The organism is Croceicoccus sp., from assembly GCF_983967925.1.
On record NZ_CFETID010000026.1, the window covers coordinates 1 to 41,371 of the forward strand.

At 64.8% G+C, this 41,371-nt stretch carries 37 protein-coding genes; 10 read left to right on the plus strand and 27 right to left on the minus strand.

Features of this window, described 5'->3' with window-relative positions:
* From AC4FIJ_RS13310 to AC4FIJ_RS13330, 5 genes are all read left to right on the plus strand, one after another.
* On the plus strand, positions 1 to 193 hold a 193-nt coding region (locus AC4FIJ_RS13310; RefSeq protein ID WP_490337195.1), incomplete at its 5' end, for a hypothetical protein.
* A gap of 146 nt (positions 194 to 339) precedes the next feature.
* Entirely contained in the window at positions 340 to 855 is a 516-nt protein-coding gene (locus AC4FIJ_RS13315) for a DUF2141 domain-containing protein (RefSeq protein WP_490337196.1), read from the plus strand.
* Between the two features lie 49 nt (positions 856 to 904).
* The gene (locus tag AC4FIJ_RS13320) at positions 905 to 2,152 is read left to right on the plus strand and encodes a M20 metallopeptidase family protein (RefSeq protein WP_490337197.1); all 1,248 of its coding nucleotides are present in this window, start codon (positions 905 to 907) and stop codon (positions 2,150 to 2,152) included.
* A complete protein-coding gene (locus tag AC4FIJ_RS13325; RefSeq protein WP_490337198.1) occupies positions 2,149 to 3,456 on the plus strand; it encodes a Zn-dependent hydrolase in 1,308 nt (435 codons plus the stop codon). The genes AC4FIJ_RS13320 and AC4FIJ_RS13325 overlap by 4 nt, the downstream gene beginning before the upstream one ends.
* 195 nt (positions 3,457 to 3,651) lie before the next feature.
* Positions 3,652 to 4,104 (plus strand): hypothetical protein, encoded by a 453-nt coding sequence (locus AC4FIJ_RS13330; RefSeq protein WP_490337199.1) that lies wholly within the window; start codon positions 3,652 to 3,654, stop codon positions 4,102 to 4,104.
* A gap of 80 nt (positions 4,105 to 4,184) precedes the next feature.
* On the opposite strand, the gene AC4FIJ_RS13335 is transcribed toward AC4FIJ_RS13330, so the two are convergent.
* Both AC4FIJ_RS13335 and AC4FIJ_RS13340 read right to left on the minus strand, forming a co-directional pair.
* Positions 4,185 to 4,955: a hypothetical protein gene (locus AC4FIJ_RS13335; RefSeq protein ID WP_490337200.1), complete on the minus strand. Its 771-nt coding sequence runs from the start codon at positions 4,953 to 4,955 to the stop codon at positions 4,185 to 4,187.
* Between the two features lie 103 nt (positions 4,956 to 5,058).
* Positions 5,059 to 5,289, minus strand: a complete 231-nt coding sequence (locus tag AC4FIJ_RS13340; RefSeq protein WP_490337201.1) for a DUF6471 domain-containing protein — start codon at positions 5,287 to 5,289, stop codon at positions 5,059 to 5,061.
* A 104-nt stretch (positions 5,290 to 5,393) separates the two neighbouring features.
* On the opposite strand from AC4FIJ_RS13340, the gene AC4FIJ_RS13345 reads away from it, so the two are divergent.
* Positions 5,394 to 6,347, plus strand: coding sequence for an IS1595 family transposase (locus AC4FIJ_RS13345; protein ID WP_490337202.1), 954 nt, complete (start codon positions 5,394 to 5,396; stop codon positions 6,345 to 6,347).
* 464 nt (positions 6,348 to 6,811) lie between these two features.
* On the opposite strand, the gene AC4FIJ_RS13350 is transcribed toward AC4FIJ_RS13345, so the two are convergent.
* The gene (locus AC4FIJ_RS13350) at positions 6,812 to 7,261 is read right to left on the minus strand and encodes a hypothetical protein (protein WP_490337203.1); all 450 of its coding nucleotides are present in this window, start codon (positions 7,259 to 7,261) and stop codon (positions 6,812 to 6,814) included.
* Positions 7,262 to 7,324: 63 nt separating this feature from the next.
* Between AC4FIJ_RS13350 and AC4FIJ_RS13355 the strand changes: the two genes are divergently transcribed.
* Complete coding sequence (locus AC4FIJ_RS13355) at positions 7,325 to 8,371, plus strand: hypothetical protein (RefSeq protein ID WP_490337204.1); 1,047 nt, start codon at positions 7,325 to 7,327, stop codon at positions 8,369 to 8,371.
* A 60-nt stretch (positions 8,372 to 8,431) separates the two neighbouring features.
* Here AC4FIJ_RS13355 and AC4FIJ_RS13360 read toward each other — a convergent pair whose 3' ends face one another.
* The 13 genes from AC4FIJ_RS13360 to AC4FIJ_RS13420 all read right to left on the minus strand — a co-directional run bounded on the left by AC4FIJ_RS13360 (position 8,432) and on the right by AC4FIJ_RS13420 (position 22,036).
* On the minus strand, positions 8,432 to 9,670 hold the full coding sequence (locus AC4FIJ_RS13360; protein ID WP_490337205.1) for an Nramp family divalent metal transporter: 1,239 nt from the start codon (positions 9,668 to 9,670) through the stop codon (positions 8,432 to 8,434).
* 7 nt (positions 9,671 to 9,677) lie between these two features.
* Positions 9,678 to 11,615: an asparagine synthase (glutamine-hydrolyzing) gene (asnB, locus tag AC4FIJ_RS13365; RefSeq protein ID WP_490337206.1), complete on the minus strand. Its 1,938-nt coding sequence runs from the start codon at positions 11,613 to 11,615 to the stop codon at positions 9,678 to 9,680.
* A gap of 12 nt (positions 11,616 to 11,627) precedes the next feature.
* Positions 11,628 to 12,725, minus strand: coding sequence for an aspartate carbamoyltransferase (locus AC4FIJ_RS13370; RefSeq protein ID WP_490337207.1), 1,098 nt, complete (start codon positions 12,723 to 12,725; stop codon positions 11,628 to 11,630).
* The gene (locus AC4FIJ_RS13375; RefSeq protein ID WP_490337208.1) at positions 12,722 to 12,844 is read right to left on the minus strand and encodes a hypothetical protein; all 123 of its coding nucleotides are present in this window, start codon (positions 12,842 to 12,844) and stop codon (positions 12,722 to 12,724) included. Before AC4FIJ_RS13375 ends, AC4FIJ_RS13370 begins: the two co-directional genes overlap by 4 nt.
* Entirely contained in the window at positions 12,841 to 14,265 is a 1,425-nt protein-coding gene (locus tag AC4FIJ_RS13380; protein ID WP_490337209.1) for a sodium:solute symporter family transporter, read from the minus strand. Before AC4FIJ_RS13380 ends, AC4FIJ_RS13375 begins: the two co-directional genes overlap by 4 nt.
* On the minus strand, positions 14,258 to 14,665 hold the full coding sequence (locus tag AC4FIJ_RS13385) for a hypothetical protein (protein ID WP_490337210.1): 408 nt from the start codon (positions 14,663 to 14,665) through the stop codon (positions 14,258 to 14,260). The genes AC4FIJ_RS13380 and AC4FIJ_RS13385 overlap by 8 nt, the downstream gene beginning before the upstream one ends.
* A 172-nt stretch (positions 14,666 to 14,837) precedes the next feature.
* Complete coding sequence (locus AC4FIJ_RS13390; protein ID WP_490337211.1) at positions 14,838 to 16,313, minus strand: NAD(P)(+) transhydrogenase (Re/Si-specific) subunit beta; 1,476 nt, start codon at positions 16,311 to 16,313, stop codon at positions 14,838 to 14,840.
* Positions 16,310 to 16,624 (minus strand): NAD(P) transhydrogenase subunit alpha part 2, encoded by a 315-nt coding sequence (locus AC4FIJ_RS13395; RefSeq protein ID WP_490337212.1) that lies wholly within the window; start codon positions 16,622 to 16,624, stop codon positions 16,310 to 16,312. Before AC4FIJ_RS13395 ends, AC4FIJ_RS13390 begins: the two co-directional genes overlap by 4 nt.
* A 15-nt stretch (positions 16,625 to 16,639) precedes the next feature.
* Complete coding sequence (locus AC4FIJ_RS13400; RefSeq protein ID WP_490337213.1) at positions 16,640 to 17,788, minus strand: NAD(P) transhydrogenase subunit alpha; 1,149 nt, start codon at positions 17,786 to 17,788, stop codon at positions 16,640 to 16,642.
* Positions 17,789 to 17,872: 84 nt separating this feature from the next.
* Complete coding sequence (locus tag AC4FIJ_RS13405) at positions 17,873 to 18,508, minus strand: CoA transferase subunit B (RefSeq protein WP_490337214.1); 636 nt, start codon at positions 18,506 to 18,508, stop codon at positions 17,873 to 17,875.
* Positions 18,508 to 19,215 (minus strand): CoA transferase subunit A, encoded by a 708-nt coding sequence (locus AC4FIJ_RS13410; RefSeq protein WP_490337215.1) that lies wholly within the window; start codon positions 19,213 to 19,215, stop codon positions 18,508 to 18,510. The genes AC4FIJ_RS13405 and AC4FIJ_RS13410 overlap by 1 nt, the downstream gene beginning before the upstream one ends.
* Positions 19,216 to 19,475: 260 nt before the next feature.
* Positions 19,476 to 20,006, minus strand: a complete 531-nt coding sequence (gene mobA, locus AC4FIJ_RS13415; protein WP_490337216.1) for a molybdenum cofactor guanylyltransferase — start codon at positions 20,004 to 20,006, stop codon at positions 19,476 to 19,478.
* The gene (locus AC4FIJ_RS13420; protein WP_490337217.1) at positions 20,003 to 22,036 is read right to left on the minus strand and encodes a transglycosylase domain-containing protein; all 2,034 of its coding nucleotides are present in this window, start codon (positions 22,034 to 22,036) and stop codon (positions 20,003 to 20,005) included. The genes mobA and AC4FIJ_RS13420 overlap by 4 nt, the downstream gene beginning before the upstream one ends.
* A 204-nt stretch (positions 22,037 to 22,240) precedes the next feature.
* Here AC4FIJ_RS13420 and AC4FIJ_RS13425 point away from each other — a divergent pair, with 204 nt between their 5' ends.
* Complete coding sequence (locus tag AC4FIJ_RS13425) at positions 22,241 to 24,664, plus strand: DUF305 domain-containing protein (protein ID WP_490337218.1); 2,424 nt, start codon at positions 22,241 to 22,243, stop codon at positions 24,662 to 24,664.
* Between the two features lie 56 nt (positions 24,665 to 24,720).
* Here AC4FIJ_RS13425 and AC4FIJ_RS13430 read toward each other — a convergent pair whose 3' ends face one another.
* Complete coding sequence (locus AC4FIJ_RS13430) at positions 24,721 to 25,920, minus strand: MFS transporter (protein WP_490337219.1); 1,200 nt, start codon at positions 25,918 to 25,920, stop codon at positions 24,721 to 24,723.
* A gap of 237 nt (positions 25,921 to 26,157) precedes the next feature.
* Between AC4FIJ_RS13430 and AC4FIJ_RS13435 the strand changes: the two genes are divergently transcribed.
* A complete protein-coding gene (locus tag AC4FIJ_RS13435; protein WP_490337220.1) occupies positions 26,158 to 26,721 on the plus strand; it encodes a DUF4136 domain-containing protein in 564 nt (187 codons plus the stop codon).
* Between the two features lie 62 nt (positions 26,722 to 26,783).
* Here the strand turns inward: AC4FIJ_RS13435 and AC4FIJ_RS13440 are convergent, their stop codons facing one another.
* The 10 genes from AC4FIJ_RS13440 to AC4FIJ_RS13485 all read right to left on the minus strand — a co-directional run bounded on the left by AC4FIJ_RS13440 (position 26,784) and on the right by AC4FIJ_RS13485 (position 40,441).
* Entirely contained in the window at positions 26,784 to 29,990 is a 3,207-nt protein-coding gene (locus AC4FIJ_RS13440; RefSeq protein ID WP_490337221.1) for an autotransporter domain-containing protein, read from the minus strand.
* Positions 29,991 to 30,084: 94 nt separating this feature from the next.
* Complete coding sequence (locus AC4FIJ_RS13445) at positions 30,085 to 32,526, minus strand: TonB-dependent receptor (RefSeq protein WP_490337222.1); 2,442 nt, start codon at positions 32,524 to 32,526, stop codon at positions 30,085 to 30,087.
* Positions 32,505 to 33,425 carry a FecR family protein gene (locus AC4FIJ_RS13450; RefSeq protein ID WP_490337223.1) on the minus strand — a complete coding sequence of 307 codons (921 nt, stop codon included), beginning with the start codon at positions 33,423 to 33,425 and terminating at the stop codon, positions 32,505 to 32,507. The genes AC4FIJ_RS13445 and AC4FIJ_RS13450 overlap by 22 nt, the downstream gene beginning before the upstream one ends.
* A gap of 38 nt (positions 33,426 to 33,463) precedes the next feature.
* The gene (locus tag AC4FIJ_RS13455) at positions 33,464 to 34,003 is read right to left on the minus strand and encodes an RNA polymerase sigma factor (RefSeq protein ID WP_490337224.1); all 540 of its coding nucleotides are present in this window, start codon (positions 34,001 to 34,003) and stop codon (positions 33,464 to 33,466) included.
* 71 nt (positions 34,004 to 34,074) lie between these two features.
* Positions 34,075 to 34,500 (minus strand): GFA family protein, encoded by a 426-nt coding sequence (locus tag AC4FIJ_RS13460; RefSeq protein ID WP_490337225.1) that lies wholly within the window; start codon positions 34,498 to 34,500, stop codon positions 34,075 to 34,077.
* 25 nt (positions 34,501 to 34,525) lie between these two features.
* On the minus strand, positions 34,526 to 36,763 hold the full coding sequence (locus tag AC4FIJ_RS13465) for a TonB-dependent receptor (protein WP_490337226.1): 2,238 nt from the start codon (positions 36,761 to 36,763) through the stop codon (positions 34,526 to 34,528).
* A 126-nt stretch (positions 36,764 to 36,889) separates the two neighbouring features.
* A complete protein-coding gene (locus AC4FIJ_RS13470; protein WP_490337227.1) occupies positions 36,890 to 37,717 on the minus strand; it encodes an SDR family NAD(P)-dependent oxidoreductase in 828 nt (275 codons plus the stop codon).
* Positions 37,718 to 37,744: 27 nt separating this feature from the next.
* Positions 37,745 to 38,239, minus strand: a complete 495-nt coding sequence (locus AC4FIJ_RS13475) for a VOC family protein (protein WP_490337228.1) — start codon at positions 38,237 to 38,239, stop codon at positions 37,745 to 37,747.
* Positions 38,236 to 39,609: an aromatic ring-hydroxylating oxygenase subunit alpha gene (locus AC4FIJ_RS13480; protein WP_490337229.1), complete on the minus strand. Its 1,374-nt coding sequence runs from the start codon at positions 39,607 to 39,609 to the stop codon at positions 38,236 to 38,238. The genes AC4FIJ_RS13475 and AC4FIJ_RS13480 overlap by 4 nt, the downstream gene beginning before the upstream one ends.
* Before the next feature lie 121 nt (positions 39,610 to 39,730).
* Positions 39,731 to 40,441 carry a TetR/AcrR family transcriptional regulator gene (locus AC4FIJ_RS13485; protein WP_490337230.1) on the minus strand — a complete coding sequence of 237 codons (711 nt, stop codon included), beginning with the start codon at positions 40,439 to 40,441 and terminating at the stop codon, positions 39,731 to 39,733.
* 106 nt (positions 40,442 to 40,547) lie between these two features.
* On the opposite strand from AC4FIJ_RS13485, the gene AC4FIJ_RS13490 reads away from it, so the two are divergent.
* Positions 40,548 to 41,321 (plus strand): SMP-30/gluconolactonase/LRE family protein, encoded by a 774-nt coding sequence (locus tag AC4FIJ_RS13490; RefSeq protein ID WP_490337231.1) that lies wholly within the window; start codon positions 40,548 to 40,550, stop codon positions 41,319 to 41,321.
* Positions 41,322 to 41,371 lie beyond the last annotated feature (50 nt).

Sequence of the window (41,371 nt, forward strand, 5' to 3'; positions counted from 1 at the left end):
TGACGAGGCGACGAGCGCGCTGGACGCCGAGAACGATGCGGCAATCGGGCGCGCCATCGCCGCGCTGAAGGGCCAGTGCACAATCCTGATCATCGGACATCGCGGTGCGCTGACCGGCATGGCGGACCGGATCGTCACCCTGCGAGGCGGGCGTATCGCCGAACAAACGGACCCGCACCCTTCCCGCAGCTAAACGCGCAATTCAGCGGCTATTCACGGCCTGAGCGGCATATAAGGCATCAATATGCGGCGAAATCACACCCCACGGCTTGACCATTCCTGAAGGCAGTCCATCTCGCCGCCTTCCCCCTTTTTCGATTTCAGTGGAGCATGTTTCGCATGACCCAAGCGTATCCGACCCCTCGTCCCCTGCGCCTGCGCGCCGCCAGCGTGATTGGCGCGCTTGGCGTCGGCGCGGCGGCCATGCTGCCCGCCCCCGCCATGGCGGCCCCGGCAGGCTGCGTGGGCGACACCAGCGGCGACAGCTGGGTCTTTCTGGAAGCGCAGGGCATGCGCAACGCCAAGGGCTGGCTGACGGTCAAGATCTACAACGACGCGGACGAGTTCCTTGCCAGCGGCGGTTCGATGGATGTCATCCGCGTGCCCGCCAAGCCCGGCAACCAGCGCATCTGCATGAAGCTGCCCGAGAACGGCACCTATGCCTTCTTCGTCTATCATGACGAGGACATGGACAAGAAACTCAACTTCAACTTCCTGAAGATGAGTCCGACCGAAGGCGGCGGCTTTTCGAACAATCCCAGCATGGAACGCATCCGCCGCCCCAGTTGGAAGGAAACCGCCGTGCGCGTCTCGCGCCCTGGCCTCGCCACGCGGGTGGCGGTGAAATACCCGTAAACCCCGCACATCTTTGCCTGACCAGCGGGGAAGTGTTAGCCCTGCCGGTATGAACCTTCACGCGACTCCGCCCGGCGACATCGGCTCCTCGATTGCAGAGGCGGCCGAGGCGCTGGGCGACGAGATCGCGGCGCTGCGCCGCGCGATCCATGCCGATCCCGAACTGGGGCTGGAAACGCCGCGTACGCTGGCCAAGGTGAAGGACGCGCTGGCGGATTTGCCGCTGGAATGGCGCGAAGGCCCGCAGACCACCGGCGCGGTCGCCGTGCTGAAAGGCCGTGGTCCCGCCACCGGCAAAAGGCGCCGCGTGGTGCTGCGCGGCGATATGGACGCGCTGCCTTTGGCCGAGGAAACCGGCCTTCCCTTTGCGTCGCAGATCACGGGCCGGATGCATGCCTGCGGCCATGACGGGCACACCGCCATGCTGGTCGGCGCGGCAAAGCTGCTCGCCGAACGCAGCGGCGATTTCGATGGCGAGGTCTGGCTGATGTTCCAGCCGGGCGAGGAAGGCTTTGGCGGCGGGCGCATGATGGTCGAGGACGGCCTGCTGACCGACGAACATGGCCCGCCCGACGCCTGTTTCGCCCTCCATGTCATGCCCAATGCCCGGCACGGCCAGATCGCCTGCATCCCCGGCCCGCTGATGGCGGCTTCGGACACTCTGCAGGTGGTGGTCAAGGGTTCGGGCGGCCATGCCTCCATGCCCCACGGCGCGGCCGATCCCATGCCCGTCGCGGCAGAGATCGTGACCGCGCTGCAGGCGATGGTCACGCGCCAGTTCGATGCGGGCGAGCCGGTGGTCGTCACCGTCACGAGGATCGAGGCAGGGCATGCCGACAATGTCATCGCCGATGCCTGCACCATGCGCGGCACGCTGCGAACCCTCTCGGACGAGACCCGCGCCCGCCTGCCGCAAGCGATCGAACGGCTGGCCACCAACATCGCTGCCGCCCATGGGCTGAGCGCGGAGGTCACGGTGAAACCGGGCTTTCCCGTCACCGTGAACGATCCGCGCGCCTTCGCCCTCGCCCGCGAGGTTGCGGTTCGCGAATTTGGCGCGGACAGCTTCGAGACGCTGAAACGCCCGCTGATGACGGCGGAGGATTTCAGCTATGTGTTGAACCATGCGCCCGGCGCGATGCTGTTCCTGGGCGTCGCGCGCGAAGGCGACGACTGGTCGCAGTGCTGCGGCCTGCATTCGCCGCGCATGCATATGGACGAGACTGCCCTGCCGCGAGGGGCCGCCCTGCTGGCGGCGCTGGGGCTGGCGGTCTTGCAGAAAGGTTTGCCCGCATGACCACGCGCGACGGCATGAACCAGCCCCGCATCGACATCGGCCGGGTGGAGGGCGACATCAACGCCATCGCGCGCTTCGGTTTCAACGAGGAGGACCGCGGTGTCTATCGCCAGGGCTTCTCGCCCGAGGACATGGCCGCGCGGCAGTGGCTGCGAGGCCGCATGGGCGAACTGGGGCTCGATCACCGCATGGACGGGGCGGGCAATGTGATCGGGCGTTACGACCCGGATGGCGCGGGCGCCGACAAGCCTGCCATCGTCATCGCCTCGCATCTCGATTCGGTCCCTGCGGGCGGCATATTCGACGGGGTGCTGGGCGTGGTCGCTGGTCTGGAAGTGATCCGCACCATGAAGGACGCGGGCGTCAAGCCGAACTACCCGATCGAGGTTATCGCCACCAGCGAGGAGGAAGGCCGTTTCGGCGGCATGCTCGGCGCGCAGGCGATGACCGGAAACCTGACCCGCGAATGGCTGGAAGGCGCGGCGGACGAGCATGGGCTGGCGCTGAAGGACGCGATGGCGGACGCGGGGCTGGATTATCTGCAGGCGCTCCACGCCTATCGCCGGCCCGAAACGCTGCACGCCTTTCTGGAACTTCATGTCGAGCAGGGTCCGGTGCTCGACACCGAAAACACCACCATCGGCGTGGTCGAGGGGATTTCGGGCGTGTTCAAATGGATGGTCAAGCTGAAGGGCAAGCCCGACCATGCGGGCACCGCGCCGATGCACCTGCGGTCCGACGCGCTGATGGGCATGGTCGATTTCGCGCATGAAATCCCGCGCATCATCGACGAGGAAGGCACCGACAAGAGCCGGATCACCATCGGCCATGTCGCGCTGAAACCCGGATTCCCGCATACCGTGCCCGGCGAGGCGGACTTTACCATCGTGGGCCGCGATCTCGACGAAGAGGTGATGAAGCGGCTGGCCGACAGCTGCCGCAAGGTGCTGGAATCGATCTCGCGCCGCCACGGTCTGAAGTTCGATTACGAACAGATGAGCTGGCTTGCCCCCGCCTATTGCGACGAAGGGATCGTCGCGACGATCGAACGCAACGCGAAAGCGCTGGACTACAGCTACAAGGTGATGCCGTCGGGCGCGGGGCATGACGTGCAGTTCTTCACCGCTCTGACCCGCACCGGCCTGATCTTCGTGCCCAGCGTGGGCGGCATCAGCCATGCCCCCGACGAATGGACTCACTGGACCGATGTCGAACGCGGCGTGCAGCTGTTGTGCAACTGCGTCATGGAACTAGCCTGCGCGCCGGAGCGCGTTAACCCTTTGGAACAATCGGTTTCCCGCTGATCGCGCACGATTTGTCGCAATGGTGGCAGCAAATTAGAGAAATCATATCTCGAAAGGGTTGATGGCCTTGCCACATCTGTCTCGCAGGGGGATGAAAGGTCTCCCGGGGGCAGGTATTTTCAAGGTTTTACTTATCGAACTCGGTTAATTTCGATTTATCCCCTCGCCCCCATGGCCAAGCGAAGGGAAATTCGTATGAGACAATTCGATCGTGCTCGCCGGACCGGCATGCTGACAGGCACCGCGTTTGCAGCATTCGTCGCGATGACCGCGCCGCAATCCGCCATGGCGGAGGAATGCGTGATGGAAGATTCGGGCTCCGCGACGCAAAGCACGCAGGGTGCGACAAGCAATGGCGCCACTGCCACCGCTTGCGGAACCGAAGCTTCTGCCAACAGTCCCAACAGCACCGCCGTAGGCTATCAGGCGAAGGCCAATCTGACGTCAGCCGTCGTGCCGACCGGTTTCACCGACGGTGCCGTGGCGTTCGGTGCCCGCGCTGTTGCCGTGGGCTTCGATACGATCGCCCTTGGCAATGATGCCCGCGTTGGAACCGTCGATGGCACCGCCGGCGGCAATACGACTTACGGTTTCGCCGATTTCAGCACTGCGGTTGGCGCGGATTCGCGCGTCAGCGGCATTATGTAGCAAACGCACCAATGCGTAGATGGTTATCCATCTGCGCGATGCTGCTTGTCATCGTTTGTGGTGCAAAGCCTGTATGGGCGCTAGGTGCTGATAGTGTATTCGCCCATCGGCATGAACTTAGCCCGTTCGGTCGTGAAGTTCTTGTAATCCGTATCGAGCAGCGAAAACCACCGTTCACCTACGGTCACGGCGTAGGCTCGCTTAGTAAAATGCCATTCATCGTCAGTGCTGGTGCGATATTTGGCAGTTGCCACCAAAAGTATCGAGACTTCCTTCTCGGCTTCGATGTGCTGGATAGCGTCCACCAGTCGGTAGTTCTCACCAGCACCACCCGTTATGGCTTCCCCTGGGATTATATTCGTGGGCCTTCGCTCTTTGGCTTCACAGCTGGCGAAAAGCGTCTCGGCTCTCGTATTCGAGGGATGGTAGATTTTAAGCGCGGCCGAAAGTTTAACATCAGCCGCTACTGTTTTCCCGATGTTACGAAAATCGCACTCCCACCTAATATTAAGCCCCTTTTTCTCATAGGCGGCATTAGCAATTTTAGGCTCAACAATGATCCAGGCGCGCTGCGCCGCCTCAGCGATTTCGTTCGCTCGGACCATCGCCTTAGTAGCATCGCCAGTGTCTTTGACGGCTTCGCGAGTCAGAGCGATCTGCCAAAGCAAAAGGCTAGAGCCGATTACGGCGACCCAGAAGCCCCACTTTGTCCAAAATGCACTATCTTCGGCAGCATTGGCCGACTTCCACTGAGCGCAAAGGTCGCTTTCGCTCTCGCTTTTTGGATCTTCGCAGGGGGTGCGATTTGGGAAGGTTTGGGGGCCTGAGTGGCAGAAAGGGCATCCGGCCACTGTGGCTTGCTATCGGCCTGGCTATAGGGCTGATACCGTTTTTGCTCGGTATCGTTTGACGCCATTGTCATGGCACCCAAACCGAAAGCTATTAGAAGTGCCGCTAGTCCTGCAAGTGCAGCGACGAACAGCCGATTGCTGTCAGACATTGAATGAGAAACACCGCCGTGAATTTACCCCGGCTGATCTTGTTCCTGATATTCGGCTCGGAGTCCATCACGCCAATGTCAGCCAACTTGCCGACCAGATCGGCATAGGTGACGTTCCGCCGCTTCAATTCGGCTTTCAGAAGGCCCTTCACGCGGTCCTCCCATTCCTTTTCCTGCACAGGCATTGCTATCTCCGATGATGCTTTATGTCATCATAGGCGATACGTTTATCCTTGACAACAGTGCATAGTGTCATCATATATAGTGCATAAGCACTGGAAACGATGACATGGCACAACACTTTCTCCTCTCCGCAAAAGCCCGCAGCCTCTCTTTGAAGGCGGTTTTTCGCATGGGCGAAGATGCGGCCTATCAGACCTTCTGCCATCTTCGGTGGCCTGAGACGGAAGGCGAAGCCGTTTGCCCACGTTGTGGCTGTGTCGAGACTTACAACATCGCCACCCGTCGCAAGTTCAAGTGCGTTGCCTGCCATCACCAGTTCAGCGTCACCAGCGGCACGATCTTCGCTTCGCGCAAGCTGTCGTTCACCGATCTGCTGGCTGCTATCGTGATCTTCGTGAACGGTGCCAAGGGCATCAGCGCTCTGCAGGCGAGCCGCGATCTGGACGTTCAGTATAAGACCGCCTTCGTGCTGTTTCACAAGCTGCGCGAAGCGATGGCCCGCGAGCTGGCCGACACCAAGCTTGAAGGCACGGTCGAAATGGACGGGGCTTATTTTGGCGGTCACGTTCGCCCTGCCAATCGCAAGGAAGATCGCAAGGATCGCCGCCTTGCCGTAAACCAGACTGGCAAGCGGCAGTGCGTTGTCATCATGCGCGAGCGTGGCGGTCGTGCGCTGCCCTTCGTGGTGCGCCAGGAAGGCGATGCAGTGCCCTATGTGCGCGACCACGTTGACAACCTTGCCGTGATTCACGCTGACGAGGCTTCAAGCTGGGATGCGCTTCACGCTGGCTGGCAGGCATGGCGCATCAATCACTCGCTGGCATATTCGGCTGAGGGTGCCTGCACCAATCAGGCTGAAAGCTACTTCTCGCGCCTTCGCCGGATGGAAGTCGGCACCCATCACCATATCGCTGGGCCGTATCTCTATGCCTATGCAGGTGAAGCTGCATGGCGTGAGAACAACCGCCGCCAGTGCAACGGTTCGCAGGCTATGATGGTGGCTGGTTCGGCTATGGAAGCGCGTCAGAGCCGCCAGTGGTCGGGATACTGGCAGCGCTGAAATTGCGATGATCGCAATTTTGCGTTTGCAATTTCCGAGTGAAAAGAGAACAAGGGTGACGGTCCGCCGCGAGTTTGGTCAACAAACCGCGTTAGCGGCTAGGGTATGACCGGCAGTGGGCACAGACGTGTTCCACTTTGCCAAACCGAATGCGGGTGTAGCTCGTTACTGACACCGCCTTCGGCCAACTGCATGCGATCCGCATAGTCAGTCTCCTGCAGGGGTCCGGGGTTAAAGCCCCGGGCTCCGGGGTCGCCCCATGCGCCCCGGGCGGCATCAGCGCGCCATGGGGTCAAGCAGAAGAAAGACGGCGGACCGTCGCAAACCTTATGAGGTTGACGGGCCGCGAAAGTCGAATCGAATCTCCGAATGAATCGTGAACACTAGTCGAACAAGTTGAAGCCGTGATCTTTATGCAACATATTTGCGTAAAGACATAAAGTGCTGGTTATATAAGGGAATCTTTATGTGACGGCTAAAGGATCTCCGACCATCACCCAAAACCGCCGGTGCCCCTTGTCATCGGTCTGCCGCACCTGCCCCGCCTTCTTGAGCCTGCCTAGAGCCGCATAGGTGCGATCCACCATGTTCTGACGCATACGCTTGTCGCGTGGATCAATCCCGCGAGCCTGCATCACGAACTCGGTTACCTCTATCGTCTTTAGCGGTTTGTCAGCCTGTCTCAGGCAGGTGAAGATGTGGCGGGCCATCTGCCCTTCCGGTGCCGCGTGTAGGGCTGGAACGCGCTTTACGCTGTCTCTGAGCGTAACGTCAGGATCGAACACCCTGATAGCGCCTTCGATGCTGGCAAGGTCTGCCTCAAGCATCGCTATGCTGTCTTTGGCTATGGTGATGTCGCGAAGGATTTCAGCGCGCTTGTTCGCCAAGCCGTTTAAAATGGGGTCTGTCGTCATACGCGATACATAGCGCATAACCGGTGATGGCATCTATCCGCACGTTGGTGCGTTTGCTACATAATGCCGCGCGTCAGCGCCGCATTCGGCACCGCCATCGGCAAGGTCGCAACCGTGTCGGCGCAAGGCGGCAGCGCCATCGGCGCTTACGCGCGCGCATCGGGCGTCAACGGCATCGCCTTTGGCAGCGACGGGAATCTGAACGACGGCTCCCGCCTGGGCGCCGACGCGTCCGGGACCAACTCCATCGCCATCGGCACCAATGCCGGGGCCACCGCCGAATCGGCGACGGCTATGGGGACCGAGGCGAATGCCGGCGGCGGGTTCAGTAATGCCATCGGCTTCCGCGCGCAGTCGGCGGGCTTGCGCTCCACCGCAGTCGGCAATTTCGCCAGCGCCGCGGGCCGCGATGCTGCCGCCTTTGGCCGGGCTGCCAACGCATCGGGCATCCTGTCGGGCGCGTTCGGTTATGAAGCGACCGCCAGCGGCGGCCGCGCTGTCGCCATGGGCACCCAGGCCGTCGCCAGCGGATCGGCTGCTGTCGCCGTGGGCACCTCCGCCGTGGCCGCGTTCAACAACTCGACCGCTGTCGGCTATCAGGCGACGACGACCGATGTGAACCAGGTCACGCTGGGCGGCACCGGGTCGTCGGTGCGGGTCGGCGATATCGATGCCTCGACGGCTGCGCAGGAAGGGCAGCTCTACTCCGTGACCGTCGACAACGAAGGCACGTTGGGCAAGGGCAGCGCGCTGGCGACCGGCCAGCAGGTGGCCTCGCTCGCCACCCAGATGCAGGCGGTGGCGGCGGTGTCCGATGCGCAGTTCGCGGCGCTGCAGGCCGATGTCGACACGCTGGGCTTCCAGCTTGACGACCTCGACGAAAGCACGCGCGGCGGCATTGCCTCGGCGATGGCGCTGGGCGGCCAGATGATCGTGCCTGACAGCACGATCTCGGTCTCGGGCAATGTCTCGACCTATCGCGGCGAGCAGGGCTTTGCCGGCTCGGTCGCCGCACGGGTCGCGCCGCGCATCTATGTCTCGGGGGGCATTGCGGGGTCGACCGCGAAGAACTCGACCGGCGGACGCGTGGGCGTCGCGCTGGGTTTCTGATACTTACCAAGTGCAAAGAAAGGGGCGGGCGCTTTCACGAGCGTTCGCCCCTTTCGCTTTTCAGGCCGCGAACAGGCTCCACAATTGCTGCCCCGCCAGCACGGCGAAAAGCAGCGCCGAACCTGCCAGCGTCAGGTTCGACAGCCAGCCATTGCGCGCCTCGGCCGGAAAGTCACGGCGGTTCAGCAGCCATAGCAGAGTGACCGCCAGAAACGGCATGAACAGCGCGCCGAACGCGCCATAGATCACCGCCAGCAGGAACGGCTGCTGCGCATAGAGCAGCAGCATCGGCGGAAAGGTCAGCCACGCGGCATAGGCGCGAAACGGCGCGCTGCGTTCGGGCGGGCCTTCGGGCAGGGGCCGGTCGAAGAACTGCACGTACCAGTCGGCAAAGAACAGGCTCATCCCGTGCCACACGCCCAGCACCGATGAAAAGGCGGTGGCCGCGAAGCCGACGAGGAAAGCGGCGGCAATGAAGCGTCCAAAGCGCGCCTCGAGCACGTTGGACAGGTCCAGCAGGCCGCGGTCCCCGCTCTGCAGCGCGATGCTGGCGGCAAACAGCAGCTCCGCGCCGACGATCATCATGGCGACGACGAAAATGCCGGTCAGCACATAGGCCAGCGCATTGTCGATCCGCATCAGCGGCAGCCAGCCGGTGCCGTTCCAGCCCTTGGCCTGCGCCCAATATCCATAGGCGGCGGTCGTCACCGTGCCGCCCACCCCGCCGATCAGCCCCAGCGTATAGAACAGCGAATTGTCGGGCAGTGAAAAGGCAAGGCCCGCCAGCACCTGCGGGAAATCGGGCGCGGCCAGTATCGCGAGCCCGACGATGATGACGAACATCAGCCCGACCAGCAGCTTCACCAGCACTTCAAGCCGCTCGTACCGGTTGAAGAAAACGAAGGCGAAACCGGCCAGACCCGTCAGGATCGCCCAGCCGGTCAGCGGAATCGCCGGGAATAGCGCCGCCAACGGCAGCGCGGTCGCGCTCATCGCGGTGGCGCCATAGATGAAGCCCCAGACCACGACGTAAATGCCGAAATACCAGCCGGTCCAACGGCCCAAGGATTGCCAGCCCGCCAGGATCGTCGATCCGGTCGCAAGGTGATAGCGCGCCGACCCTTCGGACAGCGCGATCTTGACGATGCAGCCCAATATCGCCGCCCACAACAGCGCATAGCCGAAGCGCGAACCCGCGATCAGCGTCGCAACCAGATCGCCCGCACCCACGCCGGTGGCGGCCACGACGATGCCGGGGCCGATGTGGCGCCAGAGGCTTCCCGACGGCTGCTCGCTCATGCGGCGATCAGATCAGTTCCTCGATCGCGTGGAGCGCAATCGCGTGGTTGAGGATGATGTCCTTGCGCGTGTTCGCGGTGTGATCGTCGGACTGCTTGTATTCGGCGATGCTGGCGCGCAGCTTTTCCTCGTCGAAGATGCCGTGCTCGGCGATCTTGTCCGACGACAGCCATTTGTCCAGCAGCAGGTCGATCTCGCGCCCCTTCTCGTCGCTGGTATGCGCGGGCGGGGCCATGAAGGCGAATTTCTCGCGCTTGTAGAGCACTTCGGGCAGCACATGCTTCATCGCCTCGCGCACCACCCATTTCTCGATCCCGTCGCGGATGCGGACCGATGGCGGGATGCGCATGGCCAGTTCGGCGACATGATGGTCGAGGAAGGCGGGGCGCGATTCCAGGCTGTTGGCCATGTCGACGCGGTCGCCGCCCCAGTTGAGGATCTGGCCCTCCAGCATGGTCTTGATCCAGCTGTATTGCACCTTATCCAGCACATGCCGCCCGTCGAGCATCGACTTGTCGAGCGAGTAGGCGATAGCCGCGACCGGGTCATAGCCGTCCAGCTTCGCCACGAATTCGTCCGACAGCAGCGGCTTCACCCGTTCGTAGACCAGCATCCATGGCTGGATCCAGCTGGGGGTGAAACCCATCACCTCCTCGAACGCGGGATGGCTGATCGTCTCCTCGGCCAGCACGCTGCCCGAGAAGATCTTGTTGCGCTCCTTCATCTCGGCCCCGGCGGCGCTTGTCGCATAGGCGGGGTCGTGGAGGAAATAATCGGCCTTGAACTGGGCATAGCCGCCAAACAGCTCGTCGCTGCCCTCGCCCGTGATCACCACCTTGTAGCCGTTTTCGGTCACGTGCTTTGACATCAGCATCTTGGCGACGCCCAGCGTGTTGTAGAAAGTGCGCTCGGAATAATAGACCGCATCCTCGAAATTCTGGCCGTAGAGATCGGCGGCGGACACCCGCAATATGTCTTGGTCCGCGCCGACCATCTCGGCCATTTCGGTGGCGATCGAGGTTTCGTCATAGCGCGCATCGTCGAAGCCAATGGTGAAGGCCTTGACGGGAGATTGCTGGATCGCCGCCGCCATGCCGAGGATCGAGCAGCTGTCGATGCCGCCGGACAGGTAGCAGGCGACCGGAACGTCCGCCTCCAGCCGCAGGGCGATGGATTCGACCAGCGCCTTGCGGACATTCTCGATATGCTCCTCGTCGGGAAGTTCGTCATGCTCACCGTCGAGCGGGAAGTCGGCGTCCCAATAGCGGCGCTCTTCCACCGCGAAGCCGTCGCCGTCGCGGCTGACGATCAGCATGTGGCCGGGCTTCACCGCCTCGATCCCCTTCCACAGCGTCATGCCGGGGACCATCACCTGCATCATCTGGTGCAATTGCGCGCGCGGATCGAGTTCGCGCGGAACATCGGGATGCGCCAGCATCGCCTTGATCTCGCTGCCCCAGAACACGCCCGCCTCACCCACATGGCAAAACAGCGGGCGAATGCCGAACCTGTCGCGCACAAGGATCAGCTGCTGCTTCGCCTCGTCAAAGATGGCGAAGGCGAATTCGCCGCGCAAATGGTGCACGAAATCAAGGCCATGCTTGTGGTAAAGCTTGATCGCCAGCTCGCTGTCCGACTTGGTGTTGAAGTCATAGCCATCGGTGCGCAGCAGGCCACGAATACGCTTGTAGTCGTAGAACTCGCCGTTCGCGGTCAGCACCATACCACCGGTGCCGTCGCTCTCGCGGCCGAAGATCGGCTGGTCGCCTGCGTTCAGCCCGATGATCGACAGCCGCGTATGGATCATCGCCAGCGCATTGCGCGCATCGATATGAAAGCCGCGCCCGTCGGGCCCGCGGTGATACAGCGCGTCGGCCATCTTCTCGGCACGGATAACGGTTTCGGGGTGATGGGAGCGGGCCCATAGCCCGGCAATTCCGCACATCGGGGCGTTCCTTTACTTGATGAGTTCGCGGGGCACGATGTTGCGCACCCGCCCGAAAATGGCGAGCAGCAGCGCCTGCCGCAGCCAGACCGCGCCATCCGCCTGGTTGAAATAGAGATTATGGTCGGTGTCATCGAGGCAGGTGCCCAGCTCTTCCCCGCGCGCCAGCGGGTGCAGGATGACCGTGTCGGTCTTCAGCTGGCTTTGCGAGGACAGCGAAAACTCGTCGCCGAAGAAGCGGTAGCCGTCGCCCAAAAACGCGATGGCGTTCATGTAGATGACGTCGAGATATTCGAGGCTCTGCTTCAGATTGCGGCTGAAATCGAAAGTGATCGGGCTGGCATTGGTCAGCGCGCGCAGTTCCGCACCCAGCGGGTCCGCCATTTCCGAGAAGATCGTGATATGGTTGATGTTCTTGTGGAACAGCAGCGCCAGCGTAAGGAAGCTCTTCACCGTGCGCATATTGCCCGGCGTGCCGATGATGCCGATGGTCAGGCGGAACTGTTCGGGCAAGGTGCCGAACGCCAGCTCGGGCCGCCATTTCATCAGCGCGTACCAGTCGGCCAGCGCCTGCGTCGGATGTTCGTCCGACCCGTTGCCGCCATTGATCAGCGGGATGCGCATATATTCGGTCAGCTGCTGCAAGGCCTGCTGCTGCGTATGCCGCACCACCACGACATCGGCGTAGCTGTTGAACATCTGCCCGATGTCGCGCATCGATTCGCCCTTGGCGACGCCGGTGGTCTTGGCGTCGGCCACGCTCAGCGTCTTGCCGCCGACGTGGAGCATCGCGCTTTCGAACGAGAGCCGCGTGCGGGTGGACGGTTCGAAGAAGGCCGCGGCCATGATCTTGTCGTCCAGCGCATGGCCCGCCGGAAACTTGCGCAGCTGAAGATAGGCGGCCAGCTTGGACAATTCCTGCATCAGCGGCAGATCGAACTGCGCCGCCGACAGGATCGAGCAATTGTGCAGCCGGTCGAGCACGTCGAGGTCGAGCTTTGGCGACATGGCGAGCAGGTCATGGGGATCGGGGCGATTGCCCAGCACCCCCGCCTTGCGCTGCGGATCGGCGCGGTGGTCCAGCTGGCTGGCGGATTGAATGTCGTTCACCAGATCGACCCCGATTTCGCATCGCGCAGCAGCATCGCGCCCAGCGCAAGCGCGGAGATCGCGCACCAGATCAGCGCGGTCCAGACCGCGAATTCGAGGAAACCTGCAGAAAAGCTCATGAGTCCTCCTTCAACCGCGCCCAGTCGAACCGGTTCCGGTTCAGCGCGCAGGCCGCCAGCATCCAGACCATGGACACCGCGGTCGCGATGGTCGTCGCGACGAACCAGCCGATGGTGAAATAGCATATCAGCCCCGCGCCCGCGCCCAGCAGCATCGCGCCCAGCGCGCCCGCCGTACTGGCGCTGCACCAATAGAGGCCGGTGATGATCGGAAAGATCATCGCCCCGACCAGCGGCCCGGCGAAAAACAGCACGCTGGCCAGCGTCCCGATGCGCGGCGCGCATAGCGCCCATGTCAGCAGCCCCAGCGCCAGCGTGATCCACTGCGCCGCCGATTTCAGCGCCGCGGGCGAGGCATCGGGGCGCAGCAGGCGGCGCCAGATATCCTCGGTCACCAGATCGCTGGTGGCGGCGAGCAGGCTGTCGATGCTGGAGGCGAGCGAGCAGAACACGATGATGAAAATGCCGATAGCCCCCGCCGTGCCCAGCACCTGCGCGATCACCAGCGGTCCGACCATGTCCGCGCTGGGCACCGCGACGCCCAGCGCGCCCGAGGCGAGCGCGATGAAGCCAGCCGCAACGGGGATCGGCAACCACACCAGCCCGCCGATGAAGAACGCCTTGCCGCCCACGCCTTCGCGGAACGCAAAGGCGCGGCTCCACCAGACGTTGTTGTGAAACACCTCGCCCAGGCCGAACAGCAGATTGTTGAAGATCGCCATGATCGCGGCGGGGAACAATACGTCGAGCAGCGCGGGCTTGTTCGCGGACAGTTCGGCGTGGATCTCGCCGACGGACACCTGGCTGAGCACCGCGAATCCGGTGATGACGATGCCAATGATGATGATCAGCGTCTGGATGAAATCGGTGCCGATCACCGCCCCCAGCCCGCCGCGCATCGTATAAAGCACGCAGACGCCGAGGATGACCGTCATCCCCCAGACATAATCGATCCCGGCCAGCGCCTCCAGCAAGATGCCGCCCGCCATCGCCATGCTGACCAGCCATGTCAGCGAATAGAACAGGGTGAAGATCAGGAACACCGCCCAGGTCGCGCGGCCATATCGCAGGCGGAAGAAATCGCCGCTGGTATAGCCATGCGGCATCAGCGTGCGGATCCGCACCGCCAGCGGCGCGAACAGCATCAATCCCAGCGAGGCGGTGGAATAGGCGATCATGCCCCACACCCCCAGCTCCAGCGCGAATTGCGGAGCCAGCATCGTTGTGTTCGACGTGATCCACGTCGCCGCCGCCGTCGCCGATCCCAGCGCCAGCCCGACATTGCGGCCTGCCAGCGCATGATCCTCGAAGCTCTTGTTGCGGCGGCCCCAATAGATGCCCAGCCCGACCCACAGCACGCTGAACCCCGCCAGCAGGATCCAGCCCAGCGTGGGGTCGAGGAAGATCGTGCGTTCAGCCACGGCGCGCACCGCGCAGGATGATCGCCAGCACCATCAGGAACACGACCCCGCCCAGCAGGGTCAGCAGCAAGGCGCGGGTCAGCGACTGGTGCCGCACCTCGACCATGATGGTGTCGCCCGTGCCGCTGTCCTCGCCCACCAGTTCGGCGCGGTAATCCCCGTCGGCAAGGCCGGAAACGAACAGCCTGTCACCCTTGCCGCGATAGATCGGGCGGGAACGGCCATTGTCGCCGGTGATCGTAAGGCGTGTCGGTTCGAACGCCTGCCACTCGAAAGTGACTTGCCCGGTATCGCTGGTCAGCGGGCCGGTTTCGCTGAAAGTGGGCGCATCGGGCCACGCTTCGCCGGGGGACTGCTGGGCCGCGGCCGGAAATGGCGCGATAAGGAGCGCGAATGCCATGAGGGCGATGGCGAGCAGCGCCAACCCTCTTCGGGCGGCGCTTGCCGTGTCAGATAGCCCGTTTACCGCGATCCCGCCTGCTCCATAACCTCGTTCAGGTCAGGCCTATCAAAGCATGGCGGCAAGGGCCACCGGCGGCGGGAATTTTATCCCGCCGCCGGTGTGCGCCGCATCAATCGGCCAGCGACTTGTTGATTTCCTCGACCATCTTCTTGGCGTCGGAAAGCAGCATCATCGTCTGGTCCATGTAGAACACGTCGTTGTCGACGCCGGCATAGCCGACGCCGCCCATCGAACGCTTGATGAAGAACACCTGCTTGGCCTTGCCCACGTCGAACACGGGCATGCCGAAGATGGGCGAGGACTTGTCGGTCTTCGCCGCCGGATTGACCACGTCGTTCGCGCCGATGACAAAGGCGACATCGGTCTGCGCGAACTCGCCGTTGATGTCCTCCAGCTCGAACACCTCGTCATAGGGCACGTTGGCTTCGGCCAGCAGGACGTTCATGTGGCCGGGCATGCGGCCCGCGACCGGGTGGATCGCATATTTGACCGTGACGCCCTTCTCTTTCAGCAGGTCGCTCATCTCGCGCAGCACGTGCTGCGCCTGTGCGACCGCCATGCCGTATCCGGGGATGATGATGACCTGTTCGGCCTGGCTCATCATGAAGGCCGCGTCCTCGGCGCTGCCGCGCTTCCACGGACGGTCGACCTTGACCGCGCCGTCTCCGCCGCCGCTGTCGTCCGCGCCGAAACCGCCCGCGATCACGCTGATGAAGCTGCGGTTCATCGCCTTGCACATGATGTAGGACAGGATCGCACCCGACGATCCGACCAGCGCGCCGGTGATTATCATCGCCGTGTTGTGCAGGGTAAAGCCCATCGCCGCCGCGGCCCAGCCCGAATAGCTGTTGAGCATGGAGACGACCACCGGCATGTCCGCCCCGCCGATCGGAATGATCAGCAGGAAGCCGATGACGAAGGCAAGCACGAGGATGACCGGGAATACCCATTCCGGCACCGGGTTGCTGTGCGCGAACATCGCGGTCAGCACCAGGATCGCGACGATGGTGCCCAGGTTGATGACATGCCGCGCGGGCAGCATGATCGGCGAACCGCTCATGTTTCCGTTCAGCTTGAGGAACGCGATGACCGATCCCGAGAAGGTAATCGCGCCAATCGCCGCGCCCAGCGCCATCTCGACCCGGCTGACCGGATCGATGACAAGCGTTTCCAGGCCCGTGGCATCGACGAAGCTGTCGAGAATGCCGAACGCGCCCGGATTGGCATAGGCCGCGCCCGCCACCAGCACCGCGGCAAGCCCGACCAGCGAGTGAAACGCAGCAACCAGCTGCGGCATCGCGGTCATCGCGATCTTGCGCGCGATCACGAAACCGATCGTGCCGCCGATGGCGATGGCGATGCCGATTTCAGGCAGGCTGGCGATGTCGTGCGTGATCAGCGTGGTCACGACGGCGATTGTCATGCCGATCATGCCATAGCGGTTGCCCGCACGGCTGGTGGCCGGGCTCGACAATCCGCGCAGCGCGAGGATGAAGCACACGCCCGCGACCAGATAGGCAAGCGCCACCCAGGGATTCACGCCGGTATCGCCTGCGCCGACGGCCAGAAGGTTAAGCATGCTCATGCCTCACCCCCTTCGGCCTTCTTGAGCGCGCGCGGTTCCTTTTTCTTGTACATCGCCAGCATGCGCTCGGTGACCGCAAAGCCGCCGAAGATGTTGACGCTGGCCAGCACGACGCCCAGCAGCCCCAGCCACTTGGCGGTTTCGCTGCCCGCTTCGGCGGCGGCGATCAGCGCGCCGACGATGATGACCGACGAGATCGCATTGGTCACCGCCATCAGCGGCGTGTGCAGCGCGGGCGTTACCGACCACACCACGTAATAGCCGACGAAACACGCCAGCACGAAGATCGACAGGATCGCAATAAAGTCCATGTCCGGTTCCCCCCCTTAGCCCAGCAGCCGTTCGTGGACGATCTTGCCGCCCTGCGTCAGCCGGATCGCATTGCCGATTTCCTCGTCCAGCACCGGTCCGCCCGCGTCCTTGTCCCAGAAGGCGGACACGAAGTTGAACAGGTTGCGTGCGAACAAGGCCGAAGCGTCCGCCGCCAGATGCGCCGGCGTATTGGAATAGCCGATGATATTGACGCCGTGCTTTTCGACCGTCTGGTCGGGCACCGATCCCTCGACATTGCCGCCCTGTGCGACGGCCAGGTCGAAGATCACGCTGCCCGGCTTCATCGTCGCGATCTGCGCGTCGGTGACAAGGCGCGGCGCGGCGCGGCCCGGGATCAGCGCGGTGGTGATGACGATATCCTGCTTGGCGATATGGCTCGACACCAGCTCCGCCTGCGCGGCCTGGTATTCCTCGCTCATCTCGGTGGCATAGCCGCCGCTGCCTTCGCCTTCGATCCCGGCGACCTTCTCGACGAAGATCGGCTTGGCGCCCAGCGACTTGATCTGTTCCTTGGTGGCGCTGCGCACGTCGGTCGCAGAGACCTGCGCGCCCAGACGCTTGGCTGTGGCGATGGCCTGAAGCCCCGCGACGCCCACGCCCATCACGAAGACGCGCGCGGCCTGCACCGTGCCTGCCGCCGTCATCATCATCGGAAAGGCGCGGCCATATGTATTGGCACTTGCGATCACGGCCTTGTAACCGGATAGGTTGGATTGGCTGGATAGCACGTCCATCGATTGCGCGCGGGTAATGCGCGGCATCAGTTCCATCGCCAGCGCTTCGTAACCCGCCGCCGCATAGGCATCGGTACGCGCGCGGTCGCGGAACGGGTCGAACACGGCGGCGACCTTGGCGCCCTGCTTCGCGCCGGTCATCAGCGTCACTTCGGGCGCCTGCACGCCGAACACCCAGTCGGCGTTCGCGACCGTGGCGGCCAGATCGCCGACCTCGGCCCCCGCCTCGCGATAGGCCTCGTCGGTGATCGCGGCCTTCAGCCCCGCCCCGCTCTCGACCCGCACCGTCGCGCCCAGCGCGGTCAGTTTCTTCGCCGTCTCGGGGCTCAATGCCACCCTCGTCTCGCCATCCGCGCGCTCTTTCAGCGTCGCGATGACGGGTCCAGCCACTGTCTCGGCCTCCGCCATGCTATCCCTTCCCTCCGTTGTCTTGGGTCGGCGGGCCGCTGTCTTGCAGCACCGGACACCGCCTTCCCGCTTATGATCCGGACATCAGTCCACGTAATGCGCCGTCGTCTTTTCCCTTACCTCTTCCGCCGTCACCCCGTCCGCCAGTTCGATCAGCCGGAACGGGCTGTCGTGATCGGGCCGCTGAAACACGGCGAGGTCGGTGATGATCATGTCGACCACGTTCGTCCCCGTCAGCGGCAGCGTGCATTCCGGGATGAACTTGGGCGATCCGTTCTTGCTGGTATGCTCCATCACCACGATGATCTTCTTGACGCCAGCGACCAGATCCATCGCGCCGCCCATGCCCTTGATCATCTTGCCGGGGATCATCCAGTTCGCGATGTCGCCGTTCTCGGCCACTTCCATCGCGCCCAGCACCGTCAGGTCGATATGCCCGCCGCGGATCATGCCGAAACTGGTGGCGCTGTCGAAATAGGCGCTGCGGTCCAGTTCGCTGATGGTCTGCTTGCCGGCATTGATCAGATCGGCGTCTTCCTCGCCCTCATAGGGAAAGGGCCCGATGCCCAGCATGCCGTTTTCCGATTGCAGCGTCACTTCGACGCCGTCGGGGATGTGGTTGGCGACCAGCGTGGGAATGCCGATGCCAAGGTTCACATAGAAACCGTCTTCCAGTTCCTGCGCCGCACGAGCGGCCATCTGGTCTCTCGTCCAGGCCATTACGCCGCCTCCCTCTTGCGGGTGGTCACGAATTCGATCTTCTTGTCATAGGGCGCGCCCACGATCATGCGCTGGACATAGACGCCCGGCAGATGGATGCAGTCGGGGTCGAGACTGCCGGTCGGCACCACTTCCTCGACTTCCACCACGCACATTTTGCCGCAGGTCGCGGCGGGCACGTTGAAATTGCGCGCGGTCTTGCGGAACACGATATTGCCGCTTTCGTCCGCCTTCCACGCCTTGACCAGCGACAGATCGGCGAAGATCCCGCGTTCGAGGATATAGTCTTCTCCGTCGAAGCTCTTCACCTCCTTGCCCTCGGCCACCTGCGTGCCGACGCCGGTCTTGGTGTAGAAACCGGGAATGCCCGCGCCGCCCGCGCGCATGCGTTCGGCCAGCGTGCCCTGCGGGCAGAACTCGACCTCAAGCTCTCCGGCCAGAAACTGGCGTTCGAATTCCTTGTTCTCGCCCACATAGGACGAGATCATCTTGCTCACCTGCTTGGTACGCAGCAGCTTGCCGATGCCTTCATTGTCGATGCCCGCGTTGTTCGATGCGAAGGTCAGGTTCTTGACCCCGCTGTCGCGCACCGCGTCAAGCAGCCTTTCCGGAATGCCGCAAAGGCCGAAACCGCCACTGGCGATCAGCAGCCCGTCTTTCAGCAAGCCGTCCAGCGCGGCGGCCGCGTCAGGATAGAGTTTCTTCATCGCGCGAAATGCCCCGTCTCCGATTATCGAACCCAACCGTACCGCTCGGGCGCTGCATTCCCATACAGGCCGCGTTCGGGCGGGTTCATTGTTACTTGTGCTAGGCACCGCCTTTGGATGCCCGTTGCGAACGGCCGGCAGGAAGGACCCTGCCTGCTGCTATCTTGCGCGGGATGGAGCCGCATCGCAAGCCCGGAACCGAAATGGTCGCGTGCCCGCTGCTTAAATTTCAGGCGCCCCTTAAATTTCAGCCGCCCCTATCAGCGAAGCCGCTCCAGGTCGCCGGGGCGGTTCACATTGGCGATCCCGATCGGATCGGGCACGCGCGCGGCGCCTAGCATGTCCAGCAATCGGGCGGGCTTGAGGCCCCCCTCGGCGACAAATCGCTCCACTTCGCCCGCCAGCCGCGCGGGCCAGAACGCGACAAGGAACTGCTGGTCGAAACAGGCGAGCCGGTCCGTGCCCAGCCGCTCGCACAGATCGTCGGGCAAAGGCAGAACGTCGACCGGCACCGACAGCACGCCGTGAAAGCCTTGTTCCACGGCGCGGTGAAGCGCGGCATTGATCGCGCCCATCGGGCCGATGCCGGGTTCGGGCCGGTCGTCGATCCGCTCCACCCCCGCATGATCGCGCCCGCACAGCACCAGCGCATCGACCTGCGGACGAAGCGCGTCGATCGCGTGATCGATCAGCGTCTTTCCATCGAACAGCGCCAGCGCCTTGTCGCTGCCGAACCTTTGCGCCTTGCCGCCCGCGATGATCGCGCCAAGGATGCCTGCCCCGCGCGTCACTGCGGCACGTCCTCGGGCAGGGGAACGTCCGGGACCGCGCCTGCATCGCCCGGACCGGGGGCATCGTCCGGCAGTTCGCCCGGCGCAAATTCCGGATCGACCGGATCGGCCAGCGCGCCATCGGGCGGCGGCAACAGATCAAGCTCGAGCGGCACCAGCCCTTCGAGGCCGGCCTGGATCACGATGCCTTCCCCGTCGATGGGATCGACCATTGGGACATCCTCTTCCTCAGGGCTGATCGGCGCGGCGGGCGGAGGCGCGCGGCGCAGGCTGGCGGGATCGATGGGCAGCGCGATCTCGCCCAGATCGACGCCGCGCATGAAATCGCGCCAGATCCGCGCGGGCAGCCCGCCACCGCTGTTGCCCGGAACGGGCGCATTGTCGTCGCGCCCGACCCACACGGCGGTCACCAGATCGCCCGCAAAGCCGATGAACAGCGCGTCGCGCCCTTCCTGCGATGTGCCGGTCTTGCCGAAGGTGGGCGTCCCCAGCGCGGCGGCGCGCCCCGTCCCGTTGTTTGCCGCATGCCACAGCAGGTCGAGCATCGGCGCCCATTCGCGCTGCGGGTCGAGCGCGCGGCCCGGACGGCGGCGGCGGCCCTCCACCCCGTGCACCTTCACCGGATAGCGCCCGCTGGCGAATGCGGCATAGGCGGCGGCCATTTCCTTCAATGTGATCGAAGCGCTGCCCAGCGCGATGCTGGCGTCCTCGGGCAATTCGGCGGTGACGCCAAGGTCCCTCGCCGCTTCACGCACATTGGCGAGGCCTGCGCGGTCGGCCACGCGGATCGCCGCAGTGTTGCTGGAAATGGCAAAGGCCTCGCGCAGCGTCATCTCGCCGCGATAGCCGCGATAGCCGTTACGCGGCTGCCAGTTGCCGATCCGTACGGGCGCGTCGGTGATCGTGTCGCCCGGATCCATCCCCTCGCGGATTGCGGCGAAATAGTCGAAAAGCTTGAAGGTCGATCCCGGCTGCCTTTCGGCCATGGTGGCGCGGTTGAAAGCCTCGGGCGTCCATTCCTTGCCGCCGACCATGGCGACGACGCGCCCGTCGGGCCGGATCGCCAGCAGCGCGACCTGCGACCCGCCCAGCCGCGCACGCCGCACCGCGCGTTCGGCGCGCGCCTGTATCTCGGGCACCAGCGTCGTCTGCACTTCGCCCGTGAAATCCTCGGGCAGGTCGGCGGCCAGCCAGTCGACGAACCAGCCTGCCTGTTCGGCCGATTTCTCCTCTTCCCCGATTTCGAGTTCGGGGTCGGCGACCGCATCGGCCTCTTGCTGCGTGATGAACTCCGCCTCCACCATCGCGTCCAGCACCACGCGCATCCGCTCGGTCGAGGCTTCGTAATCCACCGTCGGGGCCAGCCGCGACGGGGCCTTGACCATGCCCGCCAGCATCGCCGCCTCGCCCAGCGACAATTCCTGCGGCGTCTTGCTGAAATAATGGTTCGCGGCGGCGACCAGACCCGTCTGCCCCTCGCCGAAATAGCAGTTTTCCAGATAGCGCGAGAGGATCGTGTCCTTCGCCGCCCATGTCTCGACCCAATCGGCCAGCAGCATTTCCTGCGCTTTTCGGGTCAGGGTGCGGTCCTGCGTAAAGAAGGCGTTCTTCACATATTGCTGGGTGATGGTCGATCCGCCCGCGACCACGCCGCCCGCCCGCAGATTGTCGAAGGTCGCGCGCGCCAGCCCGCGGAAATCGACGCCGCCATGGTCATAAAAGCGCCGGTCCTCGATCGCGAGGAACGCCTGCCGCACATGGGCGGGCAAGGCCGCCGCGTCCACTTCGGCCACGGGCCTGTCGCCGCGATGCGCCAGCAATGTGCCGTCGGCGGCCAGGAAATCGACCCCCGCCGGCCCCGGCGGCGCACCCACGCGCCATGGCGGCGCCATCCATGCCTGCCAGCCGACCAGCAGCAGCAGCGCCGCGCACAGCGCCAGCAGCCAGCGCGGCTGCGCCTTCAGCCAGTCCCATGCCCTTGCACCCCTGCGCGGGGAAGGCGGGCTTGCGGGTATCGCGGTGCTGTTCATCCGGCGCGAAATGATCGGTGCAACGGGGCGGGGCGGTTCATGGCACGGGTTTTGAGCAGAATTCGCGGCGCTTGAACAGTTGCCATCAGCGCCTTCCGGGCATGGCGGCACGACCCTGCGCGAAACGACACTTGACGATCCGCGCCGTTTCGGCAGTTTCGCAAACAAGTATCTCGTGAAATCAATCCTGTTGCCGGAGCCTCCATGATCACACCATCCAGCCGGTCCGTCCGGGTTTCCCTGCTTGGCCTGCCGTCCCTGCTTGCAATCTCGGGTGCCCTTGCCCTCGCGCCCGCGCTGGCATTCGCGCAGGACGCGCCGCTGGTCCGCCCCGGCGCACCCGGACAGGCCTCCACCGCGCTGTCTCCCGAACAGGCGATCGAGGTTGCGCAGGCTGGCTATTCGCCCGCCGACGTGCGGTTTCTGCAGGACATGATCCATCACCATTACCAGGCGATCGAGATGGTGAACCTCGTCGCGGATCGCACTAATGACGAAGAGGTGCTCAGCCTCGCCTCGCGGATCGAGGCGAGCCAGGACGACGAAATCGCCTTCATGCAAGGCTGGCTGAAAGAGCGCGGCGAGATGGCGCCCGATCCCGCCGCGCATGCCGCGATGGGCCACGGCGCGCAGCACGGCATGTCCGCCAGCCACAAGACAATGGCCGGCATGGCGACGCCCGAACAGATGGCCGCCCTGGCCGCCGCCAGCGGCGTCGAATTCGACCGCCAGTTCCTGACGCTGATGGTGGCGCATCACAATGGCGCGATCACCATGGTGGAGGATCTGCTGGACCAGTCGGGCACCGCCTATGATCCGGTGCTGCTGAACTTCACCACCGACGTCACCACCGAGCAGCAGGCCGAAATCGACGCGATGGTCGGCGTGCTGGCCAGCCTGACCGAGGATCCGCGCACCGGCCTGTCGGCGGGCTTTGCCAATGCGGGCATGTCGGCAAGGAACATGGTGCTGGTGAAGGAACTGCGCAAACCGGCGGGTTTCTATGACCCCGGCAACCCGTCGAACCTGCCCCCCGCGATCCCGGCCGAGACCGAGGGCGAGGACCCCAGCTATGGCAAGCGCGGATCGCATCTCAGCTTTGCCAACACCGACATGGCGTTTCGCGGCGACCTGATGGTCGCGGGCAATTACCACGGGTTCAACATCTACCGCCTTGGCGCCGAAGGCATGCCCTCGCTGGTCAGCTCGGTCGTGTGTCCGGGCGGTCAGGGCGATGTGTCCATCGTGGGCGACACGCTGATCATGTCGGTCGAGCAGCACAGCGCCCGCGTCGACTGCGGGCTGCAGGGCATCGATGACGACGTCAGCAAGGATCGCATGCTGGGCCTGCGGATCTTCGACATCTCTGACCCCGCGCTGCCGCGCCAGACCGGCGTGGTGCAGAACTGCCGCGGATCGCATACCCATTCGGTGGTGAGCGGCCCCGGCCAAGATGGCAAGATCATCGTCTATGTCTCCGGCACGGGCCCGGTGCGGGACGAGAAGGAGCTGGCAGGCTGCGTCGCCGGGCTGCCGGGGGACGAGAACAGCGCGCTGTTCAGCATCGACGTGGTCGAGATCCCCGTCGCCGACCCGTCGAAGGCCCGCGTGGTCGACAGCCCGCGCGTCTTCGCCGACGAATCCTCGGGCGGGATCGCAGGGCTGTGGCGCGGCGGCGACCATGGCGACGGCACGCAGGAAACGCGCCGCACCGACCAGTGCCACGACATCACCGTGTTCCCCTCGCTGAACCTTGCCGCGGGGGCCTGTTCGGGCAATGGCATCATCCTCGACATCTCTGATCCGCTGAAGCCAAAGCGGATCGACGCGGTGACCGACAAGGGCTTTGCCTATTGGCATTCGGCCACCTTCAACAATCGCGGCGACAAGGTGGTGTTCACCGACGAATGGGGCGGCGGCATGCGCCCGCGTTGCCGCGTGTTCGACCCCGCCGACTGGGGCGCCGACGCGGTCTATGACATCGAGGACGGCAAGCTCACCTATCGCAGCCACTACAAGCTGCCCGCCGCGCAGGGCGAGAAGGAGAACTGCGTCGCGCATAACGGGTCGATCGTGCCCATCCCGGGCCGCGATATCTTCGCGCAGGCGTGGTACCAAGGCGGTCTGTCGATCATGGATTTCACCGACAGCGCCAATCCGGTCGAGATCGCGCATTTCGACCGCGGCCCGGTCTCGGCGGAGCATCAGATCCTGGGCGGATACTGGTCGACCTATTTCTACAAGGGCCAGATCTATGGGACCGAGATCGCGCGCGGCCTCGACGTGTTCCGCCTGCAGCCCAGCGATTATTTGACGCAGAACGAGATCGACGCCGCCGCGCTGGCGCAGGAAGTGAACGGCACGTTCAATCCGCAGCAGCAGTTCCCGGTCGAATGGCCCGCCGATCCGGTGGTCGCGCTGGCCTATGTCGACCAGCTGCGCCGCGCGGGCGTGGACGGGGCGCTAATCGATCCGCTGGCCGCTTCGCTGCAGGCGATGAAGGCCGGGTCGGGCAGCAAGGCCGCGGTGAAGAGCGCGGCTGCCCCGCTCGCCTCGGCCACGCTGGATGCCTCGCAGGGCTGGCGCAAGGATGCGCTTATGGAGGTTATCGGCGAACTGACCGCCTGAGGATGATCGGCGGGGCGGGCAGGACGCTCGCCCCGCCCCGCCCCGCCCCGCCGCGATCAGCAGGCGGTCGCCGCCAGCCGCGCCTTTTCGCCGCGTTCCAGCAGCACGGCGACGACATAGATCGCCAGCCCGCCCAGCGCGAGCGCCGATCCGATGAACCCCGCCGAAGTCAGGCCATAACCCGCCGCGATGGCCATGCCCGCCAGCCACGGCCCCAGCGCATTGGCGGTGTTGAACGCGCTGTGATGCGCCGCGGCGGCCAGCGTCTGCGCATCGCCCGCCACGTCCATCAGCCGCACCTGCATCACGCTGCCCACGCCGCCGCCCATGCCGATCAGGAAGACGATGATGCCAAGCCCGACCGGATCGGCCGCGACGAAGGGATAGATCGCCAGCATCACCGCGCTCCATGCCAGCATGCCCATCGCGGTCCGGTCGCGCGCCTTGTCGGCCAGATGCGCGCCGCCCAGATTGCCCAGCGTCATGCCGATGCCGAAAATGCCCAGCACCAGCGGGACCGACCGTTCCGACAGGCCCGTCACCTCGATCATGGTGGAGGCGACATAGGTATAGACCGCGAACATCCCGCCGAACCCGATCGCGCCCGACGCCAGCGTCAACAGCACCTGCGGTCGGCGCAGCGCACCCAGTTCGCGCAAGGGGCTGGCCCCGCTATCGGCAGGCTCGTTCGGGGCCAGCAGCGCGACCAGCGTCACGGTCAGCAGCGCCAGCACCGCGACGACCAGGAACCCGCTCTGCCAGCCGAACATCTGGCCCAGCCAGTTCGCGACCGGCACGCCGATGACCGTCGCCACCGTCAGCCCGGACATGACCAGCGCCACTGCCTTGGCGCGGCGATTGACCGGCACCAGCGAGGCCGCGACCAGCGCCGCCACGCCGAAATAGGCGCCGTGCGGCAGGCCGGACAGAAAACGGAACACCAGCAGCGACCCGTAATCGGGCGCCAGCGCGCTGAGCCCGTTGGCCATCGCGAACAGGCCCATCAGCCCCATCAGCAGCGTACGCCGCCTGATCCGCGCGCCGAAGATCGCGATCAGCGGCGCACCCACCACCACGCCCAGCGCATAGGCGCTGATCGCATGACCCGCCTGCACCTCGGTAATGCCGAGATCGGCGGCGAAGAAGGGAACGAGGCTCATCGCCGCGAATTCGGTCGTGCCGATGGCGAATGTGCCCATGGCAAGGGCGAAGATCACCCATGCGGGGCTGGCGGAACGGAGTGCGGGATCGGTCATGCTGCACTGCAATATAGGCGAATGCGCCCGTAATGCCATGTTCCGCGTATGCGATAAAACCGATGTGCGATGCCGGAAAATGCAAGTGCGTGTCCATTCGCGCTCTTGGCTTCTCGGGCTCGACCCGCGCGAAACTAGGGAGAGTCCCTATGGGCAGACACGGGTCGGTCCGGAATTCTGGCGGGCGAACCGCGCTCCGATGAGGGCGAACGGGTTTCAGGCTGAAAGGGCGCTTACATGAGGAATCTTTGTCGCAATCTGCTGGGCGCGGCCGCGCTGGTATCGCTCGCCGCGTGCTCGACCACGCCCCGGCCAAGTTTCAGCACCGAGGCCGCGCCAAGCGTCGATCTTGCCCAATACACCACCTATAGCTGGGCCTTCCCCCGGCCGGGTGGCGGCAATCCCTTCGTCTACGAACGCGTGCAAAAGGCGATGGACGCCAGCCTTGCGCAGGCCGGATACCGGCAGGTCGCGGAAGGGCAGGGCGACATGGAACTGGCCTTCACGCTGGGCGCGCGCGACAAGGTGGACGTGACCAACTGGGGGCCCGTCGGGGCCTATTATCCCGGCTATGGCATGAACTACCGCTATGGCTGGGCCTATCAGTACAACCAGGTCGATGTGCGCAACGTGACCGAAGGGTCGATGGCGCTCGACGTGTTCGATGCCGAAACCGACCGCCCGATCTGGCACGGCATCGCCGAGGCGCGGATCGGATCGACCGATAGCCCCAGCGACGCGCTGATCCAGTCCGCCGTGCAGGGACTGGTCGACCGGTTCGCCGCCGCCAGCGGCAAATAGGGGACTTACCTGGGCGACTGCGGGCCGGAGGCACGACGCTTCCGGCCCGTTTTCGTGTGCGGTCAGAACACGATCTTCAGATTTCCGCGCAGCGCAATCGCAAGTTCTTCGAAGCGTTCCTCTGCCGATAATTCGCCCATCATGATCACGCCGCCCGGGCCGCCCACGGCGCGCAGGCGGCCATACCAGCCGCTGGTCGAGGTTTCGCCCTGCAGGGTGAAATCGTCGCCACCAGCAAAGCGCGCGGTGGTCTCGCCCAGTTCGCCGTCCAGCACTTCGCGCCAGCCGCCTTCGGTCTCTATGCGCAGCCAATTGCTGTCGCGCGATCCCCTGCCCATGATATCCGCGCCCAGCACCATGCCCGCGCTCAGGCCCAGCTCATCGCTGCTGCGCGCATCCACTGTCAGGTCCAGCGCCTCGTCCCCGCCGGCTTCGGAATAGCCGTCCTCGTCCAGCTTGACATAATCGACCATCACCTGCGGGCGGAAGAAGATATAGCGCCAGCCGCCTTCCGCCGACGCCCCGGCGGCAAGGCTGACGAAATCGCCGTCCCACTTGCCCTTGATCGTGCGCTTGACGCTTTCGCCGTCTGAGGTGCCGTTGAACACGCGCTGGCTCTTGATGTCGGACCGGCCCAGCGCGCCGCGCACGAAGCCGCCGACCGGCCCCCAATTGCCGCGCCAGTGCGCCGCCGCCTCGAACGAGCTGTTCTTGACGTCGCTCGCCGCGCCATTGGTGTGCTGGTTCCACAGGCTGGCCAGCGTCGCGCCGACATGGCCGAAACCGATGTCGTATTCGCCCGTCAGCGAAAATCCGTGCCCCTGCAAATCATAAGCGCCGCTGTCGCCCAGCCCCTTGTCGCTGTTCCACAGCGCAAGGTTCAGCGTCACGGTGAAAGCGCCCTCGTCTATGATGGGGCTGACGGGATCCTGCATCTGCCGGATCAGCGTCCGCTCGCCCTGCCCGATCCCTTCGAACACGCCGCCCGCATGGTCGGGCAGCATGGTCGCAAGCGTCTGCCGGAACGCATCGCCATTGGTGATCGCGAGGAAGCTGTTCTCGATCTCCTCGTCCTCGCCAAGCGCGGCGAACACCGCCGAATAGGCTGCCGCGCCCGAACGGTTGAGGCCCAGTTCGGTCACGCTGCGCCGCGCGACATCGACGGTCAGCACATTGCTGGGCGCGTCCTCGCTGATCTCGGCTTTGAACATATAGGGGATCAGCGTTTCGACGGTATCCAGCTTGTCGAGGCCGGTGATCGATCCGGCGGTCAGCACGGCATAGCTGCCTTCCGCGGTCAATACGTCGGCCAGCCGCAGCGCCAGCTTGGCCCCTTCGGCAAAGCTGGCGTTTCCGGCGACATCGATCCCCGTCCCGCTGCCCGCCGCCTTGTCCAGCGTCGCCACCAGCATGCCGGTCGCCCCCACCGACAACGAGGCGATGCTGGTCGGCTTCGACAGGTCGAGCGTGCCGCCCGCCACCGTCACCGCGACATTGCCGCCATTGGCGATGCCGCCCGAGAAGATCGAAGTGCCCGACAGCGACAGCGTCCCGCTGCCCCCGCCGAAATCAGCGGTGCCGCCAAAGGCAGAGCTTCCCAGCAGGTTCATCGCGGAAGTGCCCGTACCGAACGACACATTGCCCGCATGCACCGCGTCCCCGCCAAGCGAGAGCGTGTCATTCCCCGCGCCGAACGACACATCGCCCGACAACCCGCCATCGGCGAGTTCAAGCAGATCGTTACCGCTGCCAAACAGCACATTGCCCACGATGGAGGGCGCGGCATGGCCGGACGCGACCTGCGTCTGGCGCACGGTCGCGCCGGCGGTCCGTGCCGACAGGTCGATGGCGATATTGCGGCCGCTGCCCTTTTTCGCGCCGCTGGCCGAGATCTGGCCCGCATTCTCGATGAGCGAGACCGTGCCGCCGGTGTCGCGGATGGCGATGGCATTTCCGCCCTCACCCGTCGCAACCGCCTTGATCGACCCGCTGTTGCGGATCGTGGGCAGATTGGCGCCCTGTTCGACCGACACCGCGATCGCACGCGTGTCGCCGGTCGACGACCCGCGCGCCTCGATCGATCCCGCGTTCTGCAGCAGCGGCGTCGATGCCCCTGCCGCCAGCCGAAGCGCGGTGGCATTCGCGCCGCCCGAGAGCGCGCCGACGCCGCCCGAAATGCCGATGCCATTGGCGATAGACACGCCGTGGCCGCGCCCGCCAATCGCCATGCCGGTGGCACTGACCCCGCCATAGACGCCGCGCCCGTCGACCAGCCCGTCGACGATCAGGCCGAACTTGCTGGCAGTGCCCGCGACGGCCCCGATGGCGATGTCGCGTGTCGCCGATCCGATCGAAAGCGCGGCTGCCGATCCATAGGACGTGATCTTGGCTGATCCCTCCTTCGCATCCTCGATCCCGTCGGAATCCTCGTCCGCCTTGTCGGGGTCGCTGTCCTTGGGCGCGACGGCCAGCAGGATCCCGCCGGTCACATTGCCCTCGACGCTGATCGCGGGGCCGCCCTGCAGCAAATCGTCGGCGTCCAGCTTGGTCGCGCTCGTCGGCTGCGCGGTATAGCGATAGCCGCTGGCATCGATCTCTCCCTGCACGACCATCGCGCCCGTGACATCGCCGCCAAAGCGCGCCGCCATCGCATCCTTGCCGCGCGCCTGCACCGTGCCCGCCAGCCGCACATCGCCGTCGATCGCCTGCGCGTCGATGCCGATGACGCGGTCGCCGATCACCCCGGTCTTGCCGTCGTGGATCAGATCGCCGGTCAGCATTCCGCCCAGCGCGATGCCGGTGGAATCGTTACCCTCGACCGTGATGGTGCCGCTGTTGACCACATCGCCGGCATGCGCGCCCATGGTGCGGATGCCCTGCCGGTTGCTGCCCAGCGCGAACGGCCCGTCGAGGTCGCCGTCATTGTCGTCGTCCTTGGGCGTATAGGGCTCGTCGATGGTGATCGTGCCGCCGTTGACGATATCGCCCGAGGTTCCGTCCATCGCCGCGATCCCGGTCGATCCACTGGCATTGGAAATGGCGATCTTGCCGCCATTGGTCACCTTATGGTTGCTGTTGACGGTGACGGCGGTGCCGCTGGTCACGGTCACCGAACCGTCCTTGGTGATGTTGATCGCATCAGGCGCGCCATTGTTGGCGGTGGCCGTTGCAATGGGCGCGGTCTGCGCGTTGGTGATGTCCTTCGCACCGGCTCCGGTCGAAGCGATGGCAATGGCGGCGATGGCGGTAGAGCAAAGCAGGTTACGCACTGTATCGGGCATCCTTCAGATCGATGTCGATCCGTCAGACGGAGCCGGTGCGGAGCGGCCTTGAAAAAATATGCGGGCCGCTTGTCCCGGCGTTTCAGAACCGGCGGTCGATCCCCAGCCGGAACGTGCGCGGGCGCAGCGGGGTGACCTGGTCGCGGTCGTCCCCGAACGGCGTACCCAGCGAAAACCGGTTGCCGCGCATGTCGGCGATATTCGACACGCCCAGCGTCAGGCCCATCGTGTCGCCGCCGATCCTGACGTCGATCCCGCTGTCGAGATAATCGCCCTGGCTCTCGCCAAGCTCCGGCCCGATGCCAAGGCGCGAGGGTCCGACATAGCTGGCCCACGCATCCGCCGTCAGCCGCCAGTCGCCGCCAAACCATGCCGTGTAATTGACGCCCGCGCGCGCCGCGAATTCGGCGATATTGGGGATCTGCCGCGTGCGCGTGCGAAAGGCGAGATCGGGCTCGTCGATCCGGCTGTGGTTCCATGTTCCGCCCAGTTCGACGCGCAGCCCCTCGGCGATTTCCGCCGCGCCCGACAGGCTGGCCGACCAGATGCGGCCGTCGCCGATATTGCTGGTGCTGGGCAGTCCGCCATCGTCGACGAAATCGGCCTGAATGTCGCGCCAGTCGGTATGGGACAGGCTGACCGCAAGGCTGAACGGATCGCCGCTGCCCGCACCTTGCGCCGATGCGCCCGAACCCGCGCGGCCATAGCGTGCGCCGATTTCCCAAGTCGCGGTGCGGTCGTTGCGGAAGCGGCGCACGAAATCGCTCTCGATCGCAAGGCCGCCGGGGCGAAAGCCCTGCTGATAGCGCGAATAGATCAGCGCCTCGTCCGACAATTCGGCATGCAGCGCGACCGAGGGCAGGAAATCCACCTCCGTCCGGTGCGCGGTGATGTCGGCGCGCAGCATCGACATCGACGGCGACAGCGCAGGCGCGACATCGTCCGCGCCGCCGCCCAGCCGCGCCCATGTCAGCCGCCCGCCCGCGGTGGCGACCAGAATGGGGGCGATGCGCAGGCTCGCCTCGCCATAAAGCGTTGCTTCGTCGACGATATTTGTCACGCCGGGCGTATTGGCGCGGGCCGCAATCATCAGCGCGTCGCTTGCCGACTGGCGGGTTTCGAACTGGACGAACTCGCGACGAATGTCGCTTTCGCTATGGGTCAGGCTGGTGCCGATCAGCCATCCGAAACCGCCGCGTTCGGGCGCCCACAGCCGCGTTTCATGGGCGATCATGCGCGCGCGGTTCGACTGTACGAACAGCCGCTCGGGCGCGAGCTCGCTCGCCGCGTCATAACGCTCTTCAAGATCCTGCCGCACGATGCCCGTGGTGGAGCGGAACCGCACATCGCCGAACGCGCCGCCGATCACCACGCTGCCTAGCGCGTAATCGATGTCCGCCCCTTCGGTGACAGCCGCGGTACTGGTCAGCGGGGGATCGCCGCGGTCGGCATATTGCGCGTCGCGCGCGTCGATGGTCTGCCCAAGGCCGGTAACCTCGATAGACCAGACATTGTCCAACTCGACCCGCCCGGTCATCCGCCCGCCAAGAATGCGCGTGCGATTGACGTCGCTGCGGCCCGCATCGGGCTTGTCGATATAGCCGCCCAGCGAGGCCGCATCGATCGTGGCGCGCAGGGCGGCGTTGGCGGCAATCGGCAGGTTCGCGGTGATGCTGGCGTCGCCGCCCGGCGATCCATGCCGGGTCAGCGATCCGCCGACCTGCGCCGACAGGCTGGCATCGTGCACGCGCGGCGCATTGGGCACCAGCCGGATGATCCCGCCCAGCGCGCCCGCGCCATAGAGCGTGCCCTGCGGCCCCTCCAGCACTTCGACGCGGTCAAGGTCGGACAGGCGCAGATCGGGATCGGGCGCGTTATAGCTCAGCCGCAGATCGCCCCAATATTGCCCCACGGTCGATTGCGTCGGGCCGGTAAAGCTGGAATCGGCGATGCCGCGAATGAACAGCTTGTTGCGCCCGCTGCCCAGATAGGTGGACGACACGCTGGCGACGCGGCGCGTGATCTCCTCGCTGCCGCCCGCGCCGCCCAGTTCGATCAGCCCCCCGTCCAGAATCGCGATCTGCGCAGGGATCTGCGCAGGCGACAGATCGCGCTTGCTCGCCTGCACCACGATGGGCGGCGGAGGGGCTTCGACAGGCGCGGGTCCGGTGGCCACGGGCGCAGGGGCGGGAACGGGCTGGGGGCGGGCCGCGGCCGGTTCGATCCGCCACGAGCGTGCCCCCGTCGCCACCGCGCGGCCCCCGATGGCGGCGGCAAGGCGGCGGACGGCTTCGCTGACGGGCATGCGGCCGCGAATGGCAGGCACGTTGCGGCGGGCAAGGCGCGGGTCGGCGATGACGATGCTGCTGCCCGTCTGCCGCGCAAGGCTGATCGCGACCGAACCGGCGCGGCCGGCCGTTGCCGAAACCGCCGGCTCGCCCGCCTGTACGGCCAGCGGTGCGGCCAGAACGGCCGCGGCAAGGCATAATGCCAGCCGCCTCATCAGCGCGCGCCGATCACCCATGCGCCCGATGCCTGCGTCACCGCGATGCCCAGCAGCGGGCCAAGGCTGGCCGGATCCTTGCGAACGGGATCGACAAGAATCGACCCGGTGATTGTCCGGTCCGCGCTGGCCGGATCGACCGCGAAGGTCAGGCCGGTCGCCCGGCTCAATTCCAGCGCCACGGCGGCAAGCGTTTCATCTTCGAAGCTGAGCCTGCCTTCGCGCCAGTCGCCGACCTGCGCAATATCGACCGGCGCGATGCGATAGCCGTCATCGGTGCGCGACAGGACCTGCCCGGCGGCGACATGCACCTCCTCCGCCTCGGGATTGAACTGCACCGCGCCTTCCGACACCGCCACGCTGAAAGCCTCGTCGTCGAGGCGGACGTCGAAGATCGTGCCGACATCGACGATCTGCGCCTCGCCCGCCGTCACGCGGAACGGCGCATCCTCGTCATGGCGTACGGTGAACAGGGCGCGGCCATGGTCGAGGCTGGCGAAACGAGGGTCGTTCCGGTCGAAGGTCAGGCGCGATCCGCCCGCGATGGCGACGCTTGTTTCCGCCCCGAGTTCGACGATCCGCATCGCCCCCGGCGCGGTTTCCACCGTATAAAGATCGGGCGCGCCCTGCCGCCAAAACGCGAGGCCGAGGAACGCGGCAAGCCCCATCGCCAGCACGCCGCCCAGCCAGCGCCGGCGCGGCGCGGCGGGCATGGCCGGTTCCGCATCATTGGCAGGCGTGGCCGCGGCCAGGATCGCCACGCCCTCGCCCACGGCGGCGACCGTGCGGTCATAGGCTTCGGCATGGCGCGGGTCCTGCTCAAGCCACAGCGTGAACGCGTCCCAGTCCTCGAACGCGGGATCGCCGGTCGCCGCCGCCCAGCTGGCCGCCTGTTCGCGGATCGTGTCGTCAACCTGCATGGCAATGTCCTTCCGGATGGAAGACGGAGCCGATCGCGCTATGCCTCATCGCTGCGCTCCTTCCATTCGAGCATGGCCCGATATGCGGTCCTGAGATCGCTTTCCACCGTGCTGAGGCTGACGCCCATCTCGTCCGCGACCTGCCTTTGCGACAGCCCGTCGATCCGGTGCCGCCGCAGCACCGCCGCGGTCCGCGCGCCCAGCCGGTCGACCAGCGCCAGCACCTTCGCCATTTCCTGAGAGGCCGCGATGCCGCTTTCGGGGGAGGGTTCTGATCCGGCGGGCCGCGTCTCGCTCCAGTCCCGTTCCCGCTGGGCGGCCTGCGTCTGCGAACGGTGCCGGTCGATCATGGTCATGTTGGCGGCGCGAAACAGATAGGCGCGCGGATTGTCGACGGGGCCGCTGCGCGCTTTCGCGATCCGCAGCCACACGTCCTGCAAGATATCCTCGGCCGCATCGCCCGCGCCGCGCGCGCGCAGGAACCGCAGCAATTCCGCCCTGTGCTCAAGGTAAGCGGCTTCGAGCCCGGAAGCAGGCAGCGTCGAATCCGGTCTGTGAGTCTCGCCTTCCCGCTCCACCCGCCGCCCGCTACACGATTCCGATGCGCCGAGATAGTCGGCGCATCACGCGCGTCGGTGCGGGTCAGGCGTCAGCCCAGCCCTTCCTGCCGCACCATCACCGTGTCGCCGGAAGGATATTGCACCCATTTCTGTCCGCTGGATGTCCAGCAATGCGTCGTCGGCACCAGATCGGCGGTAACGTCCAGCGTGCCCGCCTTATAGAAGATCAGGTTCCCCTCTTGCGCCGCCAGCGTGTCGGTCAGGATCGGCGAGCCGCATTCGGGGCAGAACTGGCGATAGACCGCATTGCCGCTGGCAGCGCGGTCCTCATAGGTCTTGAGCTCGCCGGTGATTGTCACCCCGTCGCGCGGGGCCACCCCCACGACCGATGCTGCCGCGCCAGACTGCTTCTGGCAATTGGTGCACGCACAGGTGACCAGCATCATCGGCGGCCACGGCACTTCATATCGCACCGCCCCGCACAGGCAGCCGCCCGCTCGCTTCGTCTCCGTCATCGAGCCTCTCCCTTCATGGGCAGGTTCAGAAACTGAACTTCACGTCGATGCCATAGGTGCGCGGATCGCCGAGCGAGGCCAGCGTGCCGATGCCCGCAAGGTTGAGCTTCTGGTTGAAATATTCCTCGTCGAACAGGTTGCGGACCCAGACCCCGAATTCCAGTCCCGAATTGTCGGGGCTCCAATGCAGGCTGGCATTGACCAACTCGATCGACCCGACCTCCTCGATCGGCAGGTTAGTATAGCTGGTGAACTTCTCGCTGGTGTAGGTGTATTGCGCATTGGCGTTCAGTTCGCCCGGCCCCACGCGGCCTTCCCAGTTGATCCCCAGCGCGGCGTTCCATTCGGGCGAGTTCATCAGCCGGTTGCCCGCATAGGAAATCGGCACCAGCCCGCCCGTCGCCGGGTCCAGCGCCAGCGTGTCATATTCCTCGTATTTCGCATCGAGATAGGCGAGCGCGCCCGAGAAGGTCAGCCCGTCGACCGGCACCGCCGTCGCCTCAAGCTCGAAACCCTTGGTCTCCGCCTTGCCCGCATTGGCGATCGAGGCGGAATTGGCGCCCGAGGGATAGGTGATGTTCTGCACCACCTGCATGTCGTCGTATTTGTTGAGGAACGCCGCGAAATTCAGGCGCAGCCGCCGGTCCAGCAGATCGGCCTTGGCCCCGATCTCGAACGTGTCGAGCGTTTCGGGATCGAACGGGCCGATGTCCTGCGCGATCGCGATGCGCCCGGTGAACCCGCCCGATTTGAAGCCGCGCGCATAATATCCATAGAACAGCAGATCGCGGCTGGGCGCATAGTCCAGCCCGACCTTGTAACCGACATTGTCCCAGCTTTCCTTGCCCGACGCCACGATCAGCGATCCGGGGATCAGCGGATCGTCGAACGCGGCCATGCCGCCGTCGGGGCTGATCGAATTGGCGGTGGTCGATGTCGCGCTGGTCTTCTCGTGGCTGTAACGGATACCGGCCTGCAGCGTCAGTTCGGGCGTCAGGTCCTGATAGATCTGGCCAAAGGCGGAATAGGACTTGTTCTTCTGCGCCTGCGTCTGCGGCTGGCCAAGGCCCGGCAGGAACCCGTCGAGCTTGCCGTCCTGGTCGAGGAAATATTCCTGCTCGAAATAGAAGACACCCGCGATCAGCCGCGTGCTGTCGGTGATGTCGACCAGATTGCGCAATTCCTGGCTGAACTGGTGATGGTTGGTGTCGCGCCGCGTCTGCAGCAGGATGCGCGTCGTCGCATCGTCGTCGGAATAAAGCAGATTGTCATATTCGCGGTAGCTGGTGATCGATGTCAGCGTCCCGATCGAGGTGTCGAGGTTCTGCGTCAGCGTCAGCGAATAGGTGTCGCGGTCGTTGGAATCGGGTTGATCGTCCGACAGGCCCCGCCGGAAATCGAACGCGTCCTCGGTCTCGCCCGGCGTGTAGAACAATTCGCCCGGCCCCGCGATCAGCACGCCGGTCTGCGATCCGTTGCGCGACCGGACATATTCGCCGATCAGGGTCGCATCGTAATCCGCGCCGTCATATTGCAGATAGCCGCGCAGGGTGGTGATGTTGCGCTCCCCGATGCGCTCCCCGTCGAGGTAGTTGCGGAAATAGCCGTTCATCTCGTTGTGGAGAACGCTGATCTTGCCGGCGAACTGCTCGCCGATCGAGAAGTTGAGCGAGGCGTTCGCCTCGATCTGCCCGTAATTGCCATAGACGAACTGCGCGTCGCCGCCGAACTCGCCGGTCGGCTGCTTGGTGATGACGTTGATCACGCCGCCGGTGGTGTTCGCGCCGAACAGGGTGCCCTGCGGTCCGCGCAGCACTTCCACCCGCTCGATATCGAACAGTGAGAGCAGCGCGGCGGTGTTGACCCCGACCACCACGCCATCGACCACGACCGAAACGGTGGTGCCGACATAGGGATCGGCATCGTTCACGCCGACGCCGCGGATGGTGAAGACCGCCGAATCCGGCGAGTTCGAAAAGGTGTTGATCTGCACATTGGGGATCGAATTCGACAGATCGGCGATATTGTTGATCTGCGCGTCCTCGATCATCTCGCCGGTGACCGCCGTGACCGAGATCGGCACGTCCTGCAGGTTCTGCGATTCCTTTTGCGCGGTGACGACGATCTCGGTCACGCCGCCTGCCTGAGCGTCTGCCGGAATGCTGGTTTCGCCCTGCTCGTTGGTCACCGCCTGCGCATGCGCCTGCACCGATGCCAGCACCATGGCAGATACACCAAGACTGTACCGAAATGCCTTTTTCATCTGCTCGCTCCCACTCCTCAGCCTGTTTTTGCGGCTGTTATTATGCTTTTCAGTCTAGTTGTGCGGCCGGAACGCGGCCTACTCGTGTTTGTGTCAGGTGGTCTTCGGCGCGGGTGCCCGGCCGGTTCAGTACTTGACGTTGCGGGTAAAGCCGCCGTCGACGGTCAGGTTGACGCCCGTGATCCACGACGCCCGCGCGGAGGCGAGGAACAGCACCGCATCGGCGATTTCCTCGGGCCGGCCGAAACGGCCCGCGGGGTGCTTGGCCCGGTTCGCCTCGTAATATTCGGGCAGTTCCTTTTCGAGGAAACCCCAGCTTCCATCGGGGATCAGGACCGGGCCGGGGCACACGCAATTGCAGCGGATGCCGTCCTTCATGTAGTCGATCGACAGCTGGTGCGTGTAATTGATCAGCGCCGCCTTGATCGCGCCATAGCTGAGCCCCGCTTCGCCGAACGCGTGGTTCTCGATCGCGGTGATGGTCGACATCTGCAGGAAAGCGCCGCCGCCCGCCGCCTTCATATGCGGCAGCGCGGTGTCGAACATGGCGACCGCCGACATCAGATCGACATTATAGTTGATGTCCCACCCCTTGCGGCTGCGCGGCGTGCCGCCCAGCGCGCTGGCGTTCGATACGACGATGTCGATTCCGCCCATGTCGTCGGCGGCCTTCTCGACCCAGTTGGTGACCTGTTCGAAATAGCCGCAATCGACCACGCTGCCATAGACCTTCCCGCGCTGCGACAGGGCCTCTACCGCGTCCTCTACTCCGTCGCCGGGCAGCTGGTTGGCATAGACCTCCTCGTCGCTGGGGTTGGCCTGATCGGCGCGCGCGCGGCGGCCGCAGAACGACACGATCGCGCCTTCGTCCAGAAACCCCTCGACGATTCGCCGGCCTATCCCCCGCGTGGCCGCGCTGACGACGACCCGTTTGCCTTTGAGTTCAAGATCCACCTTATCCTCCCGCTGTGATCGCCGACGTCAGAGCGCCGGAATGTCCTCGTTCGGATGGATCTCCATGATCTCGAACAGATTGCCGAAGAAGTCGCGGCCATAGGTCGCGGCAGCGCCGGTCTTGTTGCCGTTTTCGTCGGTGGTGATCACGCTCATGTCGGGGGCGGTGTTGAACGTCAGCCCGGCCTCGACCATGCGGTCATGGACGGCCTGGATGTCGTCCACCTGGAAAGCGATATGCGTGTATCCGTTGTGGCTGACCGGACGCGCCGGATCCTGCGGCGGCGACTTGGGCGAGACATATTCGAACACCTCGACATAGATGTTCTTCAGCCGCGCCATGAAGGACTTGGCGGCGGAATCCTCGATCCCGACGATGGCGTCGATCCACGCGTTGCCCGGCTCCCACTCCCCGGTAAAGACCTCGTCGGCGCCCAGCAGCTCGATATAGAACCGCCGCGCGGTATCGATGTCGGGGACCGAGACCGAGACATGGTGCACGCCGTTGATGTGGTGTTTCATTCCGCCCTCTCCAGATATTTGTCGAGCGTGTCGTGCAGGTGCCGGATGCGGGCCTCCTGATAGATCGAGAGCGTCTCCGCGCCCTTGCCGCTGGCGTACATGCCCTCGCGCTGCATGCGCATGATGTCGGTGTCCTGATCGAGCACGCTGGCAAGGAACGGGTCCATGCTCTCGATGCTGGCAAAGCTTTCGTCCTCGTGGATGACCTGCACCTCGGCGACCTCGAACTCGCCGTTTTGCGGCTTGGGGTGCAGCACATACTGGTCGAAGATCGCGCGGTCGCGGTCGTGCCCGTCGGGGCGGAACTGCTGCACCAGGCACAGCCCCGGCGCGGGATAGATCAGCAGGTTCGGGAACAGGTGGTATTTCAGCGAATCAATCATCTCGGGCACCGAATGACCCGAATAGTCGAGGCCGTGCTTCTCGCGCATCTGCTCGCGCAATTGCTCCGCCATTACCCAGCGCGCGGTCTTGCCCTCGGGCACCTTGGCACGCGCGCCGACCATCGCGCCATCGGCGACCAGCATGCTGTCGAGCAGTTCCTGCTCGCTCATCGCCCGCTGCGAGGTCGGGCTGGGCGAGGCCATCGCGCACAGGTCGCGGCTGACGTGATCGGAAAAGATGTCGTGCTGCATGTTGTGGTCACCCACGACATTGGTCATCTCGGGGTGGACATAGGGGGTGTGATAGGCCTCCATGAAGGCCTCCATCGACAGTTTCCAATTGCCCGGCAGATGCTTGCGGACATGGGTGGCGACATACCAACCGGTCAGGTCCCAATTGGCGAAATGTTGCGGCAGAACCTCAAGATAATCGGTCAGCGGAGGGGCCTTGGGATCGAAGTTCACCATGACCATGCCGTTCCAGCTGGCCACCTGCACCTCGGCCAGCCCGGCCTTCGCATGGTCGACCTGCGGGAATTCGAAGTCGCAGGGTATGGATTTTAGCGAACCGTCTAGGTTCCAGCTCCAGTTGTGGAACGGGCAGGTGATGCCCGATGCCCAACCGCAGGATCCGGACGCCTTCAGCTTGGTGCCGCGGTGCAGGCATGAATTGTAATAGGCCTTCAGCCCTTCCTCGCTGCGGACGATCAGCACGGACAGGCGGCCAATGTCATAGACGAAGAAATCGCCGACCTGTGCGACATGCTCCGCGCGGCAGGCGCATTGCCATGCGCGTTTCCACATGCGCTCCATCTCAAGCTCGAAAAACGCCTGATCGGTATAGCGCGCAAAGGAAATGTCGCGCAGGTTCTGTTCGGGGTTGGCCTGGAGGGACAGCACATCGGGCAGCGGACCGTCGCGGCTTGCGACATCCGCCCATGTGTTGCCGGGATAGCGCTCGCGCATGACCTGCTGGATATCGTTCATCGCCGTATCATCTCCCACATATGAATGTGAATTCATGTTCTGTTTCGGGAAGGATGATCCTGCACCCACAGACGGTCAATGCAGAAAAAGGATAGGTTGCGCCGCTTCGCCGCTGCTGGCGCTACTCGTCTATGCCCAGATAGCGCAGTGCCATTTTCAGCGCTTCGGCGGCAAAGTCGGTGTCGGTCACCTTCAGTCCCTGTCCCAGTTCGCCACCGCTCGGCAGCACGGACCACACGACCGCGCCGCGAATGATCGAATGCGCATAATGGACCTGCCGCCGCAGTTCGTCCGCATCGCGTTCGGGCAGACGTTCGACCAGCCGGTCCGCAATCAATGTCGCGACGATATCGTTGGCCGCACTCTGGTCGCGGTGCACACCGATATCCTCAAGCCGCTTGCGCTCGATCAGGCGGAGCAGGCCCGCATCCGCGCTGAACGCACTGAACACGATATCTAGGTGCAGTTCGACAAGCTGTCGCGGGCTGGCCGCGCGCGCCTCGGCCGAGGTGCACAGTTCCCTGATCTCGCGCATCCGGCAAGCGCGATAGCCCGCAACGATCGTCGCGAGCAGCGCCTCCTTGTCGGCAAAGTGCTGATAGACGCTGCCCACCGGCACCCCGGCATCGCTGGCAATATCGGCCACGCGGGTCGTATCGAAACCATTGCGAGAGAACAGCGCGACCGCGCTAGCAACGATGCGGGTGAGCGCGTCGCGGCTGCGTTGCTGCTGCGGCCGTGTGAAGGCGGCGCTGCCCTCCATCCAGCGCGCGGGATCCTGATCGAAAGCGATCGATCCGAAAGGCGCGTGGGGATCCCGTTGCAAAGTCACGCCCCGGCCGTAGCCGCCAACCGCGGCGTTGACCACTATCGACCTGACACAATGACGGGCTGCACCCGCATCCCCGCCGCGTTACGATATGTGCGGGAGATAATGCATGCAGACAGAACAGGCAGCCGGTTTCGAGATTGTCGCGGACGGGTTCGACTTCGTCGAGGCACCGCGCATCACGGCGGACGGCGATGTGTGGTTTTCGGACCTGACGGGCGGCGGCATTTATCGCAAGCAGGCAGGAAAAAAGGTCGAGACCATGCTCGCCGATCGCCAATGGGTCGGCGGAATGGTGTTCGACCAATCGGGCCATGTCATCTGCGGGGGCCGCGGCGGGATCATCGCGCTCAACCCTGCAACCGGACAGAGCATCGACATACTGACCGAGATCGAAGGACAGCCGATCATCGCGGTCAACGACATGGAGGCGGACGGGCGCGGCGGGTTATTCGCTGGCACCATCGACTTCGTTTCGATCATGGAGAAGGGCGAAGACCCCTCGCCGGGGGTGTTCTTCCACCTGTCCGCGGCGGGCGAAGTGACCGTGCTGCGGCGCGACGTCTTTGCATCGAACGGCATCGCCTTCAGCCCATGTGGCCGGTTTCTCTATCATTCGGAGACGTCGCGCGGGATCTGGCGCTATCCGCTGGGCGCGAACGGCCTGCCGGAACCGGGACAATTGCTGGTGGAGGAGGAAGCCGCCGACGGTCTCGCCTGCGATCGTGACGGCAATCTGTGGCTGGCCTGCTGGAGCACCGGGCGGCTGAACCAATATTCGGCCGACGGCACCGCCCTTCAGGCGCTGACGTTCCCGGCTCCACATGTCGTCAGCCTCGCGTTCGGCTCAAGCGATCCGAACAGCCTGTACATTGCAACGTAACCGTGGCGTGCAGGCCGCCTTGTCGAGGTAGGCGGCGCCAGCCACTGAGT

Coding starts and splice junctions, on each gene's coding strand:
- AC4FIJ_RS13315 (WP_490337196.1), top strand. CDS start 340: ATGACCCAAGCGTATCCGACCCCTCGTCCCCTGCGCCTGCGCGCCGCC.
- AC4FIJ_RS13320 (WP_490337197.1), top strand. CDS start 905: ATGAACCTTCACGCGACTCCGCCCGGCGACATCGGCTCCTCGATTGCA.
- AC4FIJ_RS13325 (WP_490337198.1), top strand. CDS start 2,149: ATGACCACGCGCGACGGCATGAACCAGCCCCGCATCGACATCGGCCGG.
- AC4FIJ_RS13330 (WP_490337199.1), top strand. CDS start 3,652: ATGAGACAATTCGATCGTGCTCGCCGGACCGGCATGCTGACAGGCACC.
- AC4FIJ_RS13340 (WP_490337201.1), bottom strand. CDS start 5,289: ATGCCTGTGCAGGAAAAGGAATGGGAGGACCGCGTGAAGGGCCTTCTG.
- AC4FIJ_RS13345 (WP_490337202.1), top strand. CDS start 5,394: ATGGCACAACACTTTCTCCTCTCCGCAAAAGCCCGCAGCCTCTCTTTG.
- AC4FIJ_RS13350 (WP_490337203.1), bottom strand. CDS start 7,261: ATGACGACAGACCCCATTTTAAACGGCTTGGCGAACAAGCGCGCTGAA.
- AC4FIJ_RS13355 (WP_490337204.1), top strand. CDS start 7,325: ATGCCGCGCGTCAGCGCCGCATTCGGCACCGCCATCGGCAAGGTCGCA.
- AC4FIJ_RS13360 (WP_490337205.1), bottom strand. CDS start 9,670: ATGAGCGAGCAGCCGTCGGGAAGCCTCTGGCGCCACATCGGCCCCGGC.
- asnB (WP_490337206.1), bottom strand. CDS start 11,615: ATGTGCGGAATTGCCGGGCTATGGGCCCGCTCCCATCACCCCGAAACC.
- AC4FIJ_RS13375 (WP_490337208.1), bottom strand. CDS start 12,844: ATGAGCTTTTCTGCAGGTTTCCTCGAATTCGCGGTCTGGACCGCGCTG.
- AC4FIJ_RS13385 (WP_490337210.1), bottom strand. CDS start 14,665: ATGGCATTCGCGCTCCTTATCGCGCCATTTCCGGCCGCGGCCCAGCAG.
- AC4FIJ_RS13390 (WP_490337211.1), bottom strand. CDS start 16,313: ATGAGCATGCTTAACCTTCTGGCCGTCGGCGCAGGCGATACCGGCGTG.
- AC4FIJ_RS13395 (WP_490337212.1), bottom strand. CDS start 16,624: ATGGACTTTATTGCGATCCTGTCGATCTTCGTGCTGGCGTGTTTCGTC.
- AC4FIJ_RS13400 (WP_490337213.1), bottom strand. CDS start 17,788: ATGGCGGAGGCCGAGACAGTGGCTGGACCCGTCATCGCGACGCTGAAA.
- AC4FIJ_RS13405 (WP_490337214.1), bottom strand. CDS start 18,508: ATGGCCTGGACGAGAGACCAGATGGCCGCTCGTGCGGCGCAGGAACTG.
- AC4FIJ_RS13410 (WP_490337215.1), bottom strand. CDS start 19,215: ATGAAGAAACTCTATCCTGACGCGGCCGCCGCGCTGGACGGCTTGCTG.
- AC4FIJ_RS13420 (WP_490337217.1), bottom strand. CDS start 22,036: ATGAACAGCACCGCGATACCCGCAAGCCCGCCTTCCCCGCGCAGGGGT.
- AC4FIJ_RS13425 (WP_490337218.1), top strand. CDS start 22,241: ATGATCACACCATCCAGCCGGTCCGTCCGGGTTTCCCTGCTTGGCCTG.
- AC4FIJ_RS13430 (WP_490337219.1), bottom strand. CDS start 25,920: ATGACCGATCCCGCACTCCGTTCCGCCAGCCCCGCATGGGTGATCTTC.
- AC4FIJ_RS13435 (WP_490337220.1), top strand. CDS start 26,158: ATGAGGAATCTTTGTCGCAATCTGCTGGGCGCGGCCGCGCTGGTATCG.
- AC4FIJ_RS13445 (WP_490337222.1), bottom strand. CDS start 32,526: ATGGGTGATCGGCGCGCGCTGATGAGGCGGCTGGCATTATGCCTTGCC.
- AC4FIJ_RS13450 (WP_490337223.1), bottom strand. CDS start 33,425: ATGCAGGTTGACGACACGATCCGCGAACAGGCGGCCAGCTGGGCGGCG.
- AC4FIJ_RS13460 (WP_490337225.1), bottom strand. CDS start 34,500: ATGACGGAGACGAAGCGAGCGGGCGGCTGCCTGTGCGGGGCGGTGCGA.
- AC4FIJ_RS13465 (WP_490337226.1), bottom strand. CDS start 36,763: ATGAAAAAGGCATTTCGGTACAGTCTTGGTGTATCTGCCATGGTGCTG.
- AC4FIJ_RS13475 (WP_490337228.1), bottom strand. CDS start 38,239: ATGAAACACCACATCAACGGCGTGCACCATGTCTCGGTCTCGGTCCCC.
- AC4FIJ_RS13480 (WP_490337229.1), bottom strand. CDS start 39,609: ATGAACGATATCCAGCAGGTCATGCGCGAGCGCTATCCCGGCAACACA.
- AC4FIJ_RS13490 (WP_490337231.1), top strand. CDS start 40,548: ATGCAGACAGAACAGGCAGCCGGTTTCGAGATTGTCGCGGACGGGTTC.